We start from the raw sequence: 57,671 nt of genomic DNA, 5'->3' as shown, positions 1-57,671 counted from the left end.
CTCTCGTTAGCGGGAGGCGAATTCTACAGCGTTACACGCTGCTGTCAACACCTCATTTCCTGCTTCGATGAATTGAAGCTGGCACCGTCAAAACCATCCAACTCGTTGATATTCAAGGAGTTTTCCGTTTCGACTGCGCCGGAAGTGGTGCGAATTATAGGCCGCTAGAATTCTGAGTCAAGGGTTAATTTGAATTAAGTGGCCACTACTGGTTTCTTCTTATATAGACGAGGGATCCGACGCATCACTGGCGGGATCCGCAGCAGTAAAAGGCATGCACCTATAAAGGCATAGATCGACCACTCTTTCAGGTCAGCACGCACAATCCACAACATATGCAAAAGACCCAACCCCACAACCACGTACACCAAGCGATGCAACTTCTTCCAGCTCGCCCCCATCCGCCTTTGACTGTAACGATTGGAGGTCACCGCCAGCGCCAACAAAAAAAGCGCCCCCAAGCTGCCGACAATAATGTAAGGCCGCTTGCTGAGCTCAACCCCCAACTGGGACCAGTCGAGCCCGAGTACAAAGAACAAGTAGGCGCACAGGTGCAGCATCACGTAGGCAAAACACCACAACCCGATCTGGCGGCGGACCGCAATCCACCCCGGCCAGCCTGTCAGCTTTTGCAGGGGCGTCATGCATAACGTCACCAGCAACAAGACCAGTGTCCCAAGCCCCAGCCGATCAACCAACACCTTTCCGGGATCCGGCCCCAAGGCAAAGCTCCATGCCTCATAGAGCCAGTACAAAGGCCAGATTGCCGCCGCTATAAATACACCGAGACGCCACAGTGGAAACTTCATCAGTAATTCTTCCGTAGATCCAGGCCGGTATATAGAGAGGCGACTTCATCGGCATAGCCATTGAACATCTGCGTGTCCCGCACATTAGGGCTAAACAAACTGCTCGGCAGGCGCCGCTCACGCGCTTGAGTCCAGCGAGGGTGATCGACTTGCGGGTTCACATTGGCATAGAAGCCGTATTCATTAGCCGCAATACTCTGCCAAGTGGTTTTCGGCTGCTCCTCAACCAGGCTGATTCGTACAATCGACTTCACACTCTTGAAGCCATACTTCCACGGGACAACCAAACGAAGAGGCGCGCCGTTCTGATTAGGCAACTCACGGCCATACATCCCCACCGCCAATATGGCCAACGGGTTCATCGCCTCATCCAGACGCAAGCCTTCTACATAGGGCCAATCAATCAACGCAAAGTCGGAGCGCTGGCCCGGCATGACTTTCGGGTCCTTCAAGGTTTCAAAGCGTATGAATTTAGCTTTCGATGTGGGCTCAACCTGCTTAAGCAACGCTGACAGGGGGAACCCCATCCAGGGAATGACCATTGACCACGCCTCTACACAGCGCAACCGATAGATCCGCTCCTCCAACTGGTTGGGTTTCATAAAGTCCTCAAGGGCATAACGCCCGGGCTTACCCACCTCGCCATCCACGACCACCGTCCATGGCTCGGTTTTCAAAGCGCCGGCGTATTGCGCCGGATCGCCTTTATCAGTACCAAACTCATAGAAATTGTTGTAGTGCGTGGCGTCTTTGAAAGGCGTAATGGCCTCCCCTTTGACTGTCACTGCCTGCCACTGGGTCTGCGGGAGTTTTTCAGCAAACCAGCCCGGCGCCTTGCCCGGATCAACATCTGCGTAGCGCGAAGCATCAGTGGCATTCGCCCAACGCGGCAGTGCGCTCACGGCTAATCCTGCAAGCGAGCTGCCCAACAATGCACGGCGAGATAAATAGAAGGACTCAGGGGTGACGTCCGACTCTTTGCAGTCGGACGCTTTAGGCAGCTTGATGAGCATGACAACTCCGCAGTATTGGAGGGCTGATGCACCAATAGACTACGGAGTTTGGGGGAAATTACATCACTCGCCGGTTTTGTTACGGCGCAGATGCAATAAATATTGAATCGGGCCCGAAGCGGCATACACCAGGAAAGCCAGCAGCAGAATACGCGGCGGATCGCTGAACACCACCGCGAACACCAGCACCACCGCCAGGATCGCCACAAATGGCACGCGCCCTTTCAAATCCAGCTGCTTGAAGCTGTTGTACTTGATGTTGCTGACCATCAGCATGCCCGCCGCAGCCACCAACAAGGCCACCAGGAAGGACATTTTCGACCCCTGGATCCCGTAATCGCTGAACGCCCACACAATACCGGCCACGACACCCGCTGCCGCCGGGCTGGCCAGGCCGATGAAATAACGCTTGTCTGCCGTACCGACCTGCGTATTGAAGCGAGCCAGACGCAACGCCGCGCCTGCTACATAAATGAAGGCCACCATCCAGCCGACCTTGCCCATGTCGCCCAGCGCCCAACCAAACGCCAGCAGCGCCGGCGCCACGCCAAAAGCGACCATGTCAGACAAGGAGTCATACTCGGCGCCAAAGGCACTTTCGGTATGAGTCATACGGGCAACCCGGCCATCAAGGCCGTCCAGCACCATGGCGACAAAAATCGCGATGGCGGCAAATGCAAAATACTTGCTTGCGCCCGCAGCATCACCAGCGCTCATTGCGCTTTGCGCACTCATTGAGCTGATGATGGAGTAGAAACCGGCAAACAGGTTTGCCGTTGTAAAAAGATTGGGCAGCAGATAGATACCACGATGCCGGACCTTATGGCCTTCAGCGTCATGCCCTTCTTCGACATGCTCATCGATAGGCAGCAGGCTATCGGCGTCAGAAGCCTGTTTTGGCTCTTCGGGACGTTCGCTCATGGACATTACCTTGCAACGATATGGAAAGTTTCAATAGAAGCTTGCAGACCAACTGTCACCCGCAAACGTTCCTGCTTTATACCAGAAGCTGCCGCTTAAACGAAAAAACGCGGCCATGGCCGCGTTTTTTCAAGATCGTACTGACTTAGTTTTTAGCTTTGTCGACGATTTTGTTAGCACCGATCCAAGGCATCATCGAGCGCAGTTGCTCGCCGATCACTTCGATACCGTGTGCTGCGTTGTTACGACGCTTGGCAGTCATCGAAGGGTAGCCAGTAGCGCCTTCGCTGATGAACATCTTCGCGTATTCACCGTCCTGAATGCGCTTCAGAGCGTTACGCATTGCTTGGCGGGATTCAGCGTTGATCACTTCTGGGCCGGTCACGTACTCGCCGTATTCAGCGTTGTTGGAGATCGAGTAGTTCATGTTGGCGATACCGCCTTCGTACATGAGATCAACGATCAACTTCAGTTCGTGCAAGCACTCGAAGTAAGCCATTTCTGGCGCGTAGCCTGCTTCAACCAGTGTTTCGAAGCCGGCTTTAACCAGTTCAACAGTACCGCCGCACAGAACCGCTTGCTCACCGAACAGGTCGGTTTCGGTTTCGTCTTTGAACGTGGTTTCGATGATACCGGTACGACCACCGCCCACGCCCGAAGCGTAAGACAGTGCAACGTTTTTGGCGTTGCCCGAGGCGTCCTGGTAGATCGCGATCAGGTCAGGAATACCGCCGCCACGAACGAATTCGGAACGTACAGTGTGGCCCGGCGCTTTTGGCGCGATCATGATGACGTCGAGGTCAGCACGCGGAACAACCTGGTTGTAGTGAATCGCGAAGCCGTGAGAGAAGGCCAGGGTAGCGCCCTTCTTGATGTTCGGCTCGATTTCGTTCTTGTACAGAGACGACTGGAACTCGTCCGGGGTCAGAATCATTACCAGGTCAGCAGCGGCAACAGCGCTGGCAACGTCAGTTACTTTCAGACCGTGAGCTTCAGCTTTGGCGACAGTGGCCGAACCTTTGCGCAGACCAACAGTAACGTCTACACCGGAGTCTTTCAGGTTGCACGCTTGAGCGTGACCCTGGGAGCCGTAACCGATAATGGCTACTTTTTTGCCCTGGATGATCGAAAGGTCGCAGTCTTTGTCGTAATAAACTTTCATGATTTTCCTTTATGTATCCAGGCCATTCAGGCCGTTAGCACTTGTAAGTTTTAGATGCTGAGTACTTTGTCGCCACGGGCAATACCCGTCACGCCACTGCGAACTGTTTCCAGGATCGAGGCGGTACCAATCGACTGGATAAAACTGTCGAGCTTGTCGCTGGTGCCCGTCAACTGTACGGTATAAACGCTGCTACTGACGTCGACAATCTGCCCACGAAATATGTCTGTAGTGCGTTTGATTTCTGCCCGCTGGGCACCGGTTGCCTTGACTTTGACCAGCATCAGTTCACGCTCGATGTGAGCGCTCTCTGACAGATCCACCAGCTTGACCACTTCGATCAGCTTGTTCAGGTTCTTGGTGATTTGCTCAATCACTTCATCGTGACCTACCGTGGTCAGCGTCAGACGCGACAAGGTCGGGTCTTCTGTTGGTGCCACCGTCAGGCTTTCGATGTTGTAGTTGCGTTGCGAGAAAAGCCCAACAACGCGAGACAAAGCACCGGGTTCGTTTTCAAGAAGCAAAGAAATAATGTGCCGCATGATTAAGTACGCTCCGTCTTGCTCAGCCACATGTCGCGCATGGAGCCATCTTTGATCTGCATCGGGTAAACGTGCTCACTGGTATCTACCTGAATATCCAGGAATACCAAGCGATCTTTCATGGCAAAGGCTTCTTCCATTTTCGGCTTCAAGTCTTTGAGATCGGTAATCCGGATACCCACATGCCCATAGGCCTCAGCCAGCTTGACGAAGTCAGGCAGCGATTCCATATAAGAGTGCGAGTGACGGCTGCCGTAATTCATGTCCTGCCACTGACGAACCATCCCGAGAACACCGTTGTTCAAGTTGATGATTTTCACCGGCAGACCGTACTGCAAGCACGTCGACAATTCCTGAATGTTCATCTGGATGCTGCCCTCGCCTGTTACACACGCGACGTCATCATCAGGAAAACTCAGCTTCACACCCATTGCCGCCGGGAAACCGAAACCCATCGTGCCCAGACCGCCAGAGTTGATCCAGCGATTAGGCTTGTTGAAGCGATAGTACTGAGCCGCAAACATCTGGTGCTGGCCCACGTCGGACGTGACATACGCATCGCCCTTGGTCACTTCGCAGAGCATCTCGATCACAGCTTGTGGCTTGATCTTGCTGCCGTCGCCCTTGTCGTAAGGGAACAATCCGCGATCGCCGCGCCACTCATCGATCTGCTTCCACCAGGTGGCAACCGCTTCAGGGTTTGGCTTCTCGCCAATGTCCTTGAGGATCGCAACCATTTCGGTCAACACGCTGTCGACCGGGCCGACAATTGGCACGTCTGCCTTGATGGTTTTAGAGATGGACGCCGGGTCGATATCAACATGGATGATCTTGGCGTTAGGGCAGAACTTGGAGGCACCGTTGATAACACGGTCATCAAAGCGCGCACCCACCGCCAGAATCACGTCCGCGTTGTGCATGGTCATGTTGGCAGTGAAGCTGCCGTGCATGCCGAGCATGCCAATGAACTGGCGGTCTGTGCCAGGGTAGGCACCCAAGCCCATCAGCGTATTGGTCACGGGGACGTTGAGCATTTTCGCCAGTTCGGTCAACGGTGCAGCACCGCCACCCAAGATAACGCCGCCACCTGCGTAAAGAACCGGACGCTTGGCCGCCAAGAGCATTTCTACTGCTTTGCGGATTTGCCCCGAGTGCCCACGTACAGCCGGGCTGTAAGAACGCAGTTTGGCTTTTTTAGGGAAAACGTATTCGAACTTTTCAGCCGGGTTGGTCATGTCTTTCGGGATATCGACCACGACCGGACCAGGACGACCGGATTGCGCGAGGTAGAACGCCTTTTTCATGACTTCCGGGATTTCCGACGCGTGCTTGATCATGAAGCTGTGCTTCACGATAGGACGCGAGATACCGATCATGTCGGTTTCCTGGAAGGCATCGGTCCCGACCATAGTGCTAGGCACCTGGCCAGAAATGATCACCATCGGAATGGAGTCCATGTAGGCAGTAGCAATACCGGTGATCGCGTTGGTAGCACCCGGCCCGGAAGTCACCAGTACCACACCGGCTTTACCGGTGGCACGGGCGTAACCGTCAGCCATATGGGTAGCAGCTTGTTCGTGACGAACCAGGATGTGGGTAACTTCCGGTTCTTTGAACAATGCGTCGTAGACATGCAGGAGAGCACCACCAGGGTACCCGTAGATATAGTTGACACCTTCGTCGCGCAAAAAGCGGACGAGCATCTCACCGCCAGATAAAAGCTCCACGTTGTTCACCTCTAAAACGCCAGAATTCCGCTCACAAAATACGAACGGGTCTTAATAGGTTTACTTCTCAGCAGAGCATGAGCGACGGTGGTCGCCGACTACGTCAGCACTGACTGAGCAAGTATTGGGAGCTCCCCAAATATTGCGGGGTTTTCCCACCCAGCGCGAGGTAACGCGTTGCGGGTGTAACAGGTCGGCGCGGGTATGCGCCTCATGATCTGCTGAGAGGGTCTGCTTCTGGCAGTCCCTGTACAGCGGTGTCTGGATTCTTGTGTTTCAGCCCCTCCAAGTCAAGCAATAATTGCGCTTTTTTCCAAGTAAGCGCATGAGAACGTAGAAGAAAGGGGCTTGAGAAGGGATAAAACTCGCCTAGATGGCGCAAAGCGGTAGAAATATGCGCAAGACTGCCGGAAAAACCGGCAGCCAGGCAATTAACCAGCGTCAGTGATCAGTTGGTCGAACTTTTTCAGCTCAGCACGCAATCCGAGGCTCTCTTGAGGGCGCTCGGCATACACCATCTCGGCCATCTCCAGAATGCCCGAGACCTTGGGCAGAGGAAGATCCTGTTCAAGGATCTGCTTCATCCGCACCAAGAAGATCCATTGCAGCCACTGGTGAAAGTCCAGCGTGTCGACCGAAAAAGGCTCAACACTGCTCAGCGCTTCAACACTGGGAGATACATCGTCCCACCAGCCCTGCACACGCAGTTCACGTTCAATCAGCAATAATTGGTCGGCAATCGCCGCAAAACGAGCATCCATCAGAAACTTACCTGGCTTTTTGACGGGCCAATGCAGCGCCAGCCGCATCACCTTGTTTATCACGCGCTTGAGCAATCAAGCCCCACAAGCTCGCCTGCAAGTCCGGACGACCGCTCGCAAAGGTCAAACCACGGCGGGCAAACTGCTCAGCCTGAGCCGCATCCCCTTGCGCCATACGCACCTCTGCCAGACGGTACAGCACCTGCGGTTCGCGTGGCGCCACGCGCTGCGCCCGCTCAAGGCTCGACGAGGCGCCATTGAGGTCGCCACTCGCCTGCTGTTGTTGAGCAGTCGTCAGCAACGCCAACACCGGCCCATCCAGTTGCTCGTCTGCTGCCAAGCCGCCACTGCTGGACGGAATGCCGCTCGGCGTAATCGGTGCCGGCGCGGTGTAAGTCGTTGTCGGTGCATAGCTACCGGTGCTGATCGGCGCCGCCGGGCCGGGGGTAATCGGCCCCGGCGTGATCGGCTGGGTCTGAATCGGCGTCGAAACCGCCGCTCCGCCGCCCGGCACCATGACCACCACACCCGAATCCTGCGGGATCGACTGAGCCTGTGCAGCACGCGGCGCAGTGGCCTGTGGGTAACTATGGGTCGAACGTTGCGCCGAAACACGCTCGCTGTTCGACACCCGAACACCGGAGTCGACGACAGGGATCGAGCCCTGCGGTACGCTCGCGCAACCATTGAGCAAAGCCAGGGCTGAAACAGCCGGAATCCACCACTTGTTCACGTCACACCCTCTTTGCTTAATTCAACCAGCCCTTGACCCAATCCATCACCGCTTCACCTGTCGCAGGTGCTTGCGCACCACAACCGGCTCCAGCAGGCGGTTCACTGCCGCGAATATACGGCATCTGCACAGCGCCCGGGCAGCTCGCATCAGAGCCTTGCCCGGTATGCGGATCAATCCAGGCTTTGACAATGTTGTCTGGCTGCGGCATATCCAGCGGCAACGGATCGGCTTTGCTCATAAAGCTGGTCCACACCTGCAAAGCGCCGCTCGCACCGGTAAACGGGGTTTTACCGTTGTCATCACGCCCCAGCCACACCACCGCCAGCAGATCCTGACTGAAGCCTGCGAACCAACTGTCACGCGAGTCGTTACTGGTACCGGTTTTACCCGCCAGCGTGAGGCTTTTCGGCAATACGTTATAGACCGAACGCCCGGTGCCTTCGCGCATCACATGCTGCATCGCCGTCTGGATCAAGTAGATGGAGGCTGGATCAAAGCGCTGCTGGATCTGAAACGGGTAACGTTTCAGCGGCTCGCCTTCAGCCGTCAGCACACTGCGAATGCCGCGCATCGGTGTATTAAAGCCGCCATTGGCCAGCGTCTGATACATCGTTGCCACTTCCATCGGGCTCAGCGCACCAGCGCCCAGCAACATGGACGGGAAGGCCGGGAATTCACGCTCTACCCCCAACCGCGCCAGCGTCTTGAGCACGTTAGGCACGCCGACTTGCTGCCCGAGCCGCACAGTCCCCAGGTTGAAAGAGTTCATCATCGACTGATAAAGGAAAATCGTGCCGTGAGAGCGACGGTCATAGTTCTGCGGCGTCCAGACCTGCCCGTCTGCCCCTTTGATCGATATCGGCTCATCCGACAACCAACTGGTCAGCGTGAACTGGCTTGGTCGCTCAAGTGCGGTCAAATACACCGCAGGCTTGACCAGCGAACCAATCGGGCGCACCGCATCCAGCGCTCGGTTAAAGCCTGCATAGCCCGGCAGACGGCTGCCAATCAACGCCTGAACCTCACCGGTTTCAGGGTTGGTAACCACCATCGCCGCTTCAACTTCGTCTGCGCCTTTGCGTCCAGCCAGACGTTTGAAGGTGTCACCCACCGCCGCTTCAGACTTCATCTGCAAGATCGGGTCGAAACTGGTGAAGATCCGCAGCCCTTCTTCGGTCAAGTCTTCGTCGCGATAGTCTTCGCGCAATTGACGTTTAACCAGATCCAGGAAGCCCGGGAATGAGCTGTCCGCGAGGCTGCCTCGCTTGGTCACGCCCAGCGGCATCTTTTTAGCCGCAGCGACTTGCTCGGCCGTCGCCACACCCTGTTGCTCCAGCAAGTCGAGCACCAGGTTACGCCGCTCAAGCGCACGTTCAGGGTAACGACGCGGGTTATACGCCGACGGCCCTTTAACCATGCCCACCAGCAACGCCACCTGATGCAGTTTGAGTTCAGACAACGGCTGACTGAAGAAGAACTGGCTGGCCAGACCAAAGCCGTGCACCGCACGCTGGCCGTCTTGCCCCACAAACACTTCGTTGAGGTAAGCCTCAAGGATCTCGCGCTTGTCGTAGTGCATTTCAAGCAACAGCGCCATCATCGCCTCGGTGAGCTTGCGGCTGAGGCTGCGCTCGTTGGTCAGGAAGAAGTTCTTGACCAATTGTTGAGTCAGCGTACTGCCGCCCTGGCGCATTTGCCCGGACGAGGTGTTGACCCACAGGGCACGGACGATCGACTTGGGCGACACGCCGAAGTGATGATAAAAATCACGGTCTTCTACCGTTACCAGCGTATCGAGCAGGTACGGCGGTACCTGATCAATGTTGATCAGAATCCGGTCTTCGAGGTTTTTCGGATAAAGGCCACCAATCAGCAACGGCTCAAGCCGCACCACGGGCAACTTGGCGCCGTTGGTCGAGGTCAGTTCCGACACATAATCGCCAGAAAAACGTACCCGTACCGGCTGCGCTTTCTCAGCACCTTCATAAAACTGGAAACCACGGGTGTTCAGGTCAACCGTGTTGCCATTCACCGAGGCTGCACCGGGGCCATTGGCCACACTTTCGCGGCGATAGCCCAGTGCATCGAGTTCAGTCAAAAATTCGTTCTTGCTGAGTTTCTGGCCGACGAACAGCTCCAGCGGCCGGGCATACACCTTGGCCGGAATAGTCCAGCGCTTGCCAGAGAACTTCTCTTGCACGATGGCATCGAGGTAAACAGCAAAACCTGCCAGCACCACCAGGCCGACGAGGCTGAGCTTAAGGGCCCAACCCAGCCAGGGCCGGAGGCCACCAGAAGGACGTTTGGAACGGGAGCGGGGGGATCGAGTTCGAGTCATGGCGCGGGATTATACGCACTTTGCTCATGTTCATCATGCGCGTCCGGCGGTTTGCACGACCGCTGTCAACAGCCATAATGGCGCATTGAATTTTCCCGCCTTCAGAAGGACCGACCGTGAGCCAGAACCTGATTACCGCGCTACAAAATCCGAGCTTATACCCGCATGAAGTCGACGGGTTTCAGGTTATCGAGACCCACATTTCCTGGGTGATCCTCACCGGCCCTTACGCCTACAAGATCAAAAAACCGGTTAACTTCGGCTTTCTTGATTTCACCGAACTCAGTGGCCGCGAATTCTTCTGCAATGAAGAGCTGCGCCTCAACCAGCGCCTGACCGAAGGCCTGTACCTGGACGTACTGCCGATCACCGGCAGCGCCGACGCGCCTCAACTCGGCGGCGAAGGCCCGGCTATCGAGTACGTGCTGAAAATGCGCCAATTCCCGCAAAGCCAGCTGCTGAGCACGCTGCAGGCCAATGGCGAACTGACCGCTGCGCACATCGACGAAATGGCCCAGCAAATTGCCCATTTCCACACACACGCCCCGCATGTCCCGCTGGAACATCACCAGGGCACCCCTGAAGCCGTCATGGAGCCGGTGCGTCAGAACTTCGAGCAGATCCGCCCTTTCCTGTCCGACAAAGCTGACCTGCTGCAACTCGATGCCCTTCAAGCCTGGGCCGAAGCCAGCTTCACCCGTCTCCAGCCACTGCTGGAGCAACGCAAGGCCCAAGGGTTTATCCGCGAATGCCACGGTGATATCCACTTGGGCAACGCCACCATGATTGACGGCAAAGTGGTGATTTTCGACTGCATCGAATTCAACGAGCCGTTCCGTTTTACCGACGTGTACGCCGACACCGCCTTTCTGGCCATGGACCTTGAAGACCGCAGCCTGAAGTGCCTGGCACGCCGCTTTGTCAGCCAGTACCTGGAGTTGACCGGCGACTACCAGGGGCTTGAGCTGCTGAATTTCTACAAAGCCTATCGCGCCCTGGTGCGTGCCAAGGTCAGCCTGTTCAGCATGCCGGCAGAAGCCAGCGCAGTGCAGCGCGCAGCCACCCTGCGCCAGTACCGCAACTACGCCAACCTGGCTGAAAGCTACAGCACCATCCCTTCACGCTTCCTGACCATTACCCACGGCGTTTCAGCCGTCGGCAAAAGCTCTGTTGCGATGCGTTTGGTTGAGTCCCTGGGCGCCATTCGTTTGCGCTCTGATGTCGTTCGTAAGCAATTGTTTGGCGAGCAAACCGGCGACAACACCGTTGGCCATGGCATTTATAGCGCTGACGCCAGTGCCGCGACCTACGACAAACTGCATGAACTGGCCGGCATCGTGCTGCGCGCGGGCTTCCCGGTGGTCATTGATGCCACCTACCTCAAACGCGAACAACGCGACGCTGCCGCCAAAGTTGCCGAAGCCACGGGCGTGCCGTGCCTGATCCTCGACTGCACCGCACCCGACGCCGTGATCGAAGGCTGGCTGGCTCATCGCAATAGCCTTGGCAACGACCCGTCTGACGCGACCATGGACGTTGTCCGAGCGCAACAAGCCAGCCGCGAGCCACTCGGGGCAGATGAGGTCCTGCGCAGCAAGCCGGTTGAAACCAACAACAGCAAAAGCCTGGACACCCTGATCAGCGACATTCGCCAACGCCTGCCAGGGCTGTAAGTGCTTGCCCGTGCTGCGAAACTGCAAGGGTTTCGCGGCACGCCAATAGTGGCACTATAATATTGATGTACATCCATCAGGAGACGCCCCATGAGCCGCCCTGCCTTGCTTGAATCGGCGCTCTACACGTTACTGCATGAAGACAACATCAGCGGGTTTAACCAACAACGTCCACCCGGACACATTGATATGCGTGGCGGCGACTTTCGCGGGCTGGATTTGCGCGAGCTAAATGCAGACAGCGTGGATTTCACCGACGCCTATTTCCGCTCTGCCGACCTGCGCGGCCTGGACTTGCGTAACGCCTGCATCGAAGGCGCCAGCCTGGCCCATGCGCAAATTTCAGGGGCGTACTTTCCGGTCGAACTGACTGCAGATGAAATCCTGATGTCGGTCAACTTCGGCACACGCTTGCGCTATCGCACCAAATAAAACAAATACGACATTCGCCCCAACGCCCGCCCGGCGTTGGCGACTGTTGCCTGAAATTTGAGGCAAGCGCTCTGGCTCGGGCCTTTGCATCAATCCCTGTCACAGCCCTAACGCCATCTCCTGCACTTTCTGCGCCTGCTTGTTCCAAAAACGACTAACGGACGGCGGCTTTCTTATCAGCCGCTACACTTCAACACACCTGTCTTGACTCATAAGCGCTGAGCTCACGCCGTCGCAAGGAGAGCTGATGCAAGATGAACTCCAGCATCTAAAAAACCTTGGGAAAACCTCGGCGCAATGGTTGCACGCTGTCGGTATCCACAGCGCTTCGGATTTAAGGCGCCGCGGAGCGGTCGAGGCTTATCGGGCCGTCAAAGCCAGGGGCTTTCGGGCATCCAAAGTGCTGCTCTATGCCATTGAAGGCGCGCTGCTGGACGTTCACTGGAACGACATCCCCCCGCAAAGAAAGGCATTTTTGAATGAGCAAGTAGAGGATTTGTTCAAGCTGAAAAAAGGCTAGTCCGCACCGTTTATCGGTGGAGCAAAAAAAGCTGAAAAACAGTTGTTGACATGAAAATGAGAATTGTTATTATTACGCCATCTGGTCGCGAGGCCAGTCGATCTTCTGGAAGGCCCTTGGTTCGGACTCTCAGAAAATCTCCTCATCAGGCTAATCACGGTTATTTGACCCGGCTCTTGCCGGGTCTTTTTTTGCCTGAAAAACACCCGATCAGCGTATGCCCCTTCCTGTAGGAACTGCCGCAGGCTGCGATCTTTTGACTTTCAAGATCAAAAGATCGCAGCCTGCGGCAGTTCCTACTCGGCGATAACTCGCAGCCTTCTTAAGTTGTCAGCGCGCAATAATCACCGGATGCCCTAATTCAGGGTGCGGCTGCACCAACACATCCAATCCGAATACGTCTTTGAGCGACTGCGGCTGCAACACCACTTGCGGGCTGTCCAAAGCACGCGGGTAGCCGTCTTCCAGCAAGAGCAGGCGATCACAGTAACGCGCGGCGAGGTTCAGGTCATGCAGGATGATCAACACCGCAGCGCCACGATCGGCAAAGGCACGAATGGCTTTCAAGGTTGTGTGCTGATGCAAAGGGTCCAGCATCGAGGTCGGTTCATCGAGCAGCAACGTCTGCCCATTTTGCCCCGGCCATAACTGCGCCAGCACCCGTGCCAAGTGAACCCGCTGTCGCTCGCCCCCGGACAACGCCAGGTAACTGCGCCCCGCCAAATGCCCGACATCAGCCGCCTCCAGCGCCGCGCAGATGATCTCGGCATCGCGCACGGTGCCAGTCTGATGGGGCAAACGCCCCATACCGACCACCTCTTCAACACGAAAAGCAAAATCGAGGGTCGATGTTTGTGGCAATACGGCAAGACGCTGCGCCCGCTCGGCGCCCTTCCACTGGCTCAGAGCATCCTGATCCAGCAAGACCTCCCCTTCAGTCGGCGCCAACTCACCACACAACGCCGCCAGCAAAGTGCTTTTACCGGCACCATTGGGCCCCAGAACACCCAGCACTTCACCCGGCCGCACCTCAAGGGTAATGTCATTCAGCACGCTTTTAGGGCCGCGACGAATATGCAGGTTTTCTGTACGCAGCATCAGTGGCGGCCTCGCAACAACAGGTAAAGGAAGAACGGCGCGCCCAAAAATGCGGTCACGATACCAATCGGCATTTCCGCAGGCGCCAAGGCCAAGCGCGCAATCAGGTCGGCAAACAGCAGCAAAGCAGCGCCTGCCAGTACCGACGCAGGTAACAACACCCGATGATCCGGCCCGGCCAGCAGTCGCACCAAATGCGGCACCACCAAACCGACGAAGCCGATCATGCCCGCTGCTGCCACTGCCGCGCCCACGCCCAGCGCGGTACAGAACACCAACTCGCGCTTGAGCCCTTCTACATTGATGCCCAGGTGATTGGCTTCGGACTCGCCCAGCAACAAGGCGTTTAGCGCGCTGGCCCGGCGTGGCAACCACAGGGATACCGCCACGGTCACAAACAGCAGAGGCCACAAACGGGCATAACTGGCGCCGTTCAAGCTGCCCAGGTTCCAGAACGTCAGGGTGCGCAACGTCGCGTCATCGGCCAAATACGTGAACAAGCCCACCGTCGAGCCTGCCAGCGCCGTGAGCGCGATACCCGCCAGCAGCATCACCGCCACGCTGGTTTGCCCATTGCGTCGGCCAAGCCGATAAACCAATGCCGTCACCCCCAACCCGCCGAGAAACGCACAGATCGACAGTAAATACGGGCCAAACGCGTCGGGCAAACCGCCAAAGGCCGAACCGCCGACAATCGCTATCGCCGCACCCAGTGATGCACCACTGGACACCCCCACCAGGCCGGGATCAGCCAGAGGGTTACGAAACAAGCCCTGCATGGCCACACCGGACAACGCCAGCACGCCGCCCACCGCCAAACCGAGCAACGTGCGGGGCAAGCGAATCTGCCCCAGGATCAACTCGGCCTGTTCCAGCCCGTCGCCATTTATCGGTACGCCGACCAAGCGCAAGGCCGCACGCAAGGTGTCGAGCAACGGCAAACTCACCGGCCCCAACGCCAACGATAACCAGATAGCTATCAGACACAGCACACTCAGCCCGATAAACAAAGGGCGAGGCTGAACCAATGTCCTCATAGGTGGGCCGGAGCCGCTGGGTAAAATTCAGCCGTCAGTTGCTTCAAGCTGTCCGGTAAACGCGGGCCCAGGCCGCCTACCAGTAGCGTTGGGTCCAGCTCATAAATGCGCCCGTCTTTGGCTGCTTTGAGCGAGGCCAGAATCGGGTTTTCCTTCATGAGCGCTTTACGCGCCTCATCACCTGTCAGGCTACGGTCTGCAAACACCAGCACGTCAGGGTTCAAACCTGCCAGCGCTTCCACGGAAAAGGTTTTATAGCCCGTGTGCGTGGCCAAGTTGTGACCACCGGCCTGTGTCAGCAACCAATCTGCCGCCGTGTCCTTGCCCGCAACCAGTGGTTTGCCGCCCGCATGCCCCAACAGCAGCAGCACGCCCGGCGATTGATGCTGGGCTTGTGCCTGTTTGACCTGCTGCTGCAACGCTTCCAGTTGCTGTTGATACGCCTTGAACACCTGCGACGCTTTAGCTTCATCCCCCAGCAGGCGCCCCAAGTGCGCGAGAGTGCCCTCAAGGGTGGGCAGGTCAGCTTCGGCCGAGAACATTTCAACCGGCACACCGGCGTTACGAATCTGCGCCAGCACCGGCGGTGGCCCCATTTCCTCGGTGCCGATCAAGACATCCGGCTTAAGGCTCAAAATCCCCTCTGCCGACAGTTGCCGCTGATACCCGATGCTGGGCAGTGATTTAAGTGATTCAGGATGTTGGCTGGTGGTATCGACCCCAACCAATTTAGACTCCCCGCCTAAAGCACTGACCCACTCCGAAAGCGCGCCCCCGGCACTGACCCAGCGTTGGGGCAACTCGTCAGCCAGGCTGACATGACTGATCATAAAGCCTGCACAAAGCATTATCAGGCGGGTACTCAGGCGCATACGGGGGCGTTCCTTGATAAGTGGGCTCAACGGAGCAACGGCAGTGCCGCCAGTCAAAACAGCACATCACAGAGCAGCCCGCCATTTGATAATTGTTTGCATTTGCACGTCAACCTCTTAACACGTGCCATCACGCGTATCGATTCATACATCAGGGTAGGTTAAGGATTGTAATGAAATATGTGTGCCCCTCAGCGTCGCTGACAGAAGGCGCCAGCCTGGGCTTTGAACAGCACGGCATCCGCCTGCTTGTCGTGCGTCGGGCCGGTCAGGTCTACGCCTATAAAAATCGCTGCCCCCACCGTGGTGTGCCGCTGGAATGGCAGCCCAACCAATTCCTCGACCCCAGCGCCAGCCTGATCCAGTGCGCGACCCATGCTGCCTTGTTTTTGATTGAGAGCGGGGAATGCGTTGCCGGGCCTTGCGCCGGGCAATTCTTGACCGCCCTTGGCTGCCATGAAGACAACCAAGGGATTTGGCTGACACACGATGAGTCAGAGGATGACGTCTAACCGGCGATCAACCACCACCGCGTCAGACGTCAGGCTAACGCCATAAGCCAGTACCTGAACACCTGCCGCCACCGCTTCACGCAAGGCCGCCGCATAGCCCGGGTCGATTTCTTGCGCCGGGCGTACCGCGTCGATCCCGGTCAGGTTGACGCAATACAATTGCACCGCCCGCACGCCTTCACGGGCCAGGCTGGCCAGCTCACGCAAATGCTTGGCGCCGCGTTGGGTAACCGCATCCGGAAACGCCGCCACACGGGTGTCGTCAAAACCCAACGTGACACTTTTGACTTCGACAAAGGCAAAGCCCTCCGGGTACTCCAGGCGGAAATCAATCCGGCTGTTTTCCTGACCATAGGCGACTTCGCGCTTGAGCGCAGTAAAGCCATTGAGCTCGGTGATCACCCCGGCCAACAGCGCTTCTTCGACCAAACGATTGGCACGCCCGGTGTTCACACACGCCAAACGGCCTTGCGGGGTTTCACTGATCTCCCACGTGCCCGGCAGTTTGCGCTTGGGGTCATTGGAGCGGCTGAACCAGACTTGCCCGCCTTCGACCATGCAATTGAGCATCGAACCGGTATTCGGACAGTGGATTGTCAGCAGCTCACCGCTGACCGTTTCGATGTCGGCCAAAAAACGTTTGTAACGCTTGAGCAGACGCCCTTCTTCTAAGGCTGGAGAGAACTGCATCAGATTTTCCAGCTCTGCAGGCCACGGGCAATTCGCTCAACCGCTTCCTGTAGGCGCGGCAAACTCTGGGTGTAGGCAAAGCGCACGTGATGCCCGGCCTGATGACGCCCAAAATCCAGACCCGGGGTGAAGGCAACGTGCTCAGTTTCGAGGAAGTGACGGCAAAAAGCGAAGGCATCATCGCCGAACGCGCTGATATCGGCGTACAAATAAAATGCACCTTCAGGCTCCACGGCAATGCCGAACCCCAATGCTCGCAACGCGGGCAGTAGATAGTCACGACGGCGTCCAAACTCGGCGCGACGCTCTTCCAAAATGGCCAGCGTTTGCGGCTCAAAACACGCCAGCGCGGCATATTGCGCCATGCTCGGAGCGCTGATGTAGAGGTTCTGCGCGAGCTTTTCCAGGTCTGCGACGGCCTCTGGCGGCGCCACCAGCCACCCCAGGCGCCAACCGGTCATGCCGAAATATTTGGAGAAGCTGTTGAGCACAAAGGCGCTGTCGTCCACCTCAAGTACGCTGGCGGCCTCACAGCCGTAAGTAAGGCCGTGATAGATCTCGTCCACCACCAAATGCCCACCACGCGCCTTGACCGCAGCCGACAAGGCAGCCAATTCATCACGGCTCAAGAGGGTTCCGGTCGGGTTCGCCGGGGACGCAACCAGCGCGCCCACACTGTCTTGATCCCAGTGACGTTCAACCAGGTCAGCCGTCAACTGGTAGCGAACATCAGGGCCGACCGGCACCAGCTGCGCGGCCCCTTCAACCAAACGTAAGAAATGCCGGTTACAGGGGTAGCCCGGATCTGCAAGCAACCAGTGTTTTCCCGGATCAACCAGCAGGCTGCTGGCTAAAAGCAAAGCACCAGAGCCGCCTGGGGTGATCAGAATGCGCGAAGGGTCGATGTTCAAACCGTAACGCTGCTGATAAAACCCGGAAATCGCTTCACGCAACTCCGGCAAGCCGCGTGCTGCGGTGTAACGGGTTTTACCCGCGGCCAGGGCGGCCTGGCCCGCCGCGATAATCGGCTCGGCCGTGGTGAAATCGGGCTCGCCAATCTCCAGGTGAATTACATCGTGCCCCGCCGCCTGCAACTCGTTGGCACGCGCCAACAACGCCATGACGTGGAACGGTTCGATCGCGCGGCTGCGCGCACTGTAAGACTGAACCATGAGCCTGCCTTCCTGGGTAAGCAAAAGTCCGATTCTACCCAAGCACTGTCACAAGGGAGAGCGAAATAGAGTCTTAGACTGCCCGCGCGTAGAACCAAACGGCGCAAGCCCCGGTCATAGCTCGGCTAAAATATTAATTTGCCACTAATCTTAAGTACGACAGGCTTTGTACACGATCGCTGACAACAGGCTAGACAACCGGGAGTAGCGCGGCCCGAATTGATCTGGTAAGTTCGCCCGCTTGCAGCCGCAGGGCCGGCAGGTGTCGGTGATGTTGCAATCCTGCGCAATGGATTAGAAGAACAGAGGCGGTCCATTTCATGCCCACACAAGCACAGCAACAGAATACTCAATCGCTTAGCGGCTTCGAGCCCTACGTTGAAAAGCCGGGTGAAGAGTACATGGGCGAGCCTATGCGCAAGCACTTCACCAAGATTCTGCAAAAGTGGAAACAGGACTTGATGCAGGAAGTCGACCGCACCGTTGATCATATGAAAGACGAAGCGGCCAACTTTCCTGACCCAGCTGATCGCGCCAGCCAGGAAGAAGAATTCAGCCTGGAACTGCGAGCCCGCGACCGCGAGCGCAAACTCATCAAGAAAATCGACAAGACCCTGCAACTGATCGAAGACGAAGAGTACGGTTGGTGCGAGTCTTGCGGCGTCGAAATCGGTATTCGCCGACTCGAAGCCCGCCCGACGGCGGACATGTGCGTAGACTGCAAAACCTTGGCTGAAATCAAGGAAAAACAAGTCGGCAAGTAATCGCCGGCCTGACCCAATGGGGCGTGCGAACGCCCCATTTTTGTTTCTGTAATTTGCTCTTCCAGCCCTGTAGCCGCTGCCGCAGGCTGCGATAAGGACCGAAGGGCCTTCAAAACACCAGGGCTGCTACGCACCCCATCGCAGCCTTTGGCAGCGGCTACAGGATTTATGCCATGACGGCTGTTTCAAACCCCTCCTACATCGGGCGCTTTGCCCCGACGCCCAGCGGTCATTTGCACTTCGGCTCGCTGGTGGCCGCCCTCGCCTCGTACCTTGACGCACGCTCCGTAGGCGGGCGCTGGTTGTTGCGTATGGAAGATCTCGACCCGCCGCGTGAAATGCCCGGCGCTCAAGCCGCCATACTCGACGCCCTGCAACGCTATGGGTTTGAGTGGGACGGTGAACTGGTTCGTCAAAGCGAGCGCCATGACGCCTACGCGCAAGTTGTGGACCGCTTGTTCAGCCAAGGCCTGGCCTATGCCTGCACGTGCTCGCGCAAACAACTCGAAGGCTATAACGGGATTTACCCCGGGCTGTGCCGTAACGCCGGCCGCTCGATGGAAAACGCCGCCATTCGCCTGCGGGTGCCGGAGCTTGAATACGCCGTTGAAGACCGCGTACAAGGCACCTTCCGCCAGCATTTGGGCCGTGAAGCTGGTGACTTTATTATCCGCCGCCGCGATGGCCTGTATGCCTACCAGTTGGCGGTGGTGCTCGATGATGCCTGGCAAGGGGTCACTGATATTGTGCGCGGCGCCGACCTGCTCGACTCCACACCGCGTCAGCTATACCTACAAGAGTTGCTCGGGTTATCGCAACCTCGCTACCTGCACGTGCCGCTGATCGTTCAACCCGACGGCCACAAGCTGGGCAAATCGTACCGCTCGCCGCCGCTGACACCCGATCAAGCCTCGCCCCTGCTGCTTCGCGCCCTGCGAGCACTGGGCCAGGCCCCGGACGAAAGCCTTGATGGCGCCAGCCCGCGTGAGATCCTCGACTGGGGCATTGCGCACTGGAATGCCGGGCTGATCCCGCGCACGCTCACCCTGGCCGAGGCGCAATTACGCTGACAGCCCTTGCAGGTTGCCAGCCATCCGTTACCATCGCCGCACGTTTTTAGGGCATGCGGCCAGCAAAAGTGAGGGCAGGATGTATATCTATCGATTGGTCCTGTTGCTGGTTGTCGGGATCTACCTGTTTTCCCCCGCCATCATGGATTGGTGGATTGACGCGACGGGCGCCTGGTATAGGCCGTATCTGCTTTGGCTGATTCTGATCGTTGTGACCTTTATTCTTCAGAGCCAAAAAGATGCCGATGAGCTTTAGCCTGACCCAGATGGTGCTGGTCAGCGCCGCGTATTTGCTGGTGCTGTTTGCAGTGGCGTGGATCAGTGAGCGCGGCATGATCCCGCGTGCGATCATTCGCCACCCGCTGACTTACACCTTGTCGCTGGGTGTTTACGCCAGCGCCTGGGCGTTCTACGGCACCGTGGGCCTGGCGTATGAATACGGTTACGGCTTTTTATCCAGCTACCTCGGGGTGTCCGGCGCGTTCTTGCTGGCGCCCGTGTTGCTCTACCCTATTTTAAAAATCACCCGCACCTACCAGCTGTCTTCGCTGGCAGACTTGTTTGCGTTTCGCTTTCGCAGTTCATGGGCGGGCGCGCTGACCACGATTTTCATGCTGATCGGCGTGTTACCGCTGCTGGCCCTGCAAATTCAGGCCGTGGCCGACTCCATCAGCATCCTGACCCGAGAACCGGTGCAACACCGCGTAGCCCTGAGCTTCTGCGCGATGATTACCCTGTTCACGATTTTCTTCGGTTCACGGCACATCGCCACGCGTGAAAAGCACGAAGGGCTGGTGTTTGCCATTGCCTTTGAGTCGGTGATCAAGCTGGTCGCCATCGGCGGGGTTGGCCTTTATGCGCTTTACGGCGTGTTTGGTGGCCCGCAGCAACTGGAAGTCTGGCTGCTGCAAAACCAGACTGCCCTCGCCGCCCTGCACACCCCGCTGCAAGAAGGCCCTTGGCGCACCTTGCTGCTGGTGTTTTTTGCCTCGGCCATCGTGATGCCGCACATGTATCACATGACCTTCACCGAAAACCTAAATCCGCGCGGGCTGGTCAGCGCCAGCTGGGGCCTGCCGCTGTTCCTGCTGTTGATGAGCCTGGCCGTGCCGCTGATTCTCTGGGCCGGGCTCAAGCTGGGCGTCACCACCAACCCTGAGTACTTCACCCTGGGGATTGGCATCACGGCCAACAGCAAAGCTTTGGCATTACTGGCCTATGTCGGCGGGCTTTCGGCGTCCAGCGGGTTGATCATCGTCACCACCCTGGCGTTGTCGGGCATGGCGCTCAACCACCTGGTGCTGCCGCTCTATCAACCACCTGCAGAAGGCAACATCTACCGCTGGCTGAAGTGGACCCGCCGCGCGCTGATTGTGGCCATCATCATGGCCGGCTACGGGTTTTACCTGCTGCTGGGCGCCGAGCAAGACCTCGCCAACCTGGGCATCGTCGCCTTTGTCGCCACCTTGCAGTTCCTGCCGGGCGTGCTCTCGGTCCTGTACTGGCCAACGGCAAACCGACGTGGCTTTATCGCCGGGTTGCTGGCCGGGATCGTGGTGTGGATGGGCAGCATGCTGCTCCCGCTGATCGGTAACTTCCAGGGCTTCTACATCCCGTGGCTCGACATGATCTACGTGCTGGACGATACCAGCTGGCACATGGCGGCCATCGCCTCGCTCGCGGCGAACGTTCTGATGTTCACCCTGATTTCCCTGTTCACTAACGCCAGCCCCGAAGAAGCCAGCGCCGCCGAAGCTTGCGCGGTAGACAACGTACGTCGCCCGCAACGTCGCGAGCTGCACGCCGCCTCCCCGCAAGAGTTTGCCACCCAACTGGCCAAACCTCTGGGCGCCAAGGCCGCGCAAAAGGAAGTCGAGCAAGCCTTGCGCGACCTGTACTTGCCCTTCGACGAGCGGCGGCCGTACGCCTTGCGGCGCTTGCGTGACCGGATCGAAGCCAATCTGTCGGGCCTGATGGGCCCCAGCGTTGCCCAAGACATGGTTGAAACCTTTCTGCCTTACAAATCAGGCGGCGAAAACTACGTTACCGAAGACATTCACTTCATCGAAAGCCGGCTTGAGGACTACCACTCGCGCCTGACCGGCCTGGCCGCCGAACTCGACGCCTTGCGCCGCTATCACCGCCAAACGCTGCAAGAGCTGCCGATGGGCGTGTGCTCGCTGGCCAAGGATCAAGAGATCCTGATGTGGAACAAAGCCATGGAAGAGCTGACCAGCATCCCCGCCCAGCGGGTAGTCGGTTCGCGCCTGAATACACTGGGCAACCCGTGGCGCGAATTGTTGCAGGGCTTTATCGACCTGCCCGACGAGCACTTGCACAAACAGCATCTGGCCCTCGACGGCCAAACTCGCTGGTTGAACCTGCACAAAGCGGCCATTGATGAACCGCTGGCACCAGGTAACAGTGGCCTGGTGTTACTGGTCGAAGACTTGACCGAAACACAGATGCTCGAAGACAAACTGGTGCATTCCGAGCGGCTGGCCAGCATTGGTCGACTGGCCGCGGGCGTAGCCCATGAAATCGGCAACCCGGTAACCGGCATCGCCTGCCTGGCGCAGAACCTGCGCGAAGAGCGCGAGGACGACAGCGAACTGACCGAGATCAGCAGCCAGATCCTCGAACAAACCAAGCGCATCTCACGCATTGTGCAATCGCTGATGAGCTTCGCCCACGCGGGCAGCCATCAGCACAATGACGAGCCCGTCTGTCTGGCCGAAGTGGCTCAAGATGCCATTGGTCTGCTGGCCTTGAACCGGCGCAACTTTGAGGTGCAGTTTTACAACCTGTGCGACCCCGATCACTGGGTCGACGGTGACCCGCAGCGCTTGGCGCAAGTGTTGATCAACCTGCTCTCAAACGCCCGCGACGCCTCGCCTGCCGGCAGCGCCGTGCGGGTCAAGAGCGAAGCCAGCGAGCACACGGTCGACCTGATCGTTGAAGACGAAGGCAGCGGAATTCCGAAGAACATCATGGACCGATTGTTCGAACCTTTCTTCACCACCAAGGACCCTGGCGAAGGCACCGGCTTGGGCCTTGCACTGGTCTATTCCATCGTTGAAGAGCATTATGGACAAATCACCATCGACAGCCCGGCTGACATTCAGAGCCAACGCGGGACCCGTATTCGGGTGACACTACCGCGTCATGTCGAAGCGACGTCCGCTGTGAACTGAGACCGTCGAGAGAACTGAATCAATGCCGCATATTTTGATCGTCGAAGACGAAACAATCATCCGCTCCGCGTTGCGCCGCCTGTTGGAGCGCAATCAGTACCAGGTCAGCGAAGCCGGCTCGGTACAGGAAGCGCAAGAGCGTTTCAGCATTCCCTCGTTCGACTTGATAGTCAGCGACTTGCGTCTGCCCGGTGCGCCCGGCACCGAGTTGATCAAGCTGGGGCAAGGCAAGCCGGTGCTGATCATGACCAGCTACGCCAGCCTGCGCTCAGCCGTCGACTCAATGAAAATGGGCGCGGTCGACTACATCGCCAAGCCGTTTGATCACGACGAAATGCTCCAGGCGGTGGCGCGCATCCTGCGCGATCGGCAAAACAGCCAGACGGTGGCCGCAACTGACCGCCCGGCCGCCAAGCCCGGTAACACCGACAAAAATACGGTGGACAACAGCAACGGTGAAATCGGCATCATTGGCTCATGCCCACCGATGCTCGACATGTACAGCAAGATTCGCAAAGTCGCGCCCACAGATTCCAATGTGCTGATTCAAGGTGAGTCCGGCACGGGTAAAGAGCTGGTCGCCCGCGCCCTGCACAACCTGTCCAAACGCGCCAAGGCCCCGATGATCTCGGTCAACTGTGCGGCTATTCCTGAATCCCTGATCGAATCCGAACTGTTCGGCCATGAAAAAGGCGCGTTTACTGGCGCCAGCGCCGGGCGTGCCGGGCTGGTCGAAGCCGCCGACGGCGGCACACTGTTCCTTGACGAAATCGGTGAGCTGCCCCTGGAAGCCCAGGCGCGCTTGCTGCGCGTGCTGCAAGAAGGCGAGATTCGCCGCGTGGGCTCGGTGCAGTCACAAAAAGTCGATGTGCGCCTGATCGCTGCGACCCACCGGGACCTCAAGAACCTGGCCAAGGTTGGCCAGTTCCGTGAAGACTTGTACTACCGCTTGCACGTTATCGCGCTCAAATTGCCTGCCTTGCGTGAGCGGGGTGCTGACGTTATCGAAATCGCCCGCGCTTTCCTCGCCCGTCAAAGCGCCCGTATTGGCCGTACCGACCTCAAGTTCGCCCCTGACGCAGAGCGCGCCATCAGCCATTACTCATGGCCGGGTAACGTACGTGAGCTGGAGAACGCCGTAGAGCGCGCCGTGATCCTGTGCGAAAGCCCGGAAATCTCGGCCGACCTGCTGGGTATCGACATCGAACTGAGCGACTTGCAAGACGACGACTTCATCGGCCTGGCCCCGCAACAGAGCATCAGCAGCGGTAACACCAGCCTGGACCCGACCGAAGACCTGTCACTGGAAGACTACTTCCAGCACTTCGTTCTGGAGCATCAAGACCACATGACCGAGACCGAATTGGCCCGCAAGCTGGGGGTGAGTCGTAAATGCCTGTGGGAACGTCGCCAACGCCTGGGCATTCCACGCAGAAAAACCGGTGTCGCCAGCGAAAACTGAAGCGGGTAACGCTGCAGGTAACACCTCAGAACGAGAAAAAACTGTTACCGCTGATTAATCACGTAACAAAAGCCGGGGTTTACGGTAACGAAACCCCGGCTTTTTTTGGCCTGCCAAAAAGTGAAAAGCCAGAAAACCCCTTATTTTGCTGGGCCGCGCAAAAGTTGGCACGCCCCCTGCTATATGTATTCGTACAAGAACAATAAGAATCACAGCAACACACAATAAAAATAAGACGTATCGGCTCACGCATAACAAAAACAACACGGCGGAGGCGCAGCTAACTGATTGTTTTGGAGAGGCGTTGTACATGGGGCTTGCCCCACGGCTAGGCAGAGAACAACAAAAACTGCACTTAAAGCAGAGCCTGAACTAGTTGGATCATTGATCACATCAACACAGCGACCAAAGCAATCCGTTTGCTCTTATCTCTCAATTTGAGAGGGTTACACAGGCCAAAACCTGGTAACCAGGGCACTTAACAAAAACAAAAAGCCCGCAACTCATAATAAAAATAGAGCATGCAACTAATTCTGGGGGAGCTTCGGCTCCCCTTGTGCTTGCTGCGATTTAGAAAAAATCACTTACACGCTCTAACTCAAGCCTCTGGCAGCTATTTATAGCGTGCCGTTTGTAGCATCGCGCGCAAGAGCGGCTCAGCTTCCTACACCATCCCCTGACTAAATGCTAGAATCCCCGCCCATCATGCGGTCATTCTTCGTTTTGGCCGAACATTCCTTCAAACAGTGCATCCCATGCTGAAGAAGCTGTTCCAGTCACTCCGTACTCCCAAGCGTCGCACGCAACAACTGCGTAGCACCCCAGAAGTGCTCAACAGCGGCCAACACTCGCTGCAACGCGCTCAATTCAGCCGTTACGCCGTCAACATCGTCGAACGTCTGCAGAACGCCGGTTATGAGGCCTATCTGGTCGGCGGTTGTGTGCGCGATATGCTGCTCAACATCACGCCCAAAGACTTCGACGTTGCCACCAGCGCCACCCCTGAACAGGTGCGTGCAGAGTTTCGCAATGCGCGGATCATTGGCCGCCGGTTCAAGTTGGTTCACATCCACTTTGGCCGTGAAATCATCGAAGTCGCGACGTTCCGCGCCAATCACCCGCAAAACGACGAAGAGGAAGACAGCAACCAGTCCTCGCGTAACGAAAGCGGGCGCATTTTGCGTGACAACGTTTACGGCACTCTTGAAGAAGACGCCCAGCGTCGTGACTTCACGATCAACGCCCTGTACTACGACCCGGTCAGCGAGCGCATTCTCGATTACGCCAACGGCGTACACGACATCCGTAATCACCTGATTCGCCTGATCGGCGACCCTCAGCAGCGCTACCAGGAAGACCCGGTGCGCATGCTGCGCGCGGTGCGCTTCGCGGCCAAGCTCGACTTCGGTATCGAAAAACACACCGCAGCGCCGATCCAGGCCCTGGCGCCGATGCTGCGAGAGATCCCGTCTGCGCGGCTGTTCGAAGAAGTGCTCAAGCTGTTCCTGTCGGGCAGCGCGGCTGACACCTTCGAGATGCTGGTTGACCTGCAGTTGTTCGAGCAACTGTTCCCGGCCAGTGCCGAAGCGCTTGAGCACAACCCGACATACACCCACACCCTGATCAGCGAAGCCTTGCGCAACACTGACCTGCGGATCAAACAAGGAAAACCGGTCACCCCGGCATTCCTCTTTGCCGCCTTGTTGTGGCCAGCCCTGCCGACACGCGTCATGCAACTGCAAGACCGTGGCATGCCCGCCATCCCGGCCATGCAGGAAGCGGCACACGACCTGATCGCCGAGCAATGTACGCGCATTGCCATCCCCAAGCGTTTTACGCTGCCGATCCGCGAGATCTGGGACATGCAAGAACGCCTGCCGCGCCGCAGTGGCAAACGCGCCGATGCGCTACTGGATAACCCGCGCTTCCGTGCCGGCTATGACTTTTTGCTGTTGCGTGAAAGCGCTGGCGAACAGACCCACGGCCTGGGCGAGTGGTGGACAGACTATCAGGACGCCAACGACAGCGGCCGCCGCGAGATGATTCGTGAGTTGAGCAATGCCAAAGATGACGGCACCGGCCCTGCCCCGCGCAAGCGTCGCCGTACCAGCAGCAGCAAGCGTAAACGTGCAGGCGCAGACGAGTAAGTGATGGAACGTATCTACATCGGCATGGGCAGCAATCTGGCTGAGCCCACAGAGCAATTGCGCAGCGCTGTCCAGGCGCTGGCGCAACTGCCGCAGTCAACTCTGGCCGGTGTTTCGGCGTTCTATCAAAGCGACTCGTTACTGCCCGGCCAGCCGCGCTACACCAATGCCGTGGCGGCCATCGACAGCACTTTGGCACCGCTGGCGTTGCTCGATGCCCTGCAAGCCATCGAGCTCGATCAAGGCCGCGAGCGTCACGAGCGCTGGGGCCCGCGTACGCTGGATCTGGACATCCTGCTCTTTGGCGATCGCCTGATCGACGAGCCTCGCCTCAAAGTCCCGCACTACCATATGCACGCCCGCCCTTTCGTGCTGTACCCGCTGGCCGAACTCGTGCCCGCAGCGCTGGTACTCGCTGACGGCCGCCGTCTTGAGCAATTGCTTGCAGACTGCCCATTCGTCGGCCTTGAGCGTATGGCGCCATTCGCTGAAACGAATCAATAACCGCGGTAACACCCACGCGGTAACACCTCTAATTGACTTCCAGTGTCCCCGTCACGACTATAGGCATCCCGCTGCCGTCCATTTGACGGCGCAATGTGAAAAGCAGGCGTTATAAGCACCGTTACTAAAAGGTGTGCCTGCTTCTACGATGAATCACATGCGTGACACGCAGTGGTTATCACACTGCCTGACGAGGATCCTTTTTCATGCCGGCTATTACCCTGACCACCCTGCAAAGCCTTAAGCAAAAAGGTGAAAAAATCACCATGCTGACGTGCTATGACGCCACCTTTTCCCACGTCTGTAATCAGGCGGGTGTGGAAGTGTTACTGGTGGGCGACTCCCTGGGCATGGTTCTGCAAGGGCATGACAGCACGCTGCCAGTCACCACCCGCGACATGGCGTACCACGTGGCCAGCGTCAAACGCGGCAACCAGGACGCACTGATCCTCGCCGACCTGCCCTTCATGGCTAACGCGACCACAGAGCAAACCCTGAACAACAGCGCCCAACTGATGCAGGCGGGTGCGCATATGGTCAAAGTGGAAGGCGCCGTGTGGCTTGCCGAGTCGATCCGCCTTCTGACCGAGCGCGGTATTCCGGTGTGCGCGCACATGGGCCTGACGCCGCAAACCGTCAACGTTTTGGGCGGCTATAAAGTCCAGGGCCGTAACGAAAACCAGGCCCGCCAGATGCGCGCCGATGCCATTGCCCTGGAGCAAGCCGGTGCGGCCATGTTGCTGCTCGAATGCGTCCCTAGCGAATTGGCCAAGGAAATCACCCACGCGGTGAAAATCCCGGTGATCGGTATTGGCGCTGGCAGTGACACCGACGGCCAGGTGCTGGTCCTGCACGACATGCTCGGTCTGTCACTGACCGGGCGCGTTCCCAAGTTCGTGAAGAACTTCATGACGGGTCAACCCGACATCCAATCGGCAATCAGCGCTTACGTGACTGAAGTCAAAGCCGTCAGCTTTCCTGGCACCGAACACGGATTCTCTGCATGAACACAGTCAAAACCGTTCGCGAGTTGCGCGCAGCCGTCGCACGCGCTCGCAGCGAAGGCAAACAAATCGGCCTGGTGCCCACCATGGGCAACCTGCACAGTGGCCATGCGGCCTTGGTCACTACCGCTGCTCAGCAAGCCGATTTCGTGGTGGCGAGCATTTTCGTCAACCCGTTGCAGTTCGGTGCCAATGAAGACCTCGACACCTACCCGCGCACGCTTGCGGCCGACCAGGAAACACTCCTGCAAGCGGGCTGTAACCTGCTGTTCGCGCCGACCGTAGAAGAAATGTACCCCCAAGGCATGACGGGCCTGACCCGCGTGACCGCCGCGCAACTGAGCAATGAACTGTGCGGCAGCCGCCGTCCGGGGCATTTCGACGGCGTCACCACTGTCGTCAGCAAGCTGTTCAATATGGTGCAGCCCGATCTGGCCATCTTTGGCCAAAAAGACTTCCAGCAACTGGCCGTTATCCGCGCCATGGTCCTTGACCTGAACATCCCGGTGCAGATTATTGGCGAGCCAACTGTGCGCGCTGAAGACGGCCTGGCGTTGTCTTCACGCAATGGCTATTTGACCGAAGAACAGCGCCAGCTTGCGCCAGCGCTGTATCGCCATCTGAACGAAATCGCCCAGGCCATCAAGGCCGGTGAGCGCGATTACGCCGGGCTGGTCCGCCACCACCTGGCACTGATCGAAGCCAAAGGTTTTCGCCCCGACTACCTGGAGATCCGCCAGGCACACACCCTGCTGCCAGCCACCGCCGATGACCGCGATCTGGTGATTCTGGTTGCGGCGTTCCTGGGGGCAACACGCCTGATCGACAACATTCATCTGAACCTTGAAGGTTCTTTTTAACAAGCAGACTGCACGGAACAGCAGATCCGCCGCCTAACCCTTCACCTATCACTGAAAACTGTGTAGTACCCGAGTAACATGCTCGTGACAAAAGTTACGTAGCAGTGTCAGACAAAGCCGAGACAGAAGCAGGCGCGAGGTTTACTGTAATCGCCCTGCTTCTGAATGAAGCGCAGAATCAGACCAGCCGAAATCTTGACCTCAAATCGAAGGTTTCGGTGTTTTCAGTGTCCAAAAGGCAGTTCAAGCAAAAGGATATTCGCAGCGATGGCGTACTACCGCACTCCTCACGACGTTACCGCTCTGCCCGCCTGGCAAGCGCTCAAACTTCACCGCGCCGACATGCAACATTTCAGCATGCGCGATGCGTTCAACAGCAACCCCAAGCGCTTTGAGGATTTCACCCTTAGCAGCTGCGGGTTGTTTCTGGATTACTCGAAAAACCTGATCACCGACCAGACCCGCAGCTTGCTGGTCAATCTGGCCAACGAAGCCGACCTTAAAAACGCGATCAAGTCGCTGTTTGAAGGCGACATCGTCAATGCCTCCGAAGGTCGCCCGGCCCTGCACACAGCACTGCGTCGCCCTGTGGCCGACAAACTGTCGGTGAACGGCGTCAACATCATGCCGCAGGTGCACAAAGTCCTGAACCAAATGACCGAACTGGTCGGGCGGATTCACGACGGCCTGTGGCGTGGTTACACCGAAAAGCCGATCACTGACGTGGTCAACATCGGCATCGGCGGCTCGTTCCTCGGCCCTGAGCTGGTGTCTGAAGCACTGCTGTCCTACGCGCAAAAAGGCGTTCGCTGCCACTACCTGGCGAACATCGACGGCAGTGAGTTCCATGAACTGACCGCAAAACTGCGCGCCGAAACCACGCTGTTTATCGTCTCATCGAAATCCTTCAACACCCTCGAAACCCTCAAAAACGCTCAAGCTGCGCGGGCCTGGTACTTGGCTCAGGGCGGCTCGGAAGCTGAACTGCATCGCCACTTTATCGCCGTGTCGAGCAACAACGCGGCGGCCGTAGCGTTCGGTATCCGCGAAGAAAACATCTTCCCGATGTGGGACTGGGTAGGCGGTCGTTACTCGCTGTGGTCGGCCATCGGTTTGCCGATTGCACTGGCCATCGGCATGTCCAACTTCAAAGAGCTGTTGTCCGGTGCTTACAGCATGGACCAGCACTTCCAGAACGCCCCGTTCGAACAGAACATGCCGGTGCTGATGGCCGCGCTGGGTGTGTGGTACGGCAACTTCTGGGGCGCGCAAAGCCACGCGATCCTGCCGTACGACCACTACCTGCGTAACATCACCAAGCACTTGCAACAGTTGGACATGGAATCCAACGGCAAGAGCGTGCGCCAGGACGGCACACCGGTTTCGACCGACACCGGCCCGGTTATCTGGGGCGGCGTAGGCTGCAACGGTCAGCACGCTTATCACCAGTTGCTGCATCAAGGCACCCAGTTAATTCCGGCCGACTTTATCGTGCCGATTGTCAGCTTCAACCCGGTGTCCGATCACCATCAGTGGTTGTACGCCAACTGCTTGTCGCAGAGCCAGGCGCTGATGCTGGGTAAAACCCGTGCAGAAGCCGAAGCCGAGTTGCGCGACAAGGGCATGAGCGAAGAAGACGTGCAAAAGCTCGCGCCGCATAAGGTCATCCCGGGCAACCGTCCGAGCAATACCTTGGTGGTTGAACGCATCAGCCCGCGCCGTCTGGGTGCACTGGTGGCGCTGTACGAGCACAAAGTCTTCGTACAAAGCGTTATTTGGGGCATCAACGCGTTCGACCAGTGGGGCGTTGAGCTGGGTAAAGAACTCGGCAAAGGCGTTTACAACCGCCTGACCGGCAACCTCGAAGAGCCAGCAGAAGACGCATCGACCCAAGGTCTGATCAACTACTTCCGCGGCCGTCATCGCGGTTGATTGATAGCCAGCCAGTCTTCCCGACTGGCTGGCTCAACCGAGGCCCCATGGAACTTATCCGCCGCCCCATCGAACGCCAAATCATGAGCCTCACCGGGCTATCGCTCGGGCGTCTCGACCTCGAAAACCCTAAAGGCGACCCTGGCCTATTTGGCCCGGACTCGATCAGTTGGCGTGTGCACGGTGACTTCACCAGCATGCTGATTGGCGGCATCAGCGCCTTGATGCTGCAAGCCTTGCACCCACTGGCCTTGGCCGGGGTATGGGACCACTCCAATTTCCGCCAGGACATGCTGGGCCGGTTGCGTCGCACCGGGCAGTTTATATCCGGCACCACCTTTGGCTCCACCGCAGACGCCAACTGGTTGATCGACAAAGTACGCACCATTCACCTGCAAGTGACCGGCACCGGGCTTGATGGCAGGCCTTATGCTGCCAGCGACCCGCAGTTGCTCACCTGGGTGCATGTGGCCGAAGTCAGCAACTTCCTTGCGGCCCATCTTCGCTACCGTAATCCGCATTTGTCTGGCGAAGATCAAGACCGCTACTACGACGAAATAGCCTTGGTCGCTGAACGCTTGGGCGCTACACAGGTGCCGCGCTCACGCCAGCAAATCGCCGAGTACCTCGACCGTGTTCGCCCGCAGTTGCTGTGCGATGAACGCAGCCATGAAGTGATTCGCCTGCTGCTCAATGCCCCCGCCCCCAGCTTGCTGGCCAAACCGTTTGGGGCATTGATGATGCAGGCCGGGATTGATTTGCTGCCCGATTGGGCCAGCGATCAACTTGAGCTTGAACAACGCCCTGTCACTCGCCAGCTTGTGCGCACGTGCGTGAACAGCACCGCGCCGATCTTGCGCTGGGCTGTGCGCAATGGCTCGGTGCAACGCGCACGACGGCGTATGGGGCTTGAATGAAGGGTTCCAGGCAGCGGTGATAGCGTCTGTTCTGTTAAACTGCCGCGCCTTATCTGTCCCCCAAGGCGCAACGCATGTCTTCCTTGAATCAGGCGCTGCGCGCCGCCCTCGATAATCGTCACGATCTGCTGGCCGAGCTGCACAGCCAGGGCACTGATTGCTATCGCCTGTTCCACGGTAGCCAGGAAGGCGCTGGCGGTTTGACCATCGACCGCTACGGCCCGCAGTTGCTGGTGCAAAGCTTCCATCAGCGTCTTGAGCGCGATGATCTGCTGCAACTGCATGACGCCATCAACCAGCACCTGGGCCTTGAACTGCTGCTGGTCTACAACGACCGCTCCCAGGGCAACTCGCGCATCGATCGCGAAGACACGGTGTACCGCGCTGAAGACGCTGCGCTGGCTGACATGGTCGGTCACGAATGGGGGCTCAACTACCGCGTGCGCGGGCGCCATGCTGGCCAGGACCCGCTGTTGTTTCTCGACCTGCGCAACGCACGCGGCTGGGTCAAACAACACAGCGCCGGTAAAAGCGTCCTCAACCTCTTTGCTTACACCTGCGGTGTGGGCCTGAGCGCGGCTGCGGGCGGGGCCAGTGAAGTCTGCAACCTGGACTTTGCCGAGGGCAACCTGGCGGTAGGCCGTGAAAATGGCCTGCTGAACCCGGAACTGAAAAAAATGAAGTTTGTGCAGTCCGACTACTTCGCCGCGATCCGCCAACTGGCCGGGCTGCCCATCGTACAACGCCGTCACAAACTGCCCGCCTACCCGCGCCTCGATCAGCGTGAATACGACCTGGTGCTGCTCGACCCGCCTGCCTGGGCCAAAAGTGCGTTCGGCACCGTCGACCTGCTGCGCGACTATCAAAGCCTGCTCAAGCCTGCGGTTCTGACAACCGCCAAGGACGGGGTGCTGATCTGTTGTAACAACCTGGCAAAAGTCAGCATGGACGACTGGCGTGAGCAGGTCTTGCGCTGCGCCGAGAAGGCTGGCCGCCCCGTGCGCGACTGGCAGGTCCTGACACCCGCTGCAGACTTCCCGTCCATGGATAACCAGCCGCCGCTGAAAACGCTGATTTTGCAGTTCTAAAACGCGGCACCAAAGGGAAAAGTCCTACCCGAAATAAGGCGCTCATATCGGAACCGGAAACGCGTGCCATACTCAAAGGCACTCCTGAACGTAAAGACGACGCCTCACATGCTCAAAGGATTGTTACGCGCCATTGGCGCAGTGTTAACGGCTATCGCGATTTATAGCGTGCTGGGCTTCTTTATCGTGCCCGGCGTCGGCTTGCGCATCATTAATCAGCAGCTAGCCAACTACGCCACCGTCCCGGCCAAACTCGACCGGTTGGAGTTCAATCCCTTCAGCCTCGAGCTGACGCTGTGGGGCTTTAGAGTGGGCGAACCCGGCAAGGAACAAGTCGGGTTCGACCGTCTTTACACCAACCTGCAAGTCGACAGCCTGTGGACCAAAGCCCTGCACCTGACCGACGTACAACTGGACAAGCCGAAGACCGAATTGCTGTTCAACAAGGACGGCACGTTCAATCTGGCCCAGTTGTTCAAGTTGCCGGCCAGCGAGCCAACGCCTGACAACCCCGACAGCAAACCTTTCCCGGTACGCATCGACACCATCAAGCTCGCTGACGGCTACCTGCATTTTATTGATCAGCGGCCCAGCGAGCCGATCGAGTTTCTGTATGACTCGATGAACCTTGAGCTGAAAAACCTCAGCACCCTGCCCGAAGACAACGCCAACATGACCCTGGTGGCGAACGGTCCAGCGGGCGGGCGCATCGACTGGACCGGCACGCTGAGCCTGGTGCCGATTGCCTCCAGCGGCAAGCTCAGCGTCACCGACAGCCAAATGAAAGCCTGGTGGCCGTATGTGCGCGATGCACTGCCCTTGGTGCTTGAAAACGGCGTGCTGAACTTCAGCACGGACTACACGCTGAACCTGGCCAAAGACACCGAACTGGTCCTGAACAACCTCACGGCCAGCATTGCGCCGTTTAAGGTCAATGCACCGGATGGTCGTCCGCTGGTGCGCCTGGAACGTTTGACGATCAGCGACACTACTGTCGATTTGGCCAAACAGCAGGTGGTGGTCGGCAAAATCCAGAGTAACAACCTGGAAACTTGGGCCGCTCGCGAAAAAGATGGTCAGCTCGACTGGCAAAAGCTGTTTGCCAGCCAACCGGCCAAACCGGCACAAAAAATCGATGAAGTCGTCACCGTTGAGGCTCCCAAACCGGCCCCGGTAGCGCCCAGCAAAACCTGGCAAGTGCTGCTCAAGGATGTTGAGTTGCGCGACTACCGGGTGCACCTGGCCGACAAAGAGCCCAAAACACCCGTCGCGCTGGATGTCGGCCCGCTGAACCTCAACCTGAAGAATTTTGACAGCCTTAACCGCTCCCCCTTCACGGTCACACTCGACACCGGAGTGGGTAAACAAGGCAAGCTGACGGCCAGCGGCGACGTCAACCTGAGCCCGATCAGCGCGAAACTCAAAGTCACCACCCAAGACATCGACCTGCGGGTCGCCCAAGCCTACATCGACCCGTTTCTGCGCCTCGAACTGCGCAGCGGCATGCTCGGCAGTGATCTGGCGGTGGACCTCAAAGGCACCGAACCGCTGGCCTTTACTGTAGAGGGCCGTGCTCAGGTCGATCAGTTGCACACGCTGGACACGATGAAAAACCGTGATTTCCTGAAGTGGCAGCGCCTGGTACTCGAAAACCTCAAGTATCAGCACGACGACAGCCTGTCGATTGCCAAGGTCAACCTGACACAGCCCTACGTGCGCTTCATGATCAATGATGACCGCACCACCAATATTGATGACTTGTTAATCCCGCAAGCCCCCAACAAGGACGCGAAAAGCGCGGCCAAACCGGCAGCAAGCGCGAGCAAGCCCTTGGCCATTCATGTGGGCGGTATAGCGATCAATGACGGCTCGGCCAACTTTGCCGACTTCACCCTGACACCGTTTTTCGCCACGGCCATTCAACAGCTCAACGGTGAGATTGGCACCATAGACAGCCGCCAAGCCAAACCGGCCAGTGTGAATGTGGCGGGCAAGGTTGACCGCTACGCACCGGTCACGATCAAGGGTAACGTCAATCCTTTTGACCCGATGGCCAGCCTTGACATCGCCACCAGCTTCAAACGCGTCGAACTGACCACGCTGACGCCCTATTCGGGCAAATTCGCCGGTTATCGCATTCGCAAGGGCCGACTGAGCCTGGACCTGCACTACTTGATCACCAAAGGCCAGCTTAAGGCTGAGAACAAAGTGGTGATTGAGCAGTTGCAACTGGGTGAGAAGGTCGACAGCCCCGATGCGGTTAACCTGCCGCTGAAACTGGCGGTGGCCTTGCTCAAAGATACCGACGGCACGATTTCGATAGAACTGCCGGTAACAGGCGACCTGAACAACCCGCAGTTCAGTGTGATGCCGATTGTTTGGCAAACCCTGCGCAACCTGGTCCTGCGTGCCGCCCAAGCGCCGTTCAAGTTTATTGGCGGGCTGATCACCGGCGGCGGCTCTGAAGACCTTGGCACAGTGTCATTCGCGCCAGGCTCGAGCGAACTGAGCCCGGAGGCGCAAAAGGCCCTGAACACATTGGCGTAAGCCTTGAAACAACGCCCGGCACTGCGTTTGGAGATTGAAGGCACGGCTGCCCGCAGCAGCGACGGCCCGCTGATTGCCCAAGAACGTCTTGAGCGTGAGTACCAGTACAACTACTACAAGATCCTCCAGCGCCGTGGCGACAAAGTGCCTGCTCAGGCCTCATTGCTGAAGGTCCCGGAGGATGAAAAAGGCCCCTTGCTGGAAGGCATCTACCGGACACGCCTCAAGCAGCAACCCCCTGCTGAGTGGGCCAATCTGAGCCGCGATGAACGCTCCGCCAAGATGAGTGCCGCGTTGATCGACTTCTGGAGCAAAAGCGACGTACTGCTGCGCCAACTGGGCCAGGAGCGGGCAAGCAGCATCAAGGACTACCTCGTCGACAAAGGCGGTTTGGCTGATGAGCGCGTGTATTTCATCGACGCCACCCTGGGCGAAGCCGAAAGTGATGGCCGGGTGATTTCACCGCTGCATTTGGACAGCGAGTAAAGGCCTGAAACCTTCGTACCTCGACAGTCATCACACAAAAATAAACGATTGATTCTGAGCGCTGTAGGAGCGAGCTTGTCTCGCGATCTTTTGATCTGGCTTTTGATCTAAAAGCCCCTCACCCTAGCCCTCTCCCGCAGGAGAGGGAACCGATTGGGGGATGCTGAAGATACTCGGTGGCCTGTTTGCTGCGCGACAGCGCGGCGCCGAAGACGGGCGGCACGGCTATCCACCCGGCCTGTAGGAGCTGTCGAAGGCTGCGATCTTTTGATCTTGGCCCTACAAAAATAGAACAGCCCCCGGCGCTGTACGCCGAGGGCTGTAATGACCACATCCGTGTGGCCGTCGCATGAACCTATTCTGAAAGCTGCAGGCGTAACGCTTAAATCACCTGCTCCTGCTTTCCCCCGGCTCTACGAGTTAGCGCGATTACTCTGCTTTCAGGCCGTCAGCCGAAACAGCTTTAACGCCTTTGATCTTCTTGGTGATGTCGACTGCGATCTTTTTCTGAGCTTCGGTGATCGCAACTGTCGAGGACAGGGACACCACGCCTTTGTTGGTTTCTACTTTGATATCCGAACCTGGAATACCCTTTTCGGTCAGCAGGTCAGATTTGACTTTAGTCGTGATCCAAGTATCAGAAGTAGCTTCCTTGGCTTTGGTGACTTCACCAGCAGCGACAACCATCGGTGCTTGAGTCGTTGCTTGTGCTGCGAACGCAGCGTTGGCCAGAGTCATGGTCAGAGCGGTGGCAGTTGCGGCAGCAATAGCGAACTTCTTCATACAAGTAACTCCTGTCTTCTTAAAAATCTGCGCCGTCTCACAGCAGCAGGGTTACCAGTACTATTGCAGGGCCTGTGCCAACTTTTTAAAACAATAAAATCCTTTATTTTCAATGGCTTACGTACAAGTCAGTTTTAGTCTGTCGTGCAGATTGCATGACGCCATTCAAATCAGCATGCAAGTTGCGGGTTTTCGATCATGGCCTTTTGCATTGTTTTTTGTGCAGCCATAAAAAAAGGATCCCGAAGGATCCTTTTTTCAAAGCAGGCGTTCGCAGCGATTAAGCTTGCGACGCCTTGGCAGCAGCTACGTCTTTGATCGACAGCTTGATACGGCCGCGGTTGTCCACGTCCAGTACCAGTACTTCCACTTCCTGACCTTCTTTCAGAATGTCAGTCACTTTCTCAACACGAGCATCGCTCAGCATCGAGATGTGAACCAGGCCGTCTTTGCCTGGCAGGATGTTGACGAATGCGCCGAAGTCGACGATGCGCTCAACCTTACCGATGTAGATTTTGCCGATTTCAGCTTCAGCGGTGATGCTCAGAACGCGCTGACGAGCCGCTTCTGCTGCTTCTTTGGACTCACCGAAGATCTTGATCGAACCGTCGTCTTCGATGTCGATCGAAGCCTTGGTTTCTTCACAGATTGCACGGATAGTCGCGCCGCCTTTACCGATAACATCACGGATTTTGTCGGTGTCGATTTTCATCGCGATCATGGTCGGCGCGTTAGCCGACAGTTCGTTACGCGACTGACCGATGATCTGGTTCATCTGGCCCAAGATGTTCAGGCGAGCTTCCAGGGCTTGGCCCAGGGCGATCTCCATGATTTCTTCGGTGATGCCTTTGATCTTGATGTCCATCTGCAGCGCGGTAACACCTTTGGAGGTACCGGCAACTTTGAAGTCCATGTCGCCCAGGTGGTCTTCGTCACCCAGGATGTCGGTCAGAACTGCGAATTTCTCGCCTTCCTTAACCAGGCCCATGGCGATACCGGCAACCGGTGCCTTCATCGGAACACCAGCGTCCATCAGTGCCAGGGATGCGCCACAGACCGAAGCCATGGAGCTGGAACCGTTGGATTCAGTGATTTCCGATACCACACGGATGGTGTACGGGAACACGTCAGCAGCAGGCAGCATGGCCTGAACCGAACGGCGAGCCAGACGGCCGTGACCGATTTCGCGACGACCTGCACCACCCATACGACCACACTCACCTACCGAGAACGGAGGGAAGTTGTAGTGCAGCATGAACGGGTCTTTTTTCTCGCCTTCCAGGGTGTCCAGCAGTTGTGCATCACGGGCAGTACCCAGCGTTGCAACCACCAGCGCCTGAGTTTCACCACGGGTGAACAGTGCCGAACCGTGGGTTTTTGGCAGAACGCCAACTTCGATGTTCAGAGGACGAACAGTCTTGGTGTCACGGCCATCGATACGCGGCTTGCCGTTTACGATGTTTTCGCGAACGGTGCGGTATTCGATTTCGCCGAAGGCCGCTTTAACTTCGCTGGCAGAAGGCTGGCCTTCTTCACCGGACAGCTTGGCAACCACTTGGTCTTTCAGCTCGCCCAGACGCGCGTAACGGTCGGCCTTGATGGTGATGGTGTAAGCCTGGGAGATCGCCTCGCCGAACTCGGCACGGATAGCGCCCAGCAGTGCGGTGGCTTCTGGGGCAGCAGCCCAGTCCCACGTTGGCTTGGCAGCTTCAGCAGCCAGCTCTTTAACGGCCTGGATAACAACCTGGAACTCGTCGTGAGCGAACAGTACCGCGCCCAGCATCTGGTCTTCGGTCAGCTCTTTGGCTTCCGATTCAACCATCAACACGGCTTCCGACGTACCGGCAACAACCATGTCCAGGCTCGAAGCGGCCAGTTGCTCGTAAGTCGGGTTCAACAGGTAGCCGGTGCTTTCGTGGTAAGCAACGCGGGCAGCGCCGATTGGACCATCAAAAGGAATGCCGGAGATGGCCAGCGCAGCCGAGGTACCGATCATCGCAGCGACGTCCGGATCGGTCTTCTTGCTGGTGGACAGAACGGTGCAGACAACCTGCACTTCGTTCATGAAGCCTTCCGGGAACAGTGGACGGATCGGACGGTCGATCAGACGCGAGGTCAGGGTTTCTTTCTCGGAAGGGCGACCTTCACGCTTGAAGAAACCGCCCGGGATTTTACCCGCGGCGTAGGTTTTTTCTTGGTAGTGAACAGACAGAGGGAAGAAGCCCTTGCCTGCATCAGCATGTTTTGCACCGACAACGGTCACCAACACGCTGACGTCGTCGTCAACGGTGACCAATACTGCGCCGGAAGCCTGACGGGCGATACGGCCAGTCTCGAGGGTGACGGTCGACTGACCGAACTGGAATTTTTTGATAACCGGGTTCACGGTGTCCTACCTTCTCTTTGTGACTCTTGGGGAACGGGTTTCTTGCGAAAAACGTGTGCACCGCCGGGGCGTGCCCGACTCAAGATGCTTACGAAAGCAGCCGTTAGGGTGAGCTTTCGTAAGAATCCGTCTGGTCCAGATAAAACTTGAGGCTGGAAGCCTGCCGCACGCCCGTAGGAACCCCACAGGCGCACAACAAACAACCAGCCTCTAGCAACATCGCTATTAGCGACGCAGACCCAGGCGAGCGATCAGCGCAGCGTAACGGCTGATGTCCTTGCCTTTCAGGTAGTCCAGCAGCTTACGACGCTGGTTTACCATGCGGATCAGACCACGACGGGAGTGGTGATCTTTACCGTTGGCCTTGAAGTGACCTTGCAGCGTGTTGATGTTAAAGGTCAGCAGTGCAACTTGCACTTCTGGAGAACCAGTATCACCTGGAGCTTGCTGGTAGTCTTTTACGATTTCTGCTTTGTGTTCAACTGTCAGTGCCATGAGGCATTTCCTTTCTTTAGGGCTCTGCTTGCAAGCAAGACAGATCCAATAGGCCGAGGACAAATCCTCGTATTAAAAAGTGAGATGTGACCGTGCCTAATAACAGCCACCCTCTTTCAGTTCGGCCCGCGACCGTTAAGCCTCGAACCGAGCTGCTCCGGTCATTCTGACCGAATCAGTCGACGTGGCGCGATGCGCCCGTCTTCGCTCACTTCACCGATTCCGATAAAGCGACCGTTGTGATCTTGTACCCGCACCATACCGAACTTGGGTGCATCGGGAGCACGTACCGGCTGGCCATTGAGCCAATAGAACGCGCTGGCCTCCGAAAAGTGCAGCAGCGGCCAGTCGAGCAAGCCGCTGTCCGATGGCATCAGGAAGCGATCAACCGCTTCGTTGCCGCCCTCGGCGTGTACGGCTTCCAGCTCTTCCAGCGTCACGGTCTGCGCGAGGCTGAAAGGCCCTGCTTGTGTGCGACGCAACTCTGCAACATATGCCCCACAGCCCAGTTCTTCACCGATATCTTCCACGAGGGTACGGATATAGGTGCCTTTGGTGCAGTCAACCGACAAGCGCGCGGTGTCGCCTTCGCTGGCCAGTAATTCGAGGCGGGTAATAGTAACAGAACGCGGTTCACGCTCCACCACTTCACCCGCACGCGCCAACTTGTAAAGTGGCTGGCCATCGCGCTTGAGCGCCGAGTACATCGGCGGTATCTGACTGATTTGCCCACGAAATTTAGGCAAAACCGCTTCGATATCGGCGCGACCAACGGTCACTGGGCGCGTTTGCAAAACTTCACCTTCCGCATCGGCGGTGGTGGTGGTCTTGCCCAATTGCATCAGGGTTTCATAACCCTTGTCGGAATCGAGCAAGTATTGCGAAAACTTGGTGGCTTCACCAAAGCACAACGGCAATACGCCGCTGGCCAATGGATCGAGGCTACCGGTGTGCCCTGCCTTCTCGGCATTGAGCAGCCAGCGAACTTTCTGCAAGGCCGCGTTGGAGGTGAATCCAAGCGGCTTGTCGAGCAGGATGATGCCGCTGACGTTACGACGGATACGCTTGACCTGAGCCACCGCTTACTCCTTGGTGTCTTCAGGAGCAGAGGCGTCGTGCTGGTTGTCCTCAGCCACTGCGCGCTCGATCAAAGCGGACAGGTGCGCACCACGTGCGACGCTTTCGTCGTAGTGGAAGTGCAATTGAGGAACGCTGCGCAGCTTCATTTCACGTGCCAGTTGCATACGCAGGAAGCCCGCAGCAGCGTTCAGCACCTTGATGGTCTGAGCGATGTCTTGCGAGTTGTCCTGGCCCATTACGGTGATGAAAATTTTTGCGTGACCGACGTCACGGCTCACTTCCACCGCCGTAATGGTAACCAGACCTACGCGCGGGTCTTTGACTTCGCGACGGATCAGTTGGGCCAGCTCGCGCTGCATCTGATCGCCGATACGCTGGGTACGGCTATATTCTTTTGCCATGTCTTGTTACCTGTTACTCACCCATGGGAAACCCATGCGTTCTGAAAGCGGCAAACGCCCGGCCAGACAGAAGCCGGACCGGGCGTTGCGTTTAGAGTCCGGACCGAGCACAGCGCATGGGCATGCGATGGCTCGTCCTTGCTCTTGAAGCTCGCGATTTAGAGGCTGCGAGCAACCTGGACCTTCTCGAACACTTCGATCTTGTCGCCAACTTTGACGTCATTGTAGCTCTTGACGCCGATACCGCATTCCATGCCGGCACGTACTTCGGACGCGTCATCCTTGAAGCGGCGCAGGGATTCCAGCTCGCCTTCGAAGATAACGATGTCGTCGCGCAGTACACGGATTGGACGGTTACGGTGAACAACACCTTCCACAACCATACAACCGGCGATTGCACCGAACTTAGGCGAACGGAACACGTCGCGGACTTCAGCAATACCCAGGATGTTCTCCCGAACGTCGCTGCCAAGCATGCCGGTAAGGGCTTTCTTGACGTCTTCGATGATGTCGTAGATGACGTTGTAGTAACGCATGTCCAGGCCTTCTTGCTCGACGATCTTGCGAGCGCCGGCATCGGCACGCACGTTGAAGCCGAACAATACAGCGTTGGAGGCCAGTGCCAGGTTAGCGTCGCTCTCGGTGATACCACCGACCCCGCCGCCCACTACGCGCACTTGCACTTCATCGTTACCCAGGCCGCTCAGAGCGCCCTGCAGAGCTTCCAACGAACCACGGACGTCAGATTTGAGGACGATGTTAAGCGTCTTCTTCTCTTCCTGGCCCATGTTCTCGAAGATGTTTTCCAGCTTGCCTGCGTGAGCACGCGCCAGTTTCACTTCGCGGAACTTGCCTTGACGGAACAGGGCCACTTCACGTGCCTTCTTCTCGTCAGTCATTACGCTCATCTCGTCGCCAGCGTCTGGCGTACCGTCCAGGCCGAGGATCTCGACAGGGATGGATGGACCGGCTTCCTTGATGGCCTTGCCGTTCTCATCGAGCATGGCGCGGATGCGGCCGTAGTTGGAACCGACCAGCACCATGTCGCCTTGGCGCAGGGTACCGTCTTGAACCAGAACAGTCGCAACAGGACCACGGCCTTTGTCCAGACGGGACTCAACTACTACGCCACGGCCAGGAGCCGATGGAGTGGCCTTGAGTTCCAGAACTTCAGCTTGCAGCAAAACCGCTTCGAGCAGCTCGTCAACGCCGGTACCCATTTTCGCCGAGACCGGAACAAACGGAGTGTCACCACCCCACTCTTCCGAGGTCACGCCGTGAACGGACAGTTCGCTACGGATGCGATCGAGGTCAGAACCTGGCTTGTCGATTTTGTTCACTGCAACCACCAGCGGCACGCCAGCCGCTTTCGCGTGCTGAACAGCTTCGATGGTTTGCGGCATCACGCCGTCGTCTGCAGCCACAACCAGAATCACGATGTCAGTGGCCTTGGCACCACGTGCACGCATCGCGGTAAACGCGGCGTGACCCGGGGTGTCGAGGAACGTGACCATGCCGCGTTCGGTTTCAACGTGGTATGCACCGATGTGCTGAGTAATACCACCGGCTTCGCCAGCAGCAACCTTGGCACGACGGATGTAGTCGAGCAGGGACGTTTTACCGTGGTCAACGTGGCCCATTACGGTCACAACCGGTGCACGGGAGAACGACTCACCTTCAAACTTCAGGGACTCGGCCAGGGAATCTTCCAGGGCGTTGTCGCTGACCAGCGTGACTTTGTGGCCCAGTTCTTCAGCAACCAGTTGGGCAGTTTCCTGATCCAGTACCTGGTTGATGGTGGCTGGAGTACCCAGCTTGAACATGAACTTGATCACTTCAGCAGCTTTGACCGACATCTGTGCAGCCAAATCGCCAACAGTGATGGTCTCGCCAATCTGTACGTCACGAACCACAGGGCCGGTTGGGCTCTGGAAACCGTGAGCGTTGCGCTTCTTCAGCTTGCTCTTGCCACGACCACCGCGACGGAAGCCATCGCTTTCTTCTTCGGAAGTGCGAGGAGCAACACGTGGAGCAGGCGCTTTTTCTTTAACAGAAGCACGATGCGGAGCGTTTTTGCGCTCGCCATCACCGCCGCCACCGCGACGATTGTTGTCGTCAGCACGTGGTTTATCAGGGCGGCGCTGTTCATCACGCTTGCGTGCATCGGCTGCAGGAGCCGAAGCTGGCGCAGGCGCTGCTGCCGGTGCCGCTTGCACAGGTGCAGGGGCGGCAGCAGGAGCAGGTGCAGGAGCCGAAACAGCCGCAGGCTGACGACGCGCTTCTTCTTCGGCGCGACGCTTGGACTCTTCTTCAGCCTTTTGACGTGCAGCATTTTCTACTGCGCGGCGTTCATCCAGCTCGCGCTTGCGCTCGGCTTCGATTTCTTCCGGGCTTTGCTGTACGAAGACTTTCTTCTTGCGTACTTCAACGCTGATGCTTTTGCTTCCAGCAACACGCAGGGTACTGGTGGTTTTACGCTGCAAAGTGATTTTGCGCGGTTCTTCCACTTTCGCCTTGTGGCTGCTTTTCAGGTGAGTCAGCAGAGCTTGCTTCTCACTGTCGGTCACATTCTGCTCGGCGGCGGTGTGCGGCAGACCTGCCTCACGCATCTGCTGCAACAGGCGCTCAACCGGTGTTTTGACCTCATCGGCCAGTTGTTTCACCGTGACTTGCGTCATGCATTTCTCTCCTCAGGCCGCGCCTAATTACTCGAACCAATGGGCTCGGGCGGCCATGATCAACTTGCCGGCACGATCATCGTCAATGCCGTCGATGTCGAGCAGGTCGTCAATAGACTGCTCGGCCAGGTCTTCGCGGGTAATTACGCCGCGCACCGCCAGTTCCATCGCCAAATCCTTGTCCATACCCTCAAGCGAGAGCAGGTCTTCGGCCGGATGGGCGTCTGCCAGCTTTTCCTCAGTAGCGATGGCTTTAGTCAACAAACGATCCTTGGCCCGAGCGCGAAGCTCGTTGACGATATCTTCGTCAAAGCCGTCGATGTTGAGCATTTCTTCCACCGGTACGTAGGCAATCTCTTCCAGGCTGGTGAAGCCTTCATCAACCAGCACCTGCGCCAACTCTTCATCAACTTCCAACTCTTCGATGAAGTTGCGCAGGATGTCGCCGGTTTCTGCTTGCTGCTTAGCCTGGATGTCCGATTCGGTCATCACGTTCAAGGTCCAGCCAGTCAACTGGCTAGCCAAACGTACGTTCTGACCGCCGCGACCAATCGCCTGGGCCAGATTGTCTGCGCCAACGGCGATGTCCATTGCATGGGCATCTTCGTCGACAATAATTGCCGCTACTTCTGCTGGCGACATTGCGTTGATCACGAACTGCGCCGGGTTGTCATCCCACAGGACGATATCCACTCGCTCTCCGCCCAACTCGCCGGACACCGCCTGAACGCGTGAACCACGCATACCAATGCAGGCACCTTGCGGATCGATGCGTTTGTCTTTGGAGCGAACGGCAATTTTAGCGCGTGATCCAGGATCGCGGGAGGCCGCCATCACTTCGATCAGGCCCTCGGAGATCTCTGGAACTTCGATACGGAACAGCTCGATCAACATCTCTGGCGCAGTACGCGACAGAATCAGTTGAGGACCGCGGTTCTCGGTGCGAATTTCTTTCAACAATGCGCGAAGGCGTACGCCAACACGGAAAGTTTCACGCGAGATGATGTCTTCACGGGCCAGCAACGCTTCAGCGTTGTTACCCAGATCGACGATCACGTTGTCACGTGTCACTTTTTTAACGGTGCCAGAAATGATCTCGCCCAAACGCTCGCGATAAGCATCGACTACTTGAGCACGCTCAGCTTCGCGGACCTTCTGCACAATGACCTGTTTGGCCGTTTGAGCAGCAATCCGACCGAATTCGATGGAATCGATTTTCTCTTCGATAACATCGCCGGCTACAGCGCCTGGCCGTTTTGCCTGGGCCTGGTCTACCGCCAACTCGATTGCTGGATCATCCAGATCTTCGTCTTCGACCACAGTCCAGCGACGGAAAGTCTCATAGTTACCGGTGTGGCGGTTGATTTCCACACGCAGATCGACTTCGTCCTCAAAACGCTTTTTGGTAGCGGTGGCCAGAGCCAGCTCCAGCGCTTCAAAAATTACGTTTGCCGGTACGCCCTTTTCATTGGACACCGACTCAACAACCAGCAGTACTTCTTTGCTCATCGTACGCCTCGCCTTTCGCAAGCCATTGGATCCGCGGGATCCGCGTCTCAGTCAAAACTGGGAATAATGTTGGCCTTGTCGATCATATCGATCGGCAACAAGAACTCGTGGTCATCCACTTGCACCACAACGTCCTGTTCCTCTACGCCGCGTAGAAGGCCCTGAAAGTTGCGTCGCCCTTCAAAGGGTGAGCGCAGCTTGATCTTTACTTGCTCACCGACAAACTGGGCAAACTGTTCAAGATTGAACAGAGGGCGTTCCATGCCAGGAGAGGAAACTTCAAGGGTGTATTCAACAGCGATAGGATCTTCGACATCCAGAACGCCACTGATTTGACGACTGACAATTGCGCAGTCATCCACCAATACGCCGCCTTCTTTGTCGATATACACACGCAACATTGAATGGCGGCCCTGAGCCGAAAATTCAATACCCCAGCATTCATAGCCAAGGGCCACGACCACCGGGGCCAACAAGGCCTGCAACTCTTCTAGCTTGCTCGACACCTGAACCCCCTAGTGCATGTTTGTGCATGCTGTGCAAAATAAAAAAATGGGCGAATCGCCCATCTCTGAAACGTCGCTGAATATCGACGCTATAAAGTGTCCAGTTAACAAAAAGCCCCTGAAAAAGGGGCTCCGCTAAAACTGGTTGCGGGAGCCGGATTTGAACCGACGACCTTCGGGTTATGAGCCCGACGAGCTACCAGACTGCTCCATCCCGCGACAAAGCTGGAGCGGAAGTATACGGCTGATCCTTTGCAGGGTCAATTCCAGCCTTCCACATACAAGAAAGCCCGCAACTGCGGGCATTCTTGATAATTGGTACCGAGAAGGGGACTCGAACCCCTACACCCTATGGGCACAACCACCTCAAGGTTGCGTGTCTACCAATTCCACCACCTCGGCAATACTACAGTTACATCATGAAACCCGTTTTACTTTTGCTCTTGAGCTGGAGGTACGTCAGTCGCTGGAGTAGCCGACTTTTGCTCATTAAGCACCGGCACATCATCTGAAGCCGGTTTTTGCTTTGGTGCTTCCAACACTGCTGGATCTGGCAAACCTACTTGAGTCAGCTCATGAGCTTTCTCTTTAGCAAAGTAACCTAACCCTAAGCTGGTTATGAAAAAACCTGCGGCAAGTATAGCAGTAAACTTACTAAGAAAGGTAGAGGAACCTTGGCTTCCGAACACAGTATTTGATGCACCTGCTCCGAAAGATGCTCCAGCATCCGCACCTTTACCCTGTTGCAGCAATACCAGGGTAATTACACCCAATGCAGCCAACAGATGAAAAACCACTACGACTGTTTCCAGCATTTTCTCAGTTTCCCGCGGCGCGACAAATCGCACCGAACTCATCTGCATTCAGGGAAGCCCCACCAATGAGCCCCCCATCGATATCCGGCATGCTGAACAGTTCGACCGCATTGGCCGCCTTCACGCTGCCGCCGTATAGAAGCCGCACACTTTGTGCCACTTCAGGATTCTTCTGCGCCAGCTGTGCGCGAATGGCCGCATGCACATCTTGCGCTTGCTGCGGTGTTGCAGTCAGCCCGGTACCAATAGCCCAGACCGGCTCGTATGCAATCACTGCGCTTGCAAAGACATCAATACCGAACTCATTAATTACAGCGTTCAGTTGACGCTCTACAACCTCAAGCGTTTGCCCGGCTTCGCGCTGCTCCAGGGTTTCCCCTATACACAACACTGGCGTTAAGCCAGAAGCTTGAGCAGCTGCAAACTTGCGATTCAGCGTCTCGTCCGACTCACCTAAAATCAGGCGTCGCTCAGAGTGCCCTATCAACACCAGCTCACAACCCGCATCCACCAACTGGCTAGGAGATATCTCCCCAGTCAGCGCACCTTGCTTGGAGTCTATCGCAGCATCCTGAGCGCCAACCGAGATTGGCGTATCTTCCAAGCCATTGATTACACGATCAATAAACAAGTCAGAAGGGAATACCGCAATTTCAACATCACTCGGCAAGTCCAGATTACGCAGACCATCGATCAGCTCAGCGACGCTGGCGCGGGTACCGTGCATCTTCCAGTTACCAGCTACCATAGTGCGACGCATGCTTTACCTCGTCGGTCAAAGTGGGCGCAGATGTTACCCAACCAAATCAACGCTTGCAAGCCGAAATCAGGCACAAACTTCACTTACTAGCTTTGTCAGCTCTTCTGCGTAGCCGCGAACCATGTTTTCGTCGTCACCTTCGACCATGACACGCACCAAAGGCTCAGTGCCGGACTTGCGCAGCAACACGCGGCCACGGCCTTTCATTTCATCGGTAACACGTGCACACGCTTCTTTTACAGCCGGGTGCTCAACTGGATTGACGCCCCCGCTAAAACGTACGTTCAACAGCACTTGCGGGCATTTGCGCAACGCTTGACGCGCTTGAGCCAGGCTTTCACCACGACGACGCAGCGCCAACAACACTTGCAACGCCGCAATAATCGCATCGCCGGTTGTGGTGTGCTGGAAGCAAACGATATGCCCGGAGTTTTCACCACCGATCTGCCAGTCACGCTCTTGCAGTGCAGCAATCACATAACGGTCACCGACACCGGCACGCACAAATGGAATACCCAGGTCAGCCAAGGCCAGCTCAAGCCCCAGGTTGCTCATCAGCGTGCCCACCACACCACCCTGCAGCTTGCCGCGCTCATGCAGGTCTCGCGCAATGATGAACAGCAACTCATCACCATCAACAATGGCGCCCGTGTGATCCACCATCAGCACGCGGTCACCGTCGCCGTCGAAGGCGATACCCAGGTCTGCTTTTTCAGCCAGCACAGCCGCCTGCAACGACTCCATATGCGTCGAGCCGCAGTTGTCGTTGATGTTCAAACCATTAGGCTGGGCCGACAACACCGTAACGTTGGCGCCCAGCTCTTTGAACACACTCGGGGCAACCTTGTAGGTCGCGCCGTGGGCGCAGTCGAGAACCACTTTCAGGCCGCTAAAGTTGGTACTGGTCGGCACACTGCTTTTGCAGAACTCGATATAACGACCGGACGCATCATTGATACGCGACACTTTGCCAAGCTTGTCCGAATCCACAACCGTCATCTGCGCGTCGAGCAACTCTTCGATCATCAGCTCAACTTCATCGGGGAGCTTGGTACCCTCACCCGAGAAGAACTTGATGCCGTTGTCATCATGAGGGTTGTGCGACGCACTGATCACGATGCCAGCTTCTGCATGAAAAGTTCGCGTGAGGTAAGCAATGGCCGGTGTAGGCATTGGCCCCAGAAGCATGACATCTGCCCCCGCAGCCGACAGGCCCGCTTCCAGCGCCGATTCAAACATGTAACCAGAAATACGCGTGTCCTTGCCCACCAGAATCCGGCAAGCACCCATGCTACGAAACGCCATACCCGCTGCCCAACCCAACTTGAGCATGAAGTCCGGGGTAATCGGATAAACGCCGACGCGACCGCGAATACCGTCGGTGCCAAAATACTTCTTCGTCATAAGTGCTCCATCATTCTTAGTCGGCGGACTCTACCGCTGCGATCATCCGTACCACATCAACCGTTTCGGCCACATCATGGACACGCAAAATACGCGCGCCCTTGGTCACGGCAAGTGCCGCCAGCGCAAGGCTGCCGGACAAGCGCTCAGTGACAGGCCGATTCAACGCCTGACCAATCATACTTTTACGCGACACACCCACCAGCAAAGGCCGCCCCAACGCATGCAGGGCCTCCATATGCTTGAACAAGCTGAGGTTATGTTGCAGTGTTTTTGCAAAGCCAAACCCTGGGTCCAGCACAATACGCTCAGGCGCAATACCGGCCGCAACGCATTGCCGGGTACGCTCCAGCAGAAACGCCGAGACCTCACCCACCAGATCTGTGTAATGCGGATTATCCTGCATATCGCCCGGCTCGCCCAACATGTGCATCAAGCACACCGGCAAACCGGTAGCTGCAGCAGCCTGCAAGGCACCTTCACGACGTAACGAACGAACATCATTGATAAGCCCCGCACCGAGGCGCGCAACTTCCATCATGACGATTGGCGTGGAGGTATCGACCGAGATAATCACATCCAGTTCACGACTGATGCGCTCAACCACAGGGGCTACCCGATCAAGCTCTTCCTGTGCCAGGACTACACGGGCACCCGGACGCGTCGACTCCCCTCCCACATCAATCAGGGTTGCGCCCGCCAGCACCATCGACTCTGCATGGCGCACAGCCGAATCCGCCGGCGCAAAGCGACCACCGTCAGAAAAGGAATCAGGGGTAACGTTGAGAATACCCATAACATGCGTATGGGCTAAATCAAGAACCCGGTTGCCGCAAGGCAACCGGGTCAGGGACTGAACAGAAGTCATTTCAAGCCTTAGTGATCAGCTGCAGGACCGCCGATAGGCGCTTCTGGACGATCGGTCTTGTCCAGCGTCGGCGGCGGAGTCGGAGTGCCCTTGCCGCTGTCATCCCAATCACGCGGCTCGCGTGGAGTACGTCCCGCCATGATGTCGTCGATCTGTTCAGCATCAATCGTCTCGTACTTCATCAATGCATCAGCCATGGCTTCAAGCTTGTCACGGTTGTCCGTGAGGATCTGCTTGGCCGTGCCATAGCACTCATCAATGATGCTGCGCACTTCAGAGTCAATCAGCTTGGCGGTCTCGCCCGAAACGCTCGCACCCTGACCACCACCGCCACGCCCCAGGTATGACTCGTCATCCTCGGCGTACATCAACGGCCCCAGCTTCTCGGACAAGCCCCACTTGGTCACCATGTTCCGCGCAATCTGGCTCGCACGCATGATGTCGTTGGAGGCGCCGGTGGTAACACCGTCAAAGCCCAAGGTCATTTCTTCAGCAATACGACCGCCGTAGAGCGAGCAGATCTGGCTGATCAAAGCACGCTTGGAGAGGCTGTAACGATCCTCTTCCGGCAGGAACATGGTCACGCCCAGCGCACGACCACGCGGAATGATCGACACTTTGTATACCGGGTCATGCTCTGGTACCACACGACCGACGATAGCGTGGCCTGCTTCGTGATACGCCGTGTTGCGCTTCTCTTTATCCGACATCACCATCGATTTGCGCTCGGCGCCCATCATGATTTTGTCTTTGGCCAGCTCGAACTCTTTCATTTCAACAATGCGTTTACCGGTACGCGCAGCGAACAAGGAAGCCTCGTTCACCAGGTTCGCGAGGTCTGCACCCGAGAACCCTGGCGTACCCCGTGCAATCACACCCGGCTGAACGTCATCACCCACCGGCACTTTACGCATGTGCACTTTGAGGATCTGCTCACGACCACGGATGTCCGGCAAGCCCACCACCACCTGACGGTCAAAACGGCCTGGACGCAGCAGCGCAGGGTCGAGAACGTCAGGGCGGTTGGTTGCAGCAATCACAATGATGCCGTCATTCATTTCAAAGCCGTCCATCTCAACCAGCAACTGGTTGAGGGTCTGCTCACGCTCATCATGACCGCCGCCCATACCGGCGCCACGGTGACGACCGACAGCGTCGATTTCGTCGATGAAGATGATGCAAGGTGCGTGCTTTTTAGCTTGTTCAAACATGTCGCGAACGCGGCTTGCACCGACACCCACGAACATTTCAACGAAGTCAGAACCAGAAATCGTGAAGAACGGTACTTTGGCTTCGCCAGCAATCGCCTTGGCGAGCAAGGTTTTACCGGTACCTGGCGGGCCAACCATCAGCACGCCGCGAGGAATTTTGCCACCCAGGCGTTGGAACTTGCCCGGATCACGGAGGAACTCAACCAGCTCGCCCACTTCTTCTTTCGCTTCGTCGCAACCTGCTACGTCAGCCAGAGTCGTTTTGACCTGGTCTTCAGATAACAGACGCGCCTTGCTCTTGCCAAAGCTCATCGGGCCGCCTTTACCGCCGGCACCGCCCTGCATTTGACGCATGAAGAACATGAAGACCGCGATGATCACCAGAATCGGGAAGCTCGCTACCAGCAATTGAGTCCAGATGCTTTGCTGCTCAGGCAATTTGCCTTCTACGGTCACATGGTTATCAACCAGATCACCGATCAAACCGTTGTCCTGAATAGCAGGACGAATGGTTTTGAAGGTATCGCCATCACTGCGTTTGCCGGTGATCACGTAGCCATCCACGGCAACGCGCTCGACTTTGCCATCCTTAACTTGCTGGATGAAGTCGGAATAGTTGAGGGTTTGTGGCTCGTTTGGACTGGAGAAGTTGTTCATCACCGTCACCAGGACAGCTGCGATGATCAACCACAGGATCAGATTCTTTGCCATATCGTTCAATTAGCTACCCTCTGAAGCAAGCCCCGCTATTGAAGCGTGCTTCGCATGATATTCACCGGCATAACTTACTACATTGCCTACAACCCTTGCAGGCTCCGTCTGTAACCCTTTGTGAAACTTGCCTACACAATATTCGTTATGTCAGTTCTGTAAAGCGATACAAAAAAAGCTATCACTTCAGTTAGAGACGCTCATCGCTGGCCGAACCTTCGATGCCGCGGAAGCCGCGCCCCAATAAATACTGCTCGCGAGACCGGTCTCGTGACGACGTCGGCTTGCGCATCTGCACTTTATCAAAAAGTTTGCGGATGTCTTTGTGGTATTGGTCGAAGCCCTCACCCTGGAAGACCTTGATCAAGAAATCACCACCTGGACGCAGTACACGCCCGGCAAGATCCAGCGCCAATTCGCAAAGGAACATTGCACGCGGCATATCTACGGCGGCCAATCCACTCATATTGGGGGCCATATCTGAAATCACAAGGTCTACCTGTGTATTTCCGACGGCCTCGAGAATCTGGGCCAGAACGGCGTCCTCAGTAAAGTCACCTTTAATGAAGGTCACGTCCGGGATGCTGTCCATGTCCAGAATGTCGGAAGCGATCAAACGCCCTTGCCCACCAATCAGACGACTGGTCACCTGCGACCAGCCACCCGGGGCTGCGCCCAGGTCAATTACGGTCATGCCCGGACGGATCAAACGGTCACGCTCCTGGATCTCCAGCAGCTTGTAACTTGCACGTGAGCGGTACCCATCCTTTTGCGCCATTTTGACGTATGGGTCGTTGAAATGCTCTTTCAGCCAGTTAAGGCTAGTCTTGGAACGGGCCACGGGCCACCTCAAAAATATAAACGGGTCGTGATTAACTGGGCGGTCCCGGACTCGCTCGGGTAAACTGGCCGCCGCTTTTACAAGATCAGACACAGGGGTCAGATTATGCCGCTCACTCAAGAGCAGAAGAAACAGTACAAATCCATTGGCCACCATCTGAAACCAGTATTGACTGTGGCTGATAATGGTTTGACTGAAGGTGTTTTAGCCGAACTCGAACGCGCATTGGGCGATCACGAGTTGATTAAAATCAAAGTCAACATCCTGGACCGCGAGTCTCGCCTGGAAGCCATTGCAGAACTCTGCAAGGCCGGCAAAGCGGAACTGGTACAGATTATCGGCAAAATGGCGCTTCTGTACCGCAAGAACGTCAATGTTAACAAGAACCTGTCGAACATCCATCGCTTCAAGTGATGCCGACAGGAGTCAAGGGTGCGCCTGGCGCGCCCTGACACTCTTGCTTACCAATAGCAAAACTGCCCGCGCAATGCATCAGGCAATCAGATCCGCCCAACGCAACACTTCCCGCCGACAGCCACCCTCAAAACGCTATAACGCGTACTGACGAGCGCCTTGTACATCAGCGATGCCAGTCGGTTGTGACCAGCATCGTACAAATTCGTTGTACTGCACCTGCCAGCTGCCAGCCCGCAACATCCGGGCTGACCGCTAAAGCAGAACGCCCGCACGAAGCGGGCGCTGTTACTTAGATATGACGCACTTCGACAATCTCGTACTCAATGACGCCACTCGGTGTTTTCACCGCGACCACGTCACCCTCTTCCTTGGCAATCAAGGCGCGAGCAATGGGCGAACCCACAGAGATTTTTCCGAGCTTAATGTCAGCCTCATCCTCACCCACGATCTGATACGTCACGGATTCGTCAGTTTCAACGTTCGCGATTTCAACCGTGGTACCGAAAATCACTTTGCCGGTGTGCGGGATAGTCGTGACATCAATGATGACCGCGTTTTGCATGCGGCCTTCAATATCACGAATACGCGCCTCAACCATACCCTGCTGCTCACGGGCAGCATGGTATTCAGCGTTTTCCTTGAGGTCGCCCAGCTCACGCGCCGTGCCGATATCCTGGCTCAGCTTGGGCCGAATAACCTTGGTCAGATGAGTGTGCTCTTCTTCCAGGGCTTTCGCGCCCTGGACCGTCATTGGGTATTTGATCATGCCTTCAATCCTGCGTGTAGATCCTGCAAGCGACGTACGGTTTTTTCAGGACCGAATTTAAGCGCTTCGCAGATCGCCGCGCCAGCAGCAATAGTCGTGGTGCAGTAAATCTTGTGCTGCAGAGCGTTGCGGCGGATGGAATAAGAGTCAGCAATCGACTGACGACCTTCAGTGGTGTTGATGATCAACGTCACTTCATCGTTTTTGATCATGTCGACAACGTGAGGGCGGCCTTCAGTCACCTTGTTCACACGGCGCACTTTCAAACCAGCGGCTTCGATGAACTTGGCAGTGCCAGCAGTCGATACAACTTCAAAACCGAGGTCGATCAGATCACGTGCAACGGCGGCCACCAGCGGCTTGTCATCGTCACGTACGCTGATAAACGCAGTACCGCCGGTCGGCAGCACTTCGCTAGCGCCCATTTGCGCCTTGGCAAAAGCCTCACCAAAGGTGTCGCCCACGCCCATCACTTCACCGGTGGACTTCATCTCCGGGCCGAGAATCGGGTCAACGCCAGGGAACTTGGCGAACGGGAAGACCGCCTCTTTCACACTGTAGAAGTTTGGAATGATTTCTTTAGTGAAGCCGATTTCTTTCAGGGTCTTACCGGCCATCACGCGGGCAGCGATCATTGCCAGGGAGACACCGATGCACTTGGACACGAAAGGAACGGTACGCGATGCACGCGGGTTCACTTCGATCACGTAGATGTCTTCGCCTTGCAGGGCCAATTGCACGTTCATCAGGCCAACTACGCCCAGCTCCAGCGCCATTTTCTTGACCTGCTCACGCATCTCGTCCTGGATGTGCAGCGGCAGCGAGTACGGCGGCAGCGAGCAAGCAGAGTCACCGGAGTGAACGCCAGCCTGTTCGATGTGCTGCATGATCGCGCCGATCACAACGTCAGTGCCGTCGCAGACCGCATCAACGTCCATTTCGATTGCGCAGTTGAGGAAGTGGTCCAGCAGCACAGGGCTGTCGTTGGACACTTTCACCGCATCGCGCAGGTAACGCTTGAGTTCTTCTTCTTCGTAAACGATTTCCATCGCACGGCCGCCCAACACGTAGGACGGACGAACAACCAGCGGATAACCGATCTTGCCGGCAGCACGAATTGCTTCGTCTTCGCTGCGCACAGTGGCGTTTGGCGGCTGACGCAGGTTCAGGCGCTCAACCATTTGCTGGAAGCGCTCACGGTCTTCTGCACGGTCGATGGCGTCAGGGCTGGTACCGATGATCGGCACGCCGGCTTCTTCCAGCGCACGTGCCAGTTTCAGCGGAGTTTGGCCGCCGTACTGAACGATCACGCCCTTAGGCTTCTCGACACGCACGATTTCCAGCACGTCTTCGAGGGTCACGGATTCGAAGTACAGACGATCCGAGGTGTCGTAGTCGGTCGAAACTGTTTCCGGGTTGCAGTTAACCATGATGGTTTCGTAACCATCGGCACGCAACGCCAGCGCCGCGTGAACGCAGCAGTAGTCGAACTCGATACCCTGACCAATGCGGTTAGGACCGCCACCCAGGATCATGATCTTGTCACGGTCCGACGGGTTGGCTTCGCACTCTTCCTCATAGGTCGAGTACATGTAAGCGGTGTCAGTGGCGAACTCGGCCGCGCAGGTGTCAACGCGCTTGTAAACCGGGAACACTTCCAGCTTGTGACGGTGGCGACGCAGGTTCTTCTCGGTCACACCCAGCAATACAGCCAGACGTGCGTCAGAGAAGCCTTTGCGCTTAAGGCGGTACATGGTGTCGCGATCGATCGCAGACAGGCCCATGGTCTTGATCTTTTCTTCGTCCTTGATCAGATCTTCGATCTGCACCAGGAACCAAGGGTCGATCATGTTCATGCCGAAAATGTCTTCGACCGTCATGCCCGCACGGAACGCGTCAGCCACGTACCAGATACGCTCGGCGCCTGGCACCGTCAGCTCGCGCTTGAGCACAGCCATGCTTTCCGGGTTGCTCAGGTCCAGCTTTGGATCAAGACCGCTAACGCCCACTTCCAGACCGCGAAGGGCTTTCTGCAACGATTCCTGGAAAGTACGGCCGATGGCCATTACTTCACCCACGGACTTCATTTGCGTGGTCAGGCGCGCATCGGCTTTAGCAAACTTCTCGAAAGCAAAGCGTGGCAGCTTGGTCACAACGTAGTCGATGGACGGCTCGAAGGACGCCGGGGTCGCGCCGCCGGTGATTTCGTTTTGCAGTTCGTCCAGGGTGTAGCCGATCGCCAGCTTGGCGGCGATACGCGCAATCGGGAAGCCAGTGGCTTTGGAGGCCAGCGCCGACGAACGGGATACACGCGGGTTCATCTCGATCACGACCATACGGCCAGTGTTCGGGCAAATACCGAACTGAACGTTGGAACCGCCGGTTTCAACGCCGATCTCACGCAGTACCGCCAGCGAGGCGTTACGCATGATTTGGTATTCTTTGTCGGTCAGGGTTTGCGCTGGCGCCACGGTGATCGAGTCACCGGTGTGCACACCCATCGGGTCAAAGTTTTCGATCGAGCAAACGATGATGCAGTTGTCCTTCTTATCGCGGACAACCTCCATTTCGTACTCTTTCCAGCCGATCAGCGATTCGTCGATCAGCAGCTCTTTGGTTGGCGACAGGTCCAGACCACGAGAGCAGATCTCTTCGAACTCTTCACGGTTGTAAGCGATACCGCCACCGGTGCCGCCCATGGTGAAGGACGGACGAATGATGCACGGGAAGCCCAGCTTTTCGAGAACCGCGTTGGCCTCTTCCATGCTGTGAGCGATACCGGAGCGCGGGCAATCCAGACCGATGGACTTCATGGCCTTGTCGAAACGCGAACGGTCTTCAGCCTTGTCGATGGTGTCAGCGTTGGCACCGATCATTTCTACGCCGAACTTCTCCAGAACGCCTTCGCGCTCCAGATCCAGTGCGCAGTTCAGGGCAGTTTGGCCGCCCATGGTTGGCAGCAGAGCGTCTGGACGCTCTTTTTCGATGATCTTGGCAACTGTTTGCCACTTGATCGGCTCGATATAGGTCGCATCAGCCATGTCCGGGTCGGTCATGATGGTGGCCGGGTTAGAGTTCACCAGGATGACGCGGTAGCCCTCCTCACGCAGAGCCTTACAGGCCTGGGCGCCGGAGTAGTCGAATTCGCACGCCTGGCCGATAACAATCGGGCCAGCGCCGAGAATCAGGATGCTTTTAATGTCTGTACGTTTTGGCATGGGTTTGTCACTCAAATCCGCAGGTCAGTCGGCAAGCCGTCAATCAGGTTCCTGAGCCGCCCAAGGGGCCGCCGATTTCGGGGCCGCCTTGGGCTACTCATTACAAAGGACTGATCAGCGGCGCTTGGCCATCTCATTGATGAAGCGATCGAACAGCGGCGCAACGTCGTTCGGGCCAGGGCTTGCTTCAGGGTGACCCTGGAAGCTGAAAGCGCTCTTGTCGGTACGCTCGATACCTTGCAGGGTACCGTCGAACAGCGACTTGTGGATGGCACGCACGTTGGCAGGCAGGGTCGCTTCATCAACCGCAAAACCGTGGTTTTGGCTGGTGATCATCACAACACCGGTGTCCAGGTCTTGAACCGGGTGGTTCGCGCCGTGGTGGCCATGACCCATTTTCACGGTCTTGGCGCCGGAGGCCAGTGCCAGCAGCTGGTGGCCCAGGCAGATACCGAATACCGGAATCTCTGTCTTCAGCACTTCTTGAATAGCCGTGATTGCGTAGTCGCAAGGCTCAGGGTCACCCGGGCCATTGGACAGGAACACGCCATCCGGGTTGAGCGCCAACACATCGCTGGCAGGCGTTTGCGCCGGTACAACGGTGACGCGGCAGCCACGCTCAACCAACATGCGCAGGATGTTCCACTTTACGCCGTAGTCATAAGCCACTACGTGGTAAGGCAGATCGCTGGCTTCGATAGTCGGGTGGCTGTCAGTTGCCAGATTCCAGACGCTCGAACGCCATTCGTAAGTTTTGTCGGTGCTGACAACTTTCGCCAGGTCCATGCCTTTCAGGCCAGGGAAACCGCGCGCCGCTGCAATTGCAGCCTCG

Annotated in this window: 47 protein-coding genes, 2 tRNA genes and 1 pseudogene (1 of these 50 cut by a window edge); 17 read left to right on the top strand and 33 right to left on the bottom strand. The window is 57.2% G+C overall.

What is annotated here, in order from left to right:
* Positions 1-194 precede the first annotated feature (194 nt).
* From msrQ to mrcB, 9 genes are all read right to left on the bottom strand, one after another.
* A complete protein-coding gene (msrQ, locus tag GHO32_RS08500; RefSeq protein WP_153333962.1) occupies positions 195-809 on the bottom strand; it encodes a protein-methionine-sulfoxide reductase heme-binding subunit MsrQ in 615 nt (204 codons plus the stop codon).
* On the bottom strand, positions 809-1,822 hold the full coding sequence (msrP, locus tag GHO32_RS08495; protein ID WP_153333964.1) for a protein-methionine-sulfoxide reductase catalytic subunit MsrP: 1,014 nt from the start codon (positions 1,820-1,822) through the stop codon (positions 809-811). Before msrP ends, msrQ begins: the two co-directional genes overlap by 1 nt.
* Positions 1,823-1,885: 63 nt before the next feature.
* Positions 1,886-2,743, bottom strand: coding sequence for a CDP-diacylglycerol--serine O-phosphatidyltransferase (gene pssA, locus GHO32_RS08490; RefSeq protein ID WP_153333966.1), 858 nt, complete (start codon positions 2,741-2,743; stop codon positions 1,886-1,888).
* Positions 2,744-2,888: 145 nt separating this feature from the next.
* The gene (gene ilvC / locus GHO32_RS08485; RefSeq protein WP_048373335.1) at positions 2,889-3,905 is read right to left on the bottom strand and encodes a ketol-acid reductoisomerase; all 1,017 of its coding nucleotides are present in this window, start codon (positions 3,903-3,905) and stop codon (positions 2,889-2,891) included.
* 50 nt (positions 3,906-3,955) lie between these two features.
* A complete protein-coding gene (gene ilvN / locus GHO32_RS08480; protein WP_048373333.1) occupies positions 3,956-4,447 on the bottom strand; it encodes an acetolactate synthase small subunit in 492 nt (163 codons plus the stop codon).
* Between the two features lie 2 nt (positions 4,448-4,449).
* On the bottom strand, positions 4,450-6,174 hold the full coding sequence (locus GHO32_RS08475; RefSeq protein WP_048373343.1) for an acetolactate synthase 3 large subunit: 1,725 nt from the start codon (positions 6,172-6,174) through the stop codon (positions 4,450-4,452).
* A 431-nt stretch (positions 6,175-6,605) separates the two neighbouring features.
* The gene (locus tag GHO32_RS08470; protein ID WP_153333968.1) at positions 6,606-6,935 is read right to left on the bottom strand and encodes a YqcC family protein; all 330 of its coding nucleotides are present in this window, start codon (positions 6,933-6,935) and stop codon (positions 6,606-6,608) included.
* Positions 6,936-6,942: 7 nt separating this feature from the next.
* On the bottom strand, positions 6,943-7,668 hold the full coding sequence (locus tag GHO32_RS08465) for a tetratricopeptide repeat protein (protein ID WP_368668530.1): 726 nt from the start codon (positions 7,666-7,668) through the stop codon (positions 6,943-6,945).
* 16 nt (positions 7,669-7,684) lie between these two features.
* A complete protein-coding gene (gene mrcB / locus GHO32_RS08460; RefSeq protein ID WP_153333970.1) occupies positions 7,685-10,009 on the bottom strand; it encodes a penicillin-binding protein 1B in 2,325 nt (774 codons plus the stop codon).
* 116 nt (positions 10,010-10,125) lie between these two features.
* Between mrcB and GHO32_RS08455 the strand changes: the two genes are divergently transcribed.
* From GHO32_RS08455 to GHO32_RS08445, 3 genes are all read left to right on the top strand, one after another.
* Complete coding sequence (locus GHO32_RS08455) at positions 10,126-11,682, top strand: AAA family ATPase (protein WP_368668531.1); 1,557 nt, start codon at positions 10,126-10,128, stop codon at positions 11,680-11,682.
* Positions 11,683-11,772: 90 nt separating this feature from the next.
* Complete coding sequence (locus tag GHO32_RS08450; RefSeq protein WP_123751731.1) at positions 11,773-12,114, top strand: pentapeptide repeat-containing protein; 342 nt, start codon at positions 11,773-11,775, stop codon at positions 12,112-12,114.
* Between the two features lie 247 nt (positions 12,115-12,361).
* Complete coding sequence (locus GHO32_RS08445; RefSeq protein ID WP_048391524.1) at positions 12,362-12,634, top strand: TfoX/Sxy family protein; 273 nt, start codon at positions 12,362-12,364, stop codon at positions 12,632-12,634.
* Between the two features lie 330 nt (positions 12,635-12,964).
* Here the strand turns inward: GHO32_RS08445 and GHO32_RS08440 are convergent, their stop codons facing one another.
* Genes GHO32_RS08440 through GHO32_RS08430 form a run of 3 tightly spaced genes read right to left on the bottom strand, consistent with a single transcriptional unit; the run spans position 12,965 to position 15,641 of the window.
* Complete coding sequence (locus GHO32_RS08440) at positions 12,965-13,732, bottom strand: heme ABC transporter ATP-binding protein (RefSeq protein ID WP_153333972.1); 768 nt, start codon at positions 13,730-13,732, stop codon at positions 12,965-12,967.
* Positions 13,732-14,715: an iron ABC transporter permease gene (locus GHO32_RS08435; protein WP_178113862.1), complete on the bottom strand. Its 984-nt coding sequence runs from the start codon at positions 14,713-14,715 to the stop codon at positions 13,732-13,734. The genes GHO32_RS08440 and GHO32_RS08435 overlap by 1 nt, the downstream gene beginning before the upstream one ends.
* A gap of 50 nt (positions 14,716-14,765) precedes the next feature.
* Positions 14,766-15,641, bottom strand: coding sequence for a hemin ABC transporter substrate-binding protein (locus tag GHO32_RS08430; protein WP_153333976.1), 876 nt, complete (start codon positions 15,639-15,641; stop codon positions 14,766-14,768).
* Between the two features lie 173 nt (positions 15,642-15,814).
* Between GHO32_RS08430 and GHO32_RS08425 the strand changes: the two genes are divergently transcribed.
* Entirely contained in the window at positions 15,815-16,153 is a 339-nt protein-coding gene (locus GHO32_RS08425) for a Rieske 2Fe-2S domain-containing protein (RefSeq protein WP_123751735.1), read from the top strand.
* On the opposite strand, the gene sfsA is transcribed toward GHO32_RS08425, so the two are convergent.
* Positions 16,136-16,843: a DNA/RNA nuclease SfsA gene (gene sfsA, locus GHO32_RS08420; RefSeq protein ID WP_153333978.1), complete on the bottom strand. Its 708-nt coding sequence runs from the start codon at positions 16,841-16,843 to the stop codon at positions 16,136-16,138. The two genes, GHO32_RS08425 and sfsA, sit on opposite strands and share 18 nt — an antisense overlap.
* Positions 16,843-18,015 (bottom strand): pyridoxal phosphate-dependent aminotransferase, encoded by a 1,173-nt coding sequence (locus tag GHO32_RS08415; RefSeq protein ID WP_153333980.1) that lies wholly within the window; start codon positions 18,013-18,015, stop codon positions 16,843-16,845. The genes sfsA and GHO32_RS08415 overlap by 1 nt, the downstream gene beginning before the upstream one ends.
* 320 nt (positions 18,016-18,335) lie before the next feature.
* Between GHO32_RS08415 and dksA the strand changes: the two genes are divergently transcribed.
* The 12 genes and pseudogenes from dksA (at position 18,336) to GHO32_RS08350 (ending at position 35,990) form a co-directional block, all read left to right on the top strand.
* Positions 18,336-18,779 carry an RNA polymerase-binding protein DksA gene (gene dksA / locus GHO32_RS08410; protein WP_048373305.1) on the top strand — a complete coding sequence of 148 codons (444 nt, stop codon included), beginning with the start codon at positions 18,336-18,338 and terminating at the stop codon, positions 18,777-18,779.
* Between the two features lie 173 nt (positions 18,780-18,952).
* Positions 18,953-19,849, top strand: coding sequence for a tRNA glutamyl-Q(34) synthetase GluQRS (gene gluQRS / locus GHO32_RS08405; RefSeq protein WP_153333982.1), 897 nt, complete (start codon positions 18,953-18,955; stop codon positions 19,847-19,849).
* A gap of 239 nt (positions 19,850-20,088) precedes the next feature.
* Positions 20,089-23,043, top strand: a complete 2,955-nt coding sequence (locus GHO32_RS08395; protein WP_178113860.1) for a sensor histidine kinase — start codon at positions 20,089-20,091, stop codon at positions 23,041-23,043.
* Between the two features lie 22 nt (positions 23,044-23,065).
* The gene (locus tag GHO32_RS08390) at positions 23,066-24,505 is read left to right on the top strand and encodes a sigma-54 dependent transcriptional regulator (RefSeq protein ID WP_153333986.1); all 1,440 of its coding nucleotides are present in this window, start codon (positions 23,066-23,068) and stop codon (positions 24,503-24,505) included.
* A 755-nt stretch (positions 24,506-25,260) separates the two neighbouring features.
* Positions 25,261-26,652, top strand: a complete 1,392-nt coding sequence (locus GHO32_RS08385; RefSeq protein ID WP_153333988.1) for a polynucleotide adenylyltransferase PcnB — start codon at positions 25,261-25,263, stop codon at positions 26,650-26,652.
* Positions 26,653-26,655: 3 nt separating this feature from the next.
* Positions 26,656-27,156: a 2-amino-4-hydroxy-6-hydroxymethyldihydropteridine diphosphokinase gene (gene folK, locus GHO32_RS08380; protein ID WP_153333990.1), complete on the top strand. Its 501-nt coding sequence runs from the start codon at positions 26,656-26,658 to the stop codon at positions 27,154-27,156.
* Positions 27,157-27,362: 206 nt separating this feature from the next.
* The gene (panB, locus tag GHO32_RS08375) at positions 27,363-28,163 is read left to right on the top strand and encodes a 3-methyl-2-oxobutanoate hydroxymethyltransferase (RefSeq protein ID WP_153333992.1); all 801 of its coding nucleotides are present in this window, start codon (positions 27,363-27,365) and stop codon (positions 28,161-28,163) included.
* Positions 28,160-29,020 carry a pantoate--beta-alanine ligase gene (gene panC, locus GHO32_RS08370; RefSeq protein WP_153333994.1) on the top strand — a complete coding sequence of 287 codons (861 nt, stop codon included), beginning with the start codon at positions 28,160-28,162 and terminating at the stop codon, positions 29,018-29,020. The genes panB and panC overlap by 4 nt, the downstream gene beginning before the upstream one ends.
* Positions 29,021-29,287: 267 nt before the next feature.
* Positions 29,288-30,952 carry a glucose-6-phosphate isomerase gene (gene pgi / locus GHO32_RS08365; RefSeq protein WP_153333996.1) on the top strand — a complete coding sequence of 555 codons (1,665 nt, stop codon included), beginning with the start codon at positions 29,288-29,290 and terminating at the stop codon, positions 30,950-30,952.
* A 47-nt stretch (positions 30,953-30,999) separates the two neighbouring features.
* Positions 31,000-31,869 (top strand): oxygenase MpaB family protein, encoded by an 870-nt coding sequence (locus GHO32_RS08360; RefSeq protein WP_153333998.1) that lies wholly within the window; start codon positions 31,000-31,002, stop codon positions 31,867-31,869.
* 74 nt (positions 31,870-31,943) lie between these two features.
* Positions 31,944-32,957 carry a class I SAM-dependent rRNA methyltransferase gene (locus tag GHO32_RS08355; RefSeq protein WP_153334000.1) on the top strand — a complete coding sequence of 338 codons (1,014 nt, stop codon included), beginning with the start codon at positions 31,944-31,946 and terminating at the stop codon, positions 32,955-32,957.
* Between the two features lie 108 nt (positions 32,958-33,065).
* Positions 33,066-35,990, top strand: a pseudogene (locus GHO32_RS08350) (DUF748 domain-containing protein).
* Positions 35,991-36,419: 429 nt separating this feature from the next.
* Here the strand turns inward: GHO32_RS08350 and GHO32_RS08345 are convergent.
* The 16 genes from GHO32_RS08345 to rlmE all read right to left on the bottom strand — a co-directional run bounded on the left by GHO32_RS08345 (position 36,420) and on the right by rlmE (position 52,438).
* On the bottom strand, positions 36,420-36,773 hold the full coding sequence (locus GHO32_RS08345) for a BON domain-containing protein (RefSeq protein WP_048373282.1): 354 nt from the start codon (positions 36,771-36,773) through the stop codon (positions 36,420-36,422).
* Between the two features lie 280 nt (positions 36,774-37,053).
* Positions 37,054-39,159: a polyribonucleotide nucleotidyltransferase gene (gene pnp / locus GHO32_RS08340; RefSeq protein ID WP_262123742.1), complete on the bottom strand. Its 2,106-nt coding sequence runs from the start codon at positions 39,157-39,159 to the stop codon at positions 37,054-37,056.
* A 225-nt stretch (positions 39,160-39,384) separates the two neighbouring features.
* Complete coding sequence (gene rpsO / locus GHO32_RS08335; protein WP_048373279.1) at positions 39,385-39,654, bottom strand: 30S ribosomal protein S15; 270 nt, start codon at positions 39,652-39,654, stop codon at positions 39,385-39,387.
* A 161-nt stretch (positions 39,655-39,815) separates the two neighbouring features.
* Entirely contained in the window at positions 39,816-40,733 is a 918-nt protein-coding gene (gene truB / locus GHO32_RS08330) for a tRNA pseudouridine(55) synthase TruB (protein ID WP_048385660.1), read from the bottom strand.
* A gap of 3 nt (positions 40,734-40,736) precedes the next feature.
* A complete protein-coding gene (gene rbfA / locus GHO32_RS08325) occupies positions 40,737-41,135 on the bottom strand; it encodes a 30S ribosome-binding factor RbfA (protein WP_048373275.1) in 399 nt (132 codons plus the stop codon).
* Between the two features lie 158 nt (positions 41,136-41,293).
* Complete coding sequence (infB, locus tag GHO32_RS08320) at positions 41,294-43,813, bottom strand: translation initiation factor IF-2 (protein ID WP_153334002.1); 2,520 nt, start codon at positions 43,811-43,813, stop codon at positions 41,294-41,296.
* Positions 43,814-43,840: 27 nt separating this feature from the next.
* On the bottom strand, positions 43,841-45,322 hold the full coding sequence (nusA, locus tag GHO32_RS08315; RefSeq protein WP_153334004.1) for a transcription termination factor NusA: 1,482 nt from the start codon (positions 45,320-45,322) through the stop codon (positions 43,841-43,843).
* 47 nt (positions 45,323-45,369) lie between these two features.
* On the bottom strand, positions 45,370-45,828 hold the full coding sequence (gene rimP, locus GHO32_RS08310; protein WP_123751748.1) for a ribosome maturation factor RimP: 459 nt from the start codon (positions 45,826-45,828) through the stop codon (positions 45,370-45,372).
* Positions 45,829-45,970: 142 nt separating this feature from the next.
* A tRNA-Met gene (locus GHO32_RS08305) sits at positions 45,971-46,047 on the bottom strand.
* A gap of 97 nt (positions 46,048-46,144) precedes the next feature.
* Positions 46,145-46,230: transfer RNA gene (locus tag GHO32_RS08300), tRNA-Leu, on the bottom strand.
* Between the two features lie 29 nt (positions 46,231-46,259).
* Positions 46,260-46,643, bottom strand: coding sequence for a preprotein translocase subunit SecG (gene secG / locus GHO32_RS08295; RefSeq protein ID WP_048373267.1), 384 nt, complete (start codon positions 46,641-46,643; stop codon positions 46,260-46,262).
* A gap of 4 nt (positions 46,644-46,647) precedes the next feature.
* The gene (gene tpiA / locus GHO32_RS08290; RefSeq protein ID WP_153334006.1) at positions 46,648-47,403 is read right to left on the bottom strand and encodes a triose-phosphate isomerase; all 756 of its coding nucleotides are present in this window, start codon (positions 47,401-47,403) and stop codon (positions 46,648-46,650) included.
* 66 nt (positions 47,404-47,469) lie between these two features.
* Positions 47,470-48,807 carry a phosphoglucosamine mutase gene (glmM, locus tag GHO32_RS08285; RefSeq protein ID WP_048373262.1) on the bottom strand — a complete coding sequence of 446 codons (1,338 nt, stop codon included), beginning with the start codon at positions 48,805-48,807 and terminating at the stop codon, positions 47,470-47,472.
* A 16-nt stretch (positions 48,808-48,823) separates the two neighbouring features.
* Positions 48,824-49,675: a dihydropteroate synthase gene (gene folP, locus GHO32_RS08280; protein ID WP_153334008.1), complete on the bottom strand. Its 852-nt coding sequence runs from the start codon at positions 49,673-49,675 to the stop codon at positions 48,824-48,826.
* Between the two features lie 8 nt (positions 49,676-49,683).
* On the bottom strand, positions 49,684-51,597 hold the full coding sequence (gene ftsH, locus GHO32_RS08275) for an ATP-dependent zinc metalloprotease FtsH (RefSeq protein ID WP_153334010.1): 1,914 nt from the start codon (positions 51,595-51,597) through the stop codon (positions 49,684-49,686).
* Positions 51,598-51,787: 190 nt separating this feature from the next.
* Positions 51,788-52,438, bottom strand: a complete 651-nt coding sequence (gene rlmE, locus GHO32_RS08270) for a 23S rRNA (uridine(2552)-2'-O)-methyltransferase RlmE (RefSeq protein WP_019410404.1) — start codon at positions 52,436-52,438, stop codon at positions 51,788-51,790.
* Between the two features lie 105 nt (positions 52,439-52,543).
* Between rlmE and yhbY the strand changes: the two genes are divergently transcribed.
* Positions 52,544-52,852 carry a ribosome assembly RNA-binding protein YhbY gene (yhbY, locus tag GHO32_RS08265; RefSeq protein WP_048373256.1) on the top strand — a complete coding sequence of 103 codons (309 nt, stop codon included), beginning with the start codon at positions 52,544-52,546 and terminating at the stop codon, positions 52,850-52,852.
* A gap of 292 nt (positions 52,853-53,144) precedes the next feature.
* On the opposite strand, the gene greA is transcribed toward yhbY, so the two are convergent.
* The 3 genes from greA to carA form a co-directional block, all read right to left on the bottom strand.
* Positions 53,145-53,621 (bottom strand): transcription elongation factor GreA, encoded by a 477-nt coding sequence (gene greA / locus GHO32_RS08260; protein WP_153334014.1) that lies wholly within the window; start codon positions 53,619-53,621, stop codon positions 53,145-53,147.
* A complete protein-coding gene (gene carB / locus GHO32_RS08255; RefSeq protein ID WP_153334016.1) occupies positions 53,618-56,839 on the bottom strand; it encodes a carbamoyl-phosphate synthase large subunit in 3,222 nt (1,073 codons plus the stop codon). Before carB ends, greA begins: the two co-directional genes overlap by 4 nt.
* A gap of 114 nt (positions 56,840-56,953) precedes the next feature.
* On the bottom strand, positions 56,954-57,671 hold the 3' portion of the coding sequence (gene carA / locus GHO32_RS08250) for a glutamine-hydrolyzing carbamoyl-phosphate synthase small subunit (RefSeq protein WP_048373250.1). It continues 419 nt past the right edge of the window; the window shows 718 of its 1,137 coding nt (coding positions 420-1,137); its start codon lies beyond the right edge, outside the window — the gene reads right to left on this strand; the stop codon is at positions 56,954-56,956.

It is taken from the genome of Pseudomonas sp. FSL R10-2189 (genome assembly GCF_009600325.1).
GTDB classification, from domain to species: Bacteria; Pseudomonadota; Gammaproteobacteria; order Pseudomonadales; family Pseudomonadaceae; genus Aquipseudomonas; species Aquipseudomonas helleri.
Note: the sequence above shows the minus strand (reverse complement) of the source record. Positions and strands in the feature narration are given on the sequence as shown.

What these genes read in the sequence shown, in the direction of transcription:
- msrQ (WP_153333962.1), bottom strand. Translation starts at nt 809, where the DNA reads ATGAAGTTTCCACTGTGGCGTCTCGGTGTATTTATAGCGGCGGCAATC.
- msrP (WP_153333964.1), bottom strand. Translation starts at nt 1,822, where the DNA reads ATGCTCATCAAGCTGCCTAAAGCGTCCGACTGCAAAGAGTCGGACGTC.
- pssA (WP_153333966.1), bottom strand. Translation starts at nt 2,743, where the DNA reads ATGAGCGAACGTCCCGAAGAGCCAAAACAGGCTTCTGACGCCGATAGC.
- ilvC (WP_048373335.1), bottom strand. Translation starts at nt 3,905, where the DNA reads ATGAAAGTTTATTACGACAAAGACTGCGACCTTTCGATCATCCAGGGC.
- ilvN (WP_048373333.1), bottom strand. Translation starts at nt 4,447, where the DNA reads ATGCGGCACATTATTTCTTTGCTTCTTGAAAACGAACCCGGTGCTTTG.
- GHO32_RS08470 (WP_153333968.1), bottom strand. Translation starts at nt 6,935, where the DNA reads ATGGATGCTCGTTTTGCGGCGATTGCCGACCAATTATTGCTGATTGAA.
- mrcB (WP_153333970.1), bottom strand. Translation starts at nt 10,009, where the DNA reads ATGACTCGAACTCGATCCCCCCGCTCCCGTTCCAAACGTCCTTCTGGT.
- GHO32_RS08450 (WP_123751731.1), top strand. Translation starts at nt 11,773, where the DNA reads ATGAGCCGCCCTGCCTTGCTTGAATCGGCGCTCTACACGTTACTGCAT.
- GHO32_RS08445 (WP_048391524.1), top strand. Translation starts at nt 12,362, where the DNA reads ATGCAAGATGAACTCCAGCATCTAAAAAACCTTGGGAAAACCTCGGCG.
- GHO32_RS08440 (WP_153333972.1), bottom strand. Translation starts at nt 13,732, where the DNA reads ATGCTGCGTACAGAAAACCTGCATATTCGTCGCGGCCCTAAAAGCGTG.
- GHO32_RS08430 (WP_153333976.1), bottom strand. Translation starts at nt 15,641, where the DNA reads ATGCGCCTGAGTACCCGCCTGATAATGCTTTGTGCAGGCTTTATGATC.
- GHO32_RS08425 (WP_123751735.1), top strand. Translation starts at nt 15,815, where the DNA reads ATGAAATATGTGTGCCCCTCAGCGTCGCTGACAGAAGGCGCCAGCCTG.
- sfsA (WP_153333978.1), bottom strand. Translation starts at nt 16,843, where the DNA reads ATGCAGTTCTCTCCAGCCTTAGAAGAAGGGCGTCTGCTCAAGCGTTAC.
- GHO32_RS08415 (WP_153333980.1), bottom strand. Translation starts at nt 18,015, where the DNA reads ATGGTTCAGTCTTACAGTGCGCGCAGCCGCGCGATCGAACCGTTCCAC.
- dksA (WP_048373305.1), top strand. Translation starts at nt 18,336, where the DNA reads ATGCCCACACAAGCACAGCAACAGAATACTCAATCGCTTAGCGGCTTC.
- gluQRS (WP_153333982.1), top strand. Translation starts at nt 18,953, where the DNA reads ATGACGGCTGTTTCAAACCCCTCCTACATCGGGCGCTTTGCCCCGACG.
- GHO32_RS08395 (WP_178113860.1), top strand. Translation starts at nt 20,089, where the DNA reads ATGCCGATGAGCTTTAGCCTGACCCAGATGGTGCTGGTCAGCGCCGCG.
- GHO32_RS08390 (WP_153333986.1), top strand. Translation starts at nt 23,066, where the DNA reads ATGCCGCATATTTTGATCGTCGAAGACGAAACAATCATCCGCTCCGCG.
- GHO32_RS08385 (WP_153333988.1), top strand. Translation starts at nt 25,261, where the DNA reads ATGCTGAAGAAGCTGTTCCAGTCACTCCGTACTCCCAAGCGTCGCACG.
- folK (WP_153333990.1), top strand. Translation starts at nt 26,656, where the DNA reads ATGGAACGTATCTACATCGGCATGGGCAGCAATCTGGCTGAGCCCACA.
- panB (WP_153333992.1), top strand. Translation starts at nt 27,363, where the DNA reads ATGCCGGCTATTACCCTGACCACCCTGCAAAGCCTTAAGCAAAAAGGT.
- panC (WP_153333994.1), top strand. Translation starts at nt 28,160, where the DNA reads ATGAACACAGTCAAAACCGTTCGCGAGTTGCGCGCAGCCGTCGCACGC.
- pgi (WP_153333996.1), top strand. Translation starts at nt 29,288, where the DNA reads ATGGCGTACTACCGCACTCCTCACGACGTTACCGCTCTGCCCGCCTGG.
- GHO32_RS08360 (WP_153333998.1), top strand. Translation starts at nt 31,000, where the DNA reads ATGGAACTTATCCGCCGCCCCATCGAACGCCAAATCATGAGCCTCACC.
- GHO32_RS08355 (WP_153334000.1), top strand. Translation starts at nt 31,944, where the DNA reads ATGTCTTCCTTGAATCAGGCGCTGCGCGCCGCCCTCGATAATCGTCAC.
- GHO32_RS08345 (WP_048373282.1), bottom strand. Translation starts at nt 36,773, where the DNA reads ATGAAGAAGTTCGCTATTGCTGCCGCAACTGCCACCGCTCTGACCATG.
- rpsO (WP_048373279.1), bottom strand. Translation starts at nt 39,654, where the DNA reads ATGGCACTGACAGTTGAACACAAAGCAGAAATCGTAAAAGACTACCAG.
- rbfA (WP_048373275.1), bottom strand. Translation starts at nt 41,135, where the DNA reads ATGGCAAAAGAATATAGCCGTACCCAGCGTATCGGCGATCAGATGCAG.
- infB (WP_153334002.1), bottom strand. Translation starts at nt 43,813, where the DNA reads ATGACGCAAGTCACGGTGAAACAACTGGCCGATGAGGTCAAAACACCG.
- nusA (WP_153334004.1), bottom strand. Translation starts at nt 45,322, where the DNA reads ATGAGCAAAGAAGTACTGCTGGTTGTTGAGTCGGTGTCCAATGAAAAG.
- secG (WP_048373267.1), bottom strand. Translation starts at nt 46,643, where the DNA reads ATGCTGGAAACAGTCGTAGTGGTTTTTCATCTGTTGGCTGCATTGGGT.
- tpiA (WP_153334006.1), bottom strand. Translation starts at nt 47,403, where the DNA reads ATGCGTCGCACTATGGTAGCTGGTAACTGGAAGATGCACGGTACCCGC.
- glmM (WP_048373262.1), bottom strand. Translation starts at nt 48,807, where the DNA reads ATGACGAAGAAGTATTTTGGCACCGACGGTATTCGCGGTCGCGTCGGC.
- folP (WP_153334008.1), bottom strand. Translation starts at nt 49,675, where the DNA reads ATGACTTCTGTTCAGTCCCTGACCCGGTTGCCTTGCGGCAACCGGGTT.
- ftsH (WP_153334010.1), bottom strand. Translation starts at nt 51,597, where the DNA reads ATGGCAAAGAATCTGATCCTGTGGTTGATCATCGCAGCTGTCCTGGTG.
- yhbY (WP_048373256.1), top strand. Translation starts at nt 52,544, where the DNA reads ATGCCGCTCACTCAAGAGCAGAAGAAACAGTACAAATCCATTGGCCAC.
- greA (WP_153334014.1), bottom strand. Translation starts at nt 53,621, where the DNA reads ATGATCAAATACCCAATGACGGTCCAGGGCGCGAAAGCCCTGGAAGAA.
- carB (WP_153334016.1), bottom strand. Translation starts at nt 56,839, where the DNA reads ATGCCAAAACGTACAGACATTAAAAGCATCCTGATTCTCGGCGCTGGC.